Source organism: Rhodobacteraceae bacterium Araon29 (genome assembly GCA_039640505.1).
Lineage (GTDB): Bacteria > Pseudomonadota > Alphaproteobacteria > Rhodobacterales > Rhodobacteraceae > CABZJG01.
Map to the genome: position 1 here is coordinate 1,093,095 of CP046865.1, position 55,965 is coordinate 1,149,059.

Here is a 55,965-nt window from a genome sequence, read left to right on the forward strand (position 1 = left end):
GGTGGGGCGTACGTCAACCGATAGCAGTGTACCACGGTCCTGTTCGCGTGGTTCAAAAACCCATATTTGATTGCCACTGCGGACCGCTGTTGACGGAATTGCATATGTGTTTTGCTGTTCAATGCCGTCAATTTGAACTTTGGCAAAAGCATTAATCAACGCCGGAATTGTTCCAAAAGAGGGTGAGTTTGGATTTAGCAGAACTGACTTACCAACATCATCAAGTCCTATCGAGACGCTCAATGTACGGGTCCGAGGATCAAGAGCTGGATCAACGCGGCTGACATGCGCGTCCCATTGGTATGTTTGCCCTGCAAACCCAACATTAACGCGAGCTTTTGCAGTGCTGTCTTCAAACATGCCGGGGATCAGTGCGGCTTCTGCTTCGCGCACTGGAATGATGACCTCCATCTGGTTGTTGGTATAAATCTCGGCAATCGACTGACCACTCGCAACAACGCTTCCAACCTCTTGCAGTTTCTCAAGAACTGCGCCACTGAAAGGGGCAACAATCTGCTTACTTTTAAGCGCGATAGATGCGCTTTCCTGAGCCGCAATAAGAGAGTTTAGGCTAGCGGATAATTCCGCTTTTTGTGAAAGTAACTGGTCCAGAGCTTGTTGGCTGGCAAAGCCACGAGACCGCAACTCTTCAGTGCGCGACAACTGGGCCTCGACCAAAACGAGCCGAGCTTGCGTTGCTTCGACATTTGCGACGGTTTGATTGAGCAAGGCACGCTCTGATCCATCATCGAGTTGCACCAAAACTTCGCCTTTTGAAAATGTACCAAGATCGATAACTGAAGGATGTAGGTTTGAAATGCGCCCGCCGCTTTGGGCCGAAACACTGACCTGTCTGTATGGGCTCACAAAACCTTCCGATCTTAAGGGCAAAGGTTGCTCGAACAACGCTACTTCCATGGTTTCAACCAATGCAACGGGCCGCGCAACGGGTTGGATTTCAACTATTTCACGATTTTCACCAAGATACTGGTACCCGCGATACCCGCCATAAACGCAAGCAATTGCGACGGCTATCCAAGCGGCTTCACGGGCAAAAATTAAGAAAATACGGTATAGTTTTTTCATGATGTACTCTCAGGTTGCGTCGACAAAATGTAGCGTTTTTCTGGATATTCAATTTCTTTTACGATGTTCAGCTTGAATCGGTTCAAATTTCATAATCTACAAATGACTTTTTACTTAGAAAAGTATGCTCTCACGGTTTGTGCGTGAACTCGGTTTGCAACTGATCAGTGGCGTCGTTTTTAACCGGAAAAAAGACAACCAAAACCTTATTCAACTGCTGATCGCCATAGCGGTAGGCATCAAAATGCGTTTCATTGATTATGCAAGATGGGCAAAATTAGATGCGCAGCAAAGCGGGGAAATCGAGACTTTGCAAGAAAACTTGGGTTATTGGCCAATGATATGGCTTATCTTTCCGCTCGCTGTGTCCATTCCCACCATTTCACTTTGGCCCAAATACCCATCGACAAAATAGGTTGGGGCGGTAATTGTTCCGGGCGACCCATTGCTTGAATGTCTTGAAGCAGTTGGCTGTCGATCCCGTTAAGCGCCTCTGCTGCAAGCCTTCCAGACATAGTGCCTTTCGTCATGCCGACCCCATTTTGGATCATGGCTGACCAGACATTTTCCCGAACTTGCCCAAACCCTGGCGCAAAATTAGATGTCAAACCAATTTGACCTGTCCATGTATCGACGATTGGATCGCTTTGTAACATTGGAAAACGGTCTCGGATTTGTTTTATTTGCAAATCGCGTGATCGCTGATAGGCGCTTGGGGAAACGATATCACTTTGGCGTTTTCCCCAGAAACTTCGCATAATTATACGTTTATCCATCGTGTACCGCATCGTTGGCCCGCCAAAGGCCATTGCCGGTACCAAACCCCAGTCCTCGGGATTGCCTAGGGCTGCCTGTTCCTCATCTGTTAAAATACGGGTCATCGAGGCGAAAGCCTGAATTGTGAAAATCTTGCGTGAGTGGTCCCGCCGGGATGGGGCCGTGCGCCAACGCATCGATCTAGCAGACAAATCCCGATTAGCTGCAGTTGCGGATATTTTTAAACGGCACGGGTTTTCCCCCTATGACGCAGATATCCGCGCCCGGATAATTTATTTCATGCAAATTGGCTATCACGCCATGGAGATTCATGAACCGATGCCGGAGCGTTTAAATCGGTTGGAAGGCTACCTTCGTGGGTTTACTGGCGAGGAACCAGACCCTGACGCAATGGCTGAATTTAAAACCTTTGTCTCTTCTTTGGAAATAGACAAATGACTTTTGTCGAAAGGTTGATTGTCCAAATATATGTCTAAACAGCAGGTTTTCCAGCATATAGGACTTCCCTTGATTGGGAATTAAAGCCTTTTTATTTTGGGTTACAATTAAGCCAGACGGCTTTTTAACAATTCGCCGCTTCTTGTCAAAATAGGATACCCAATCATCGAAAATGATGTGTTAACCTGTTTCAATGCTCGTAGGGTTTCTTGGTGAATATTGCTTGTTTCGATGCTCTCAACCAAGCCCCTTTGAAGCCTTGCCAGATGTTTCTTTTGCAGCTTTTGTTCGGTTTTGCGTATTTTTTCTTTTGCCAAAATTAGTTCTCTGGCTTCTTCTGGGTTCTGGTTCATCATAACATCAAGTGCTATTTTGACATTGTTTGAGATGCGCTCTGCAAACTCGGTTACTTCCGAAAGACCTTCTTCAGAGAAACTCACACCTTCCATATTCAAACGAGAGGCGAGGGGCACCATCACACGAGCGATTGAGTCTGATGCGGCCTCTAGATGGCTGGAAAGTGACGCAAGTTCCAAAGAGCGCTGTGCCATATCCTTTGAAAGTGCGTTTTCACTTAAATTTGCAAGATAGAGCTTTAGTTCTAGGTGCATGTTTTCTATCTCTTCATCCTGCTTGTATAGACTTTCTGCCTCTTCTGGGTTCCACCGGGCATATAAATTGATGCTAGTGGATAACATGGCTTCAATTCGATGGCCCATGTTGAGTAATTCACGTGCTGAACACCCCAAAGCCCTTTGCGGATGATCCAATAATGACGGGTCTAAAACACTTTGGACCTGTGAAGATTTATCATTACTAGATGTATGCTTCATGATCATATCAAGCAGTCGCATACACGGGCCAATCACTGGCAACGCCAATGTTGCCAGAAGCACATTAAAACCCAGATGAAGGTTAATGGTTTGCCGCGCAGTTTCCTGCCCGAGCATTTTTAAAATGTCTGGGTAACTTGCAAGCAAAATTGCCACAAGGATCGCGCCGCCTCCTCGCAATGTAAAATTTGCGATCGCAATTTTGCGCGCATCCAAGGGTGAGGAAAGCATTAGTGTATACGCAATAAATGCCCCGCCTAGATTGGCGCCCAAAATCATCACACTGGCCGGCATCAAAGGCAGTATTGATTGCGCGGCTAAAGTGACAAACAAAAGGACAGAGGCAACGCTTGAATGAACCAGCCAGGTGAACACTGCGCCAATCAAAAAGGCAGTCACTAAATCCTGCGATAAATACTGCATCACCAACTGTGTGCTGGGATTGTTTAGCAAGGGGTCGGTTGCAGCCCTTAGCATATCAAGCGCTACAAAAATTAAAGCCAAGCCAATGAATATTCGCCCAGTTTGACGTAATATACCAGTTTTATTGCGTAGAAAGAGAGTTACACCCAACACAAAAAGCAACGGAATGAAAAAGGATTGCTTGAGCAGCAAAAGCTGGGCTGCAAGCGCTGATCCAATATCTGCGCCCAATAGCATGGCCAAACCGCTTGTTGGGCTTAAAACCCCTTTGGCTGAAAAGCTAGCTGCCAGCAACGCAACCGCTGTTGCACTTTGCAAAACCAGCGCGGTGCTAATACCGGAAAAAACAGAAAGCAGGCGGCGTTTTGCTGAATATCGCAACCATTGTCCCAGAGAATTTGAAAAGCCTCTTTCCACGCCCGTTCTGACCAGTCGCACAGCCCATATAAGCAATCCTACAGCGCCGGCCACATTCAACAAAAACATGATTAAAAATGGCTCGCTCATGACCAGTTAGCCTCGTTTGAAATGTTTTGGCCTTGAGTATCCAAAAATTCGACAAAAATCGACCTAAAATGCAAAAGGTCCGTCCCCTCGTGTTGCTTCAATTCGAATTGACTTAAAGCCCTCATGCCAACGGTGCAGTAACATACCGCCTTCCTGTTTTAAAAAACCAACTGGGGCATCATGATGGATATTATACAAAAAGCTGCTGCATACCGAGGGTGCGGTCATAACAGCATGGCCCCCAATCTGAGTGGAAATATTTCGATGAATATGTCCACATACGACAATCAGGTCACCTGAAAAGGACGTTAGTATTTCTTGCAACCTTTCACCGCCGCTGTTCAGGCCAATTGAATCCATAAATGTAATGCCTGTATTGAAGGGCGGGTGATGAAACATAACTATTACCGGAGACCCCTGGATTTTCCGCAATTGTGCATCAAGAAAATCAAGCGTTTCAGAATCTAATGCTCCTCCACCTTCTCCTTCGATCAAAGTATCTAGCCCAATTAGCTGAAGTGGTTCCAGTGCCTGATGCCAATTTAACTTACCTGATTTGGGCAGATATCCCGATTTAAAAAAGGCAGTGCGAAAGGGTGCACGCTGATCATGGTTTCCTGGAACGGCGAAAATCGGAAGATTTAAAGGGCTTAAAATGGATTTGAAAAGTTCGTAGCTTTTTTCACTACCGTCATCGCTGAGGTCGCCGCTCACAATAATGGCATCGAGGGCTCCGACTTCCTCTTGTAGTTCTGTAATCCGCATGACCAAACGCTGCAATGGGCTTGTTGTGTCTAAAGTGCCCGAAACCAGAGCGCCTTCTTGCACCAGGTGAGTATCTGATATTTGTAATACTTGAGTCATTTCACACCTCTACTTCTTCGTCCGAAACCAACATAGTCGCGACACGGCAGGCCCTGCTTTTTGGGCTAATCTTGAGCCAATCTAACATTTCAATTTTTCTCATTCATCTCAGTTAAAAATAGCTTGTGTTGTAAAAGCTCGTGTAGATCTGGAAAGTTTTCCTTTGGCAAGCGATCTGAAATAACTAGATCAATATCGCCAATGTCTCCTCCTGCAGCTGGTGCAAGTCGGCCAAACTTTGAGTGATCTAAGACTAAAATAGACTTTTGCGAGTTGGCCCTTATTTGTTGGCGCGTCTGAACTTCTGCAGCATGAAATTCTAATAAAGTTCCGTCTTCGGCAACCCCCGCCACACCAAAAACGCCAAACTCAGCTCGGTACTTACCGAAAAACTCTAGGACTTCTGCTCCAAGGATATCACGGTCAGGAAGCCTTAATTCACCACCTGGCAAGATAATTCGATTGGTTCTTTCATCACTCAGCGCCATCGCTGCACTGAGATTGTTGGTGATTACCGTTAGCCCTTTTCTATGGCGCAGAGCCTGTGCAACACATAGAGGCGTTGACCCAATGGAGATGAAAATTGTCGCACCATCTGGGATCAAATTCGCTGCGGCCTGCCCAATATCACGCTTCTCCGCCCAATTCGTTGAGACCCGCAGATCAAAGGGTGTATTTAATTGCTTGGGTATTAATTCAACGCGGCCATGTAGGCGCTTTAAGGTGCCGCCATCACATAATTTGTCCACATCCCGCCGGATTGTCTGTGTGGATACATCTAGTATCTCAGCCAACGCGCCCAACGATAACGCGCCACGCTCAAGCATGATGTCTTTTATAGCCTCACGCCGTTTTTTCTTTTTGGCCGACATAAATTCCCCTCAACCCTAATTCGCCAAGCGTTCAAGCTGTGCCACTGCTCTCGGCAACCGATGCATGTTAGTGCGCACTTCAACAATCAAATGTGGGGTTGAGGCGCTCGCCTTCAATGCATCCATTACGGCTGGCCAGGTGATTGACCCTTCCCCAGGAAGCCAATGACGGTCTGCATACCCATCACAGTCTTGCAGATGCATATGCGCTAAACAGTTCTCGGCGGCGGCAATGAAATCAACCACTGGAGGTGCTTTGTAATTACAATGCGAAAGATACGCGTGACCGGTATCAACAGAGAGCTTTAAATTTGGATGGTCAATTTCACAAATTGCGTCCATTCGCATCATCGGGTCAGTATCATCACTGTTTTCCAAAACTAGCGTACACCCAATATTTGCGGCACGCTGTAAAGGCGCTTCAAGGATATCAGCCATTGCCGTAATTGTACCTGGCTTTACTTGCGGGTATTGCCGCCCATTTAACTTCATCCAGTCGTTGAAAGGGCTATGGATCACCATAAATTCGCATGACAGTTGTTCGCAAATTTCTAGGGCGGTGAGAAAGCGTTTTGAAATCAGCTGTTGGAAAGCTTTTTCCAAATTGCCAAGATCCAAGCCAAAAAAAGGGCCGTGCAAGCCTCGTGCACCCCTGTGTGATTTCAGCATAGGGCGATATGTAGCCACGATGTCGGCTAGCGAGCCTTCGGATAAATTTGGCGGTGTGAAATCCTGAATTTCGATAGGTCTACTTTGTTCGCAGAGCCAAGGAAAGACATGGTCTATATTGCGCAGTGTTACCGCTGCTCCAATCATTGATAGCGTCATACCATACCCTTATTTTATCCCTGCGCGAATAAAGCTCTGCACAAACTGTCGTTGAAAGAGTAAAAAGGCAATCAGCAATGGGCCTGATGTCATCAACGTTGCAGCATTTATCACAGACCATTGAATGCCTGAATCTGTTACGGCAAATATTGAAAGGCCAACAGTAAGAGGGCGGGTTTCGACGGAATTTGTTACGATCAGTGGCCATACAAAATTATTCCAATGATGGCTTACAGAAACCAATCCATAAGCAAGATAGGTTGGTTTGGCTAGCGGAATATAGACCCGCCATAAAACGCCCAAAAAGGAACAGCCCTCAATACGCGCCGCTTCGTCAAGCTCTTTGGGGACAGTCATAAAAGTTTGCCGCAATAAGAAGATGCCAAATCCTGATGCGATATAGGGCAAACCAATAGCTGCGATTGTATCAATTAATCCAAAGGCGCGCATTGTTTGGTAGTTTTGGACAATCAGAATATCAGGCATGACCAAAAGCTGTAGCAACACCAGTGTGAACAAAATGTTGCGACCTGGAAAGGTAAACCTGGCAAAAGCATAGGCGGCAAGCGTGCACAAAAAGAACTGCGCAGCAATAATCCCAGTAACCAAAATCACCGTGTTGAAGAAATATCTGGCAAATGGGGCTTCGTTCCAGGCTTGAACAAAGTTTTGCAATGTAAGGGGTGCAAAGATATCAAACCGCGTTTCAAATTCGCTCGGATGAAAAGCGGTCCAAACAGCGTAAAGAAGTGGTAGCAGCCATATGATCGCTAAACACCATGCTGCAAATGTATTTAAAGAGCGGTCGAAGTCAAAAGACCATCTAGACGTTACAGGCTGAGACAGAGAAGAAGGAATTGTTGTCATTTGTAGTGCACTTTTTTATCAAGAAAAAAGAATTGGCCAATTGCGACGGTTGTCAAGATCGCCAGCATGACCACCGTTAGTGTTGCCGCATAGGCCGTGTCCCAATAATTAAACGCGGTCTCATAAATGTAAAATAGCAGAAGACTAGAAGCATTGTTTGGCCCTCCCTCTGTCATCACAAAGATATGGTCCACCAAGCGGAATGAATTAATCACTGCATTTACCGAAACAAACAAAGTAGTTGGCATCAACAGTGGGAAGGCAACGCGTCGGAAATAATAGAATTTACTCGCGCCCTCGATAGACGCGGCCTCTCGCAAAGAGGGTGGAATCGTCTGAAGTGCCGCCAAATAAAAAATCATGAAAAATCCGGCTTCTTTCCAGATGGCTACAGCGATCATGGAATATAAGGCCGTGTCTGGTGACCCCATCCAGTTCTGTTCAGCATAGCCAAACAAACCGCGAATTTGATCGATCAGGCCAAACCCTGGTGTGTAAAAGAACAACCAAATATTGGCGACTGCAATCAATGGCAGAACTGTTGGAGTGAAATATGCCATTCGCAAAAAACCACGACCGCGCAGTTTATCGTTCACCCATAACGCCATTGCTAAAGATAGAATGATCGATAGGGGAATGGTCCAAACAGCATACCAGAAGTTATTTGTAAGTACTTTCCAAAACACCTCATCAGCCAAAAGGTTCGTGTAATTGTCCCAACCAATAAAGATAGACTTTCGACGTCCACGCGCCGTAGAGAAAAATGAACTGATGACCGTTTGCACGGCTGGATAATGCGTAAAAGTGATTAGAAAAATCATCGCTGGGCTTAACAATAACCAAGCATATATCCACTGATGTTTTGCGGAATTTCTCATATTTTTCTGGTGCCTTCAAAAATGGCCATGCCCAACAAGCAGGGCATGGCCGTTGTGTTTAAATTAACGATAGGGCTTCAGAATCCGGTCAGCCGTTGCTTGTGCCTGATCAAGTGCGTCTTTTGCACTGCTTTCACCGGCAATGGCGGCTGCCAAAGCATCGTTAAAGGTTTGTGTTACCTTGCCGTTTTCATAGGTAGACAATTCAGCAACTGCAAATTCCAATTGATCACGTGCAACCAGAGCAGGCGGGAAATCAGCCGCGTAGGCTTTCATCGCATCTGTTTCCCATGCATCTGGGCGCGGAGCGACATAACCAGTTGCAATTGCCCAAACAGCAGCTTGCTCAGGTGCGGTAATCCACTTCACAAACTCAACGGCTGCGGCTTTCTGATCATCGCTGGAATCTTTGAACAGATAAAAGTTTCCGCCACCTGTTGGTGCGCCACGGCGTTCTTTGGCTGGAAGCATGGCAACACCAAAGTCAAATGGTGCATTTTTACGCACATTTGTGAGGTTGCCTGTCGTTGTCCACATCATAGCTGTTTCACGCTCGAAAAAGGCTTTCGGTGTTGGCCCCCATTCGATAGATCCCGGCTGCATAACTCCATGCTCGGCCGACAAAGCCACCAAATATTCCAAGGCTTCGACAACTTTCGGATCGTTGAAATTCGTCTTATTTCCGTCTGAATTGGCCAAAATTGCGCCCGCTGGGGTCGAAAGACCTTGGAAGAGCCAATAGGGGAAACCTGCAGATGGGATACGAACTCCCCACTGAGATACATTTCCGCTTGCATCTTTTTTGGTTAGCTTCTTACCAAACTCGACCATCTCATCCCAATTTGCGGGTGCGACGTCTGGGTCCAATCCGGCTTCTGCAAAGGCTTCTTTGTTCCAATACAGCACTGGTGTGGAGCGCTGGAATGGAATGCCATAAGTTTTGCCACCCGTTTGGCTATTTTCCATGAATGATGGGTAAAAGCCATTGATCCACGATTCTTGATCAGCAGCTGACACGAAGTCATCAAAAGGCACGATTACGTCTTCATCAATTAATGTGAACATTTGGGTCGACAATAACACGGACAGTTGCGGCGGCTTACCGCCCCGCGCGGCTGTCAAAGCCTTTACGCCCGCATCAGCATAGCTACCAGCATATATCGCTTCAATATTAACGCTTGGGTTAGCTGCCACATAGTCTGCAGTCAACTGTTCAATTGTTGTGGCGGCAGCACCGCCAACAGCAACCGGGAAATAAAATTCTAGATCGACTGCGAAGGCCGAGCCAACGGCGGCAAGTGATGAAAAGGATGCAACACTGGCTATCTTTAATAGTTTAGGAATCATGATTCACCTCTAGGTTTGGGTTGGATGTGCCAACTCAGAGCTGGCGGTTTGGGATGACAGGGCCATCTCAATTTTGGGAAGTATGGTGTCGATACGGCGGCCAGAGGCCGTCTCAAAGACATGTAAATCGCTCATTTCGAAAGTTAGATTGATATTTGTGCCAACCGCCAATTGGGTTTGACCGGGCGCTCTACACAACAATGTTTCTGCACCAACTTTGCACTCGAGCATGGCATCTGCGCCAAGATATTCAACGCTTTCTATTCGGCCTTTTATGGCGCCACTTTCACTCGGCGCCAAAGCTTCCGGCCGGATGCCAAAGGTAAGGTTCTGACTTTTGGCCATAATTTCGGGGGTTAAAGTATCGCTTAGCACGTTCGGTGAAAACGTCACCATGGGCGGCGTGCCGATGAACTTTGCCGCAAATAGTGTGGCCGGTGTTTCATACATCCGGCGCGGCGTTGCTACCTGTTCCACTTCACCATGGTTCATCAAAACAACTTGATCGGCCATGGTAACAGCCTCGACTTGGTCATGCGTTACATACAGCATTGTGACGCCCAATCTGCGCTGCAATGTGCGTATTTCTTCGCGCATTTCGGCGCGCAATTTCGCATCAAGATTTGAAAGAGGTTCATCCATAAGAAAAATTGACTTATCCGCCACGATTGCACGCCCCAGAGCAACCCGCTGCTGCTGGCCACCCGATAACTGGCTTGGCTTACGATCCATTAATTGTGCTAGACCAAGTAAGTCAGCCGCAGCCTTGAGCTTTTCATCACGTGCGCTTCGGCTGAGCCCTCTAACCCGCAAGCCAAAAATTATATTTTCAGCTACGCTTAAATGGGGAAATAAGGCATAAGATTGGAACACCATTGCAATATCACGGTCTGCAGGCGGTTTCTGGGTGACATCTTCACCTCCTATAAACACCTGACCGGCTGATGCATCCTCTAAGCCCGAAATGATACGTAAAGCTGTTGATTTTCCGCAACCGGAGGGTCCGAGAAGTGCTGTAAATTGACCTGCAGGTATGTCCAGCGAAACGTTATCCAACGCGGGTTTTTCACCCCAACTTTTGAAAATATCCTTTAATACTACACTGGCACCACTCATAGCATCACCTGCCCGGCACAAAAGGTTATTTGATCACTTGTTATGTTTGCGGCCCACAATTTTTGTGTGGAACTTAAGTTGCCCTTATCTTGCATATTTATCCTGTTACTTATCGTCATGTTTTAATACGGGTTCACCCCAACCTTTATTTGCAAGCCGATGCTGAAAAATGTTGATTTGACAGCATCCAATAGATTGTGAGTGGGTCACTGATAGGGCCTTCTTTGAGCGATCCTGTCTTGCCTACTGGACCATTTTGTGTTGAGCGCATTTCCTCCCGTGGTGTAACGAACAGACGTACTGTTCATGGGGGGGATTCTCTGAAATCCACAGCTTACTTTTAAATAACATGACTTATTAAAAATGACAAAACAACAGAAAAATCGACAAAAAGTCCAAAATTTCCTATTAATTCTGTGTTTAATTTAGAAAAGAAAAGTTATGAGTGACAAAATTACAAAAAAATCAAGTATTTTTCTTTTTATTTTTTTTACCTTTCCTTAAGATGAAGTTGTGATTCTACCAAACTGGTTCTTTCTAGAAACCTCTGCTAAAAAAGTCCTATTTTAATGCCTTCAAGTTACACTGCACTTCAAAGACATCAACAAATATTGGATAAAATTTCCTCTGCGTGCACCGGTATGCAAATGCAGGATGTCAGTGCATTAAACGATAATTCAAATCCGTTTGATATCCTCGCCTTTGATGCTTTTGGCATGTTCAGTGTTGGCGAGACTTTAATCGAGGAGGCTGGGCAAGGCTCGTTTAGGTTGCGTAAGCATGACAATCACATCAGGGGGGCAGTTTTCCTCAACGGCAAGTGGGTTTTCAACGAGGTATAGATGCAACCGATAGATAAGTTTCCTAAAGAAATCGCAAAAAACATAGCCTGCGTATTCACGGATATCGACGACACTTTGACAACAGAAGGTATGCTGCCAGCCTGTGCTTATGAAGCCCTTGAGGCATTGACCAGGGCGGGCATTCATGTTGCGCCAATAACCGGAAGGCCTGCTGGTTGGTGCGATATGATTGCAAGGTTGTGGCCCGTCGCGGGAGTGGTTGGCGAAAATGGAGCTTTTTATTTTTCCTACGAGCGCAATAATAAAAAAATGATCCGAGCCTACGACACTGATGCAGCCACCCGTAGCACAGACCGTAAACGCCTTGATAAAGTAGCAGCACGCATACTCAAAGAAGTACCCGGCTGTGCGATATCGGTGGATCAAGCTTTCCGAGACTCCGATCTGGCCATTGACTTTGCAGAGGATGTTCCTGAGCTAGACGAGCCGTCAGTTCTAAGGATCAAAGAAATCTTTGAAGAAGAGGACGCTGTAGCAAAAATATCTTCGATCCACGTCAACGGATGGTATGGAGGCTACAGTAAGCTCACAATGAGCCGAAGGTTCGCCAAAGAACGGCTTGGGCTAGATATAGACTCTCACAAAGAAAATTTTGTTTTTTGCGGTGATAGCCCCAACGACGGATCAATGTTTGAATTTTTTCCGTATGCATGTGGCGTTGCAAACGTAAAGCAGTTTGAAGGCAAGATGCCCAGCTATCCTGCGTTTGTATCGGACAAAAAAGGCGGCGAAGGCTTTGTAGAGATTGCCAATGTGTTGCTTAACGCGCGCCGTTAACAAATCGAGAAATAAGCGCGATAGAGGAAAATAACGATCCCCTTTTGCGCAACCAAAGCAATCTCAGCACTGCAATTAGACCTTAAAAATTTCAAAACTAATTGAGCTGCTAGCTTTTCAAGCTGGGTTGATGGCAGTTCTTTTTTCTAAGCGACTGCGCAAAAATAAATCTTTAAAATGGCAAGTTACAGGCCAAACTATTCTTGGTACATTGCAGCTTTAAGGGTAAACTAAAAGAGCTTAAATGATCAATTCAGCACAAGGCCTTTTTCAATGGATGTCAAATCATTGGTAAGCTTGTTTGAAATCTCTTCGCTTTGATAAAGCTGAGTTGTAACAAACTTATCAATCTCCATTCCACTCTCGGTTTTAGCCAATACCAATCTATCTTTTGCAAGCTCCGTTTTGCCCAAAAGACCATAGCAAGCTGCTGAATAGAAAAGGCTCACTCTTGTTTCGATCTGCATATTTTTGAATGTGCTTATAGCGGCTTCATAATCTCCGAGCAAATAAGCGCAAACGCCTTTTGTTTCGAACATCAAGTCGGATCCAAATGGATTGATCCTCAAAGCCTTTTCAATTTGCTCCATAGCGTCCTCGGGCTTTCCTAGATAGGACAGTAAGACCGAATACCTGGCGAGGTGAAAGGTATCGCTTGGACAAATTTCAATTGCTTTTTTGTGATGGAAAATAGCTTTTTCCATATCACCTTCAAACAAAAGTTTCATTGCGCCCAAAATACGGTGCGCTTCGGGATCGTCAGGATCTATTTCCATCGCTCGGTTGATGGAAGAAAAGGCGTCTTCCATCCAGCCATCTGGCATATCGTCGGCAAACCACTCTGAATTATTAGCAAGCGAGCATGTTTTCCATGCAAATGCTCGGGCATAATTAGGGTCTATCTCTGTTGCTTTGGTAAACAGGCTGAGCGCTTTTTTGTTATTTTCAGCAGAAACCGAACTTTTTCGGTGAAATTCTAATCCCTGTAACACCAAATCATAAGCTTCCATTACATCGGGCTTTTTGTTCGCTAGCTTTTTCACTTGGTCGCTTTCGACTTTCCCGACCAACCGTGCAACGATTGTTGCAACAATTTCATCTTGCACGTCAAAAATTTCATCCAGCGTGGTATCGAAATTCTGGCTCCAAATGACATTTTCCTCTTCTGCAGATAAGAGCGAGGCACTTATCCGCATCTTTTTTCCCATTTTCCTTACTTTGCCCTCAACCAAATAACGCACACCCATTTCGGTGCCTATTTGGGACACGCTTTTTTCTTTGATCGAATATGAAAAGCTTGCATTGCTGGCAATCACCAACAGGCTTTTGTGCCGAGAAAGCGCAGAAATCAAATCTTCACTAAAGCCCTCGCAAAAATATTCCTGTTCTTCATCGTTGCTCAAGTTTTTAAACAACATAACGGCGAGTGAACCGGCTTCTGCGCTTGAAATAGCCACTTTGGGCTTTGCATCTGCGCTTACGAGCCCACGTGTCGCGCCTTTGCATTTTAGCACGTTATAAGCGCGAACAGGCTGACTAATATTTTTCAAATGCAGCTCGCCGGCATCCTCATAGGAAACTTTTACTTTCATGTTCACAAGCTCAAAGATACTTTGCGAAATGCAAAGACCGTCTTCTATAGCTTGCGCTTCCAGACGGGCAGCGACGTTAACAGCATCCCCAAATAAGTCGCCATCGGACACCAAAACTTCGCCCATGTTCAAGCCAATTCGATAGCTCATTTTGTCGGCTTCTTCTGATTGATTGTTGATGGAAACTGATTTGTTTTGGATTTGAACGCCGCACTCCACGGCATCAACCGGACTGGGGAACTCGGCAAGAACGCTGTCCCCGGCGGTGTTAAAAATTCGCCCACCTTTTTGCTCAATCAGCGGGTCAATAATTTTTCGCCGTGCTTGGAGGTTCATTAAAGTTCTGTCTTCATCCTGTGACATCAATTTACTAAACCCCACAACATCAAGGGCGAGCACCGTCGTAAATTTGCGGTTCATGACAAACGTTCCTTTATTATGAAAACAGATTTAAGCATTTTGATAATCAAGTCGAAGAGTGGGTAGAGTAGATTGTGATACTAAAAATAAAAATATTAAAAATATCAATGCAATAAATTAATTTGTTGTCATTATTTAATAATAATAATTATCTTGATTTTAGTCAGGATTGCCAGAAAACATACAACTTGATTAAATTGATTGCAGCTTTTGGGTATTTTTAGATAAAAAAATGGATTTTAGTAATATGATTAATTCAAAAAAGAGTACGTTATATTTTAGTTAAAAAATAACTAATAGAAGTTGGGTATTCTATAAACTGATGGGAAAATTGATTATATATTATGTGCAGAGTTGATGTCGATTCTAAGTCTTTCAACTGGCGATTGGTATGAAGGTTTCCCAACTGAATAGGGCGTGTATCCGCGCTCGCAAAGGCCATGTACAGCCGTAATATACCATCAAACTATATCAAAATAAGTGTCAAATTTTGGCAGCAAGGTGTGTTCTGTAGGAGTTGACAGTTTTTTTGTCGCTTTTAAGCAGGATTCGAAACGTGTTTTTTCGTTTGGTGCAGAAAAGCTGAGCCGTGGTTCAACTGTTAAAGATTGAAAATAGTGAAGGCCCAGCAGGCTTGTTGCCTGCAGGCACGGCGGCAAGACAGATTGAAAACAAGGGTGGCAAAATGAAAACGCATGCACAGGCAGTGGTAATTGGCGGCGGGGTTATTGGATGTTCGATCCTTTATCATCTGACAAAACTAGGGTGGAGCGATGTTGTTCTTCTTGAACGCGATGAGCTGACATCCGGCTCCACATGGCACGCGGCGGCCAATATTCACGGGCTGCACGACAGCACCAATATTAGCCGTATTCAGCACTACACCATGAACCTTTACAAGAATCTCGAAGCAGAAACCGGCCAAAGCTGCGGGGTTTTTCAACCTGGATCGCTTTATCTTGCGCAAACTGAAAACCGCTCGCATCAGCTGCAGCTTCAGGCGTCAAAAGCCAAGCTTTACGGGATGAATTTTTCCGAGGTCACGCGCGCGGAAGCTGAAAAGCTGCATCCGATGGTCAATTTTGATGGCATACGCACCATTATGTGGGAACCCGACGGCGGCAATGTCGACCCCTCTGGTGTAACCGCTGCCTATGCGGCCGGTGCGCGCCAGAACGGGGCAGAAATATACCGCTTTAATCCGGTGACCGCCACCGAAGCGCAGCCGGACGGCAGCTGGATCGTGCGCACCCCTAAGGGGGATATCAAAACCCAATGGGTGGTCAATGCTGCAGGTCTTTGGGGCCGCGAAGTGGCGCGGCTTGCGGGGCTTGAACTGCCCCTGCAACCCACCGAGCATCAGTATTTTGTCACCGAAACCATTGCCCAGATTGACGCAATGGATCGCCGTCTGCCATCGGTCGCAGACCGCGACGGCGAATATTATCTGCGCCAAGAAGGTCAGGGCCTTCTAGTGGGCGCCTATGAGCGTGATGTGCGTTTCTGGGCCGAAGGCGAAACTCCTGCCGGATTTGGCCATGAGCTGTTTGAAGATGATCTTGAACGGATCGAAGAAAACATGATGCGTGCGATCGACCGCGTGCCGGCGGTGGGCGAGGCTGGCATCAAGCGGGTGATCAACGGGCCGATGATCTGGTCACCGGATAGCAATGTGCTCTTTGGCCCAGCGCCCGAGCTAAAAAACTATTTCTGCTGCAATGGTATTATTCCTGGCTTTAGCCAGTCGGGCGGCATGGGGCTTTTAACGGCCGAATGGATGATCGAAGGCGAAACGAAATACGACATGTTTGCTTGGGATATGGCCCGCTTTGGCGCATGGGCCGGCAAAGAGTTCACCAAATCGCGGGTGGGTGATCAATATGCGCACCGTTTTAGCATTCATTTCCCCAATGAAGAGCGCGCCGCCGGCCGGCCGGTGCGCACGCGCCCGATTTATGAGATGCAAGAAGAAATGGGCGCGGTCATGGGGCTTAACTACGGCTGGGAACATCCGCTGTGGTTTGCCGATGCACCGGGCGCGCAGGATACCAATGGCTTTACCCGGCAAAACTGGTTCGAGCCCGTGGGCAAGGAATGCAAAATGCTGCGTGAAAAAGCCGGTATTATTGATATTTCGAACTTTGCAAAATATGTGGTGCGCGGCGAAAACGCCCGCAGTTGGCTGGATGCGGTCTTTGCCAATAAAATGCCGACCGAAGTGGGGCGCTCCTGTCTGACGCCGCTGATATCCGTGCGCGGCGGTCTGGCAGGGGATTTTACCGTCACATTGATGGCAGAGGATGAGTATTGGATTTTGGGCTCGGGCATGGCCGAGCGCTATCACAAACGGTTCTTTGATGCGGTGCCATTGCCAGACGGCGTCAGCTTTGAAAGCCGGACCGAGGCGGTTTGCGGATTTAATGTGGCCGGTCCCCAATCGCGGGCCATACTGCAGCGCCTGACAAACACCTCGCTGAATACCGAAGATTTCCGCTTTATGCGCTCTAAGCGTGTGGATTTGGCGGGCATGGATGTGGCCATGCTGCGGGTGTCCTTTACTGGCGATCTGGGCTGGGAAGTGCACTGCGATACAGCAGATCAAAAGGCGCTTTACACCGCTTTGCTTGAGGCGGGTAAAGAGTTTGGCGCAGGCCCGGTGGGCAGCCGCGCCTTGATGTCGATGCGGGTAGAAAAGGGCTATGGCAGCTGGTCGCGCGAATACAGCCCCGAATACTGGCCGCATGAGCAGGGCATGGAGCGCCTGTGCAAACTGGACAAGGATTTCCTGAACAAAGCTGCGCTGCAAGAGGTTCTGGCCAAAGAGCCGCGCGAACAGATGGTGCTGCTGCATCTTGATGAGGCGGCGGTAAATGCCTCTAACGCGGATGCCACAGGCGGCGAGCCTGTGTTCAAAGATGGCAAGGGCATCGGCCGCGTGACTTCAGGCACTTATGGTTATACGGTTGGCATGTCGCTGGCGTTGGCCATGGTCAAAAACGCCGCGCCGGGAGATGAGGTTGAGGTCATGGTGCTGGGCCAGCCACATAAAGCCAAAATACTGCATGAGCCCCCGTTTGATCCGAAAGGCGAAAAACTGCGAGCCTAGAAAGCCGCCAGTGCCAAAGAGAGGAACCACAAATGACGCCAAGCGAGCTCTCTGAGTTTTTTGAATTAGACGCTGTCGCATTGGCGCAAAAAATCCGCCAGAATGAAGTGACCGCCGAGGCGCTGTTAAATGAGGCCACACGGCGGGCGAAAAAGCACAATACTGCGCTCAATGCCCTAGCTGATATTGATTACAAGGCGGGTGATAAGCTGTTGGCTGAAACGGACAGAGCGGCGGCATTATATGGCGTTCCGACACTTATCAAAGACCTTGGCGCTGAATCTGTAGATTTCCACACCAACAGTGGATCGCAGCTTTTTTCTCGCTCAAAGGTTTCGCAAAACTCATCTATCTATGACCGGATGCGGCAGGCAGGGCTGGTACCATTTGGGCGTACAACCTCGCCCGAGTTCGGTGTTGGGCCAGTGACAGAGGCAGGATTTTACGGCGCGCCGACGCGCAACCCATGGAATAGCAGTCATACCTCTGGTGGCTCGTCCGGCGGATCGGGCGCGGCCGTTGCTGCCGGAATTGTCCCCGTTGCCCATGGCTCGGACGGGGGCGGGTCGGTACGCATACCTGCATCGTGCTGCGGGCTTGTGGGCTTTAAGCCAACGCGCGCACGGCTTCCCGATGGCCCGTTTCACGGTGAGGGCTGGGCAGGTATGGCGATTGATGGGTTTCTGACCCGTTCCTTAAGAGATACGGCCGTACTTTTGGACAGCTGCGCTGGGCCGGATTTGGGCGCGCCCTATTATGCACCGCCCTTAAAAGGCAGCCATGTGGCAGCGCTTGAAACCAAGCCGGAGCGCTTGAAAATACTCTATCTAGATCGCGACTTTGTTGGCAATCCAATCCACGAAGACTGCGCCCGTGCGGTTGCTCAGGCGGCGGATGCTTTGAAAAACCTTGGCCATGATGTTCATCCATGGGAATTCGAGATTGGCGCTGAGGTGCAGAAAATGATGCGGGCTTGGACCAAAATTGTCGCCACCGGCGTGCATCTTGCCGTGCGCTCAAAAATCGGCGCGGAAAACCCAGCGGTTTATCCAATGGATGGTGTAACGCGTGGGGCTTTTGAATACGGAAAATCACTTTGCGGCGCGGATTACTTGGAAGCCGTGGGGATAATCCATGGATTTGGCCGCACCATGGCGGATGTTTTTCGCCATTTTGATGTGCTGCTCAGCCCTACACTTGCGCAGCCGCCCGCCGCTGTGGGCCGGTACAAGCCGACAAATCAGGATTTTGTTGACTATCGAAATGGGGCTGATGGGGTTTTTGCCTATTCGCCCTATACGGCGGTTTTCAATGCCTCTGGGCAGCCTGCCATATCCCTGCCGACCTATTGGACGGCTGATGATTTGCCGATTGGCATTCATCTGGCTGCCGAGTTCGGGGCGGATGAGCTGCTGTTGAATCTATCATCCCAGATCGAACAAAATCTGCCTTGGGCACAAAAACAGCAGCAGTTGATCCGGCGATTAAACAGCTAGGGTTTTAAGCGGTTGCGGCGTGTGCCGCACATGCGGCTAATTGATCACATCGCCGTCCAGCCGCCATCCATACTGATGGTGGTGCCGGTAATTTGCTCGGCGGCCTCGGAGCATAAAAAGCAGCAGGTGCCCGCCAATTGCTCAACAGTTGCAAATTTGCGCGAGGGTTGCCGTTCAAGAATAACCTTCTCGATCACCTCGTCGCGGCTCATGCCGTATTTTTCCATCGTGGCGGGCAATTGCGCTTCCAGCAAAGGCGTTAACACATAACCGGGACAGATCGCGTTGGCCGTGATTGGCTCTTCTGCGGTTTCCAAAGCCGTGGTTTTGGTCAGGCCGACGATACCATGTTTGGCCGCAACATAGGCGGATTTAAACGGGCTGGCTGTCAAACCATGCGCCGAGGCAATGTTTACAACCCTTCCCCAACCGGCCGCCCGCATCATCGGCAGTGCAGCAGCGGTTGTATGAAAGGCCGAGCTGAGGTTGATCGCGACGATATCATCCCATTTGCCGGCCGGAAACTGATCAATCGGCGCCACGTGCTGCACCCCTGCATTGTTCACCAGAATATCACAGCGCCCCACATCGGCAATCAACTGGCGGCAGGCATCGCCATCGCGCATATCCGCCGAAACGTACCGCGCCGAAACCTTGAATTCTGCGGCAATCGCATCGGCCATAGCGTGATCTTGTGGTGTATCAGTGAAGGAATTTAAAACCACATCGGCGCCGGCTTCGGCCAGACCCCGTACCAGCCCCAATCCTATGCCCGAGGTCGAGCCGGTGATGATAGCCGTTTTGCCTTTTAATGTCATTCAGCAGGTCCTTCGCAAGTACCCATGGTATTTAGGGCCATTTCGCGCCCAGTTTTTCCTGACCACGCTGCTGTGAGGGGCAGCATCAATCACGCTTGCCCGCGAAGCGCTCTTTCCAAGCATCGCGTTCGTCATCGGTGATTTTACGAAAGGTTACGTCCGGTACGGTAAAATCATGTCCCGGCGCCAGCACCTCAAGCGCCTTTTGCACATCTGTCGGCCAGCTGTCATCTTCGGTCTGCATCGCGCCCATAAGCGTTTCGGATGCATCGGGCATAAACGGCGCCGAAAGCACTGCGTAAAGCCGGATCAGGTTCAAGGCCATGCGAATTTGAGCGGCAGCTTGATCGGGATTTTCCTTAAAGGTCGACCACGGCGCGGCAGCTTGCAGGTATTCATTGCCGGCAACCCAAATCGCGCGCAGCTCGGCGGCTGATTTGCGCACTTCCATGGTGTCCATATACTGCTCATAGGCGCGGATGCGGCCGCTTAGCTCGTCAATCAGGGCTTGCTCTTGGTCCCCCCATGCGCCGCCTTCGGGCACCGCTTCGCCAAATTTCGAGCGGCAGAATTTCGTCACCCGGCTGACGAAATTGCCCAGCACATCAGCCAGATCTTTGTTTACATTGGCTTGAAACAGCTCCCATGTAAACTCGGTATCCGAGGTTTCCGGCGCATTGCTTAAAAGCCACCAGCGCCAATAGTCAGGCGGCAATATCTCGAGCGCCTGATCCATGAACACGCCGCGCCCGCGCGAGGTGCTAAATTGGCCGCCGTCATAGTTGAGATAGTTGAACGACTTTATATAATCCACCAGCTTCCACGGCTCGCCTGAGCCAAGGATTGTTGCCGGAAACGACAGGGTATGAAACGGCACATTGTCCTTGCCCATAAACTGGGTATAGGTCACATCCTCGGCGCCTTTGTCAGTGCGCCACCAGCGTTCCCAATCGCTGCCTTTTCCCGCATCCACCCATTCTTGCGCACAGGCGATATATTCGATCGGGGCGTCGAACCAGACATAGAACACTTTGCCTTCCATGCCGGGCCAGTCCTGATCGCCGTTTTTAACCGCAATGCCCCAGTCCAGATCGCGGGTAATGCCGCGGTCTTGTAGCCCGTCGCCATCGTTGAGCCATTTCTTAGCAATCGAGGTGGTCAGTAATGGCCAGTCGGCTTTGCTGTCGATCCAGTCTTGTAGCTGGCTGCGCATCTGGCTTTGGGCCAGATAAAGATGTTTGGTTTCGCGCTGCTCTAGATCGGTTGCACCAGAGACGGTCGAGCGCGGATTGATCAAATCGGTTGGATCAAGCTGTTTGGTGCAATTGTCACATTGATCGCCGCGCGCTTCTTCAAAACCGCAATTGGGGCAGGTGCCTTCGATATAGCGGTCGGGCAAATAGCGCCCGTCGGTTGGGGAATACATCTGGGTTTCGCTGACTTCTCGGATCAAGCCGGCCTTGGCCAATTGACTGGCAAAATGCTGTGTCAGAGCATGGTTCTGCGGTCCGGACGAGCGGCCAAAGTGATCAAAAGACAACCGGAAACCATCCGATATCTTGGCTTGCAGGCTGTGCATTTCAGCGCAGTATTCGGCCACAGGCTGGCCTGCTTCAGCGGCGGCCAGTTCGGCGGGTGTGCCATGCTCGTCTGTCGCACACAGATAGAGCACCTCATGACCGCGTCCGCGTTGATAGCGGGCAAATAAATCTGCTGGCAACTGGCTGCCCACAAGATTGCCAAGGTGCTTGACCCCATTGATATAGGGAATGGCCGAGGTGATAAGGTGACGTGTCATATGGCAGACCCCAAGATTTCCATTGGCTTCGTCTAGCGCATGTTGGGGCTGGACGAAAGGGGGCATAGGGTGGTTTGCCCCGAAACCCACTTGCGGTGTTATTTTTTGTGTTTGCGGTTACGGCTCAGCAAACGGCCAATGGTGAAAGAGGTTCGCGGCGCATAGATATAAGGTGTTTTTTCTTCTACCGTTGGCCTTGCGCCCATCCGCAATAGACCAAATCCAACGAGGCCTACATGGCCAACAGCAATCATTACAAACAGCGCAGCAGGTCCAAAAAGCTCGATCAGTTCAGAGGCCAGATAGGGCGCTGCAATCGCGCCAGTGGCAAAGAAAAACATCAAGGCTGCTGAGAGCTCGACCCGTTCATCTGCGCTGGCAAAATCATGGGCATGGGCGGCTGCGACCGAAAATATCGGAAATGTTGTCAAGCCGAACAGGCCCGCCATGAGTAAGATCATGGTTTGGCTGCTTGAGGGCACAAAAATAGTCACAAGACAGCTGCAAATTGCAGCGACCGATAGCCAGATCAGCACCCAGCGCCGATCAAACTTATCGGCTAACCAGCCGGTTGGATATTGTGCTAGCGCGCCGCCCAGTACAAAGGCGGCGAGGAAATAGGCTATTTGATCAACGGCCAATCCGACCTCTTGGCCATAAATCGGCCCGACCATGCGAAAAGAGGCTCCTGAAAGGGCGGCCACCACAACGCCGGCTGCCGCCAACGGTGAACGCTCAACGGCGAGCATGGGCCGCAGGCGCGGTGCGCGTGGGACTTCCGGCTGTGTGACTTTGGTCAAGGTGATCGGGATCAGGGTGGCGCAGCATAAAAGCGCCAATAGATTATAGGATACATAACTGGCTGGTGATAGCACTCCGATCAAAAGCTGGGCGGCAAGTGATCCGCCCATATCCACCACGCGGTAGGTGCCCATGGTGCGGCCCCGGGTGGCATTTGTAACCTTGGCCTGAAGCCAGGATTCGACCACCGTGTAACAGCCTGCAACGCAAAGCCCCGAGGCCACCCGCATTAGCGCCCAAGCATAGGGATCTATCACCAGCATATGCGCCAAAAGCCCGATTGCGCCCGTGGCTGTAAAGGCGGCAAAGGCGCGTGAATGGCCCACTGCTCCCATCACTCTAGGCGCCCACCAGCAGCCGATAAAAAACCCGACGAAATGCGCCGAGCCAAGCAAGCCAATTTGCTGGGTGGTGAAATCTAATGCAAATCCCGACAGCGCATCCAGCGGGCCAACGCCGCCGGTGGATAATTGCAAAAGAACAACAGATAAAAATAAAGCGGCAAAAGATAAAAGTAATCGCATAGAGGCATCTGGAGCATTTTTTAATCCGCTTGCAAGTCGATTGTCGTCAGGGCCCAGCATTTTTTTGCAGGAGAGGTAATTTTTGCAAAATAGCCCGCCCTCAAGAGGCGATTTTAAACGGGCAGGCCGGGGTTTGCAAAATATGCCAGTCGCGCGGCGGCGCACGGCGTGCGCGGCTGCGTGCCAGATGCCAGCGCAGGTGATCATGTGGCAGCTCTTTGGCCATGTCTGGGGCCATGTCCGGGGCCATGTCCGGCTGCATCACCCAGCGGGTTTCCACCCCCTGCGCGCCGCCTTCATCCGGCGTCAATAGCAGGCCAATCGGCGGCTGTGGGGCCTGCGCCGCCCCCGCCTCAGCGGCCAGATGCAGCCGGCGCACCGGAGTAAGGGCGGGAAAACCCGGCATATCGGCCACCACCAAAGGCACTGCGCCGCTGCGCAGCGCCTCTTCCATTGACCATAAAAGATCCTCGGCGCGCTGCGGGGCCACAAAGATAAACCGCCCCGGATCGACAAAGTGTAGCATGCCGTCTGGGTTCAGCCTGTCGGTCCCGTATGCTGGTGCAATCCACAGCACTGGACCGCTGGTGCGCGCCGCCAGCATTAGCGCAAAGACGCGCCGCGCGCGGCCGGCACATTCATGGACCCGCCCCAGATCCAGATCAATATCTTTCAGAACCGTAAGCGCCGGCCGCTTGGGGGATTGGTTTCGAGTTAAAAGAGTCGTTTGCATGAATCACACTATACAGCGTTCACTTTTTGTTCTCAATGGCATTTAGCATCAACGCAGGCCAAACCCCGCGCATAAACCTTGACTCTCTGGTGCCGTGACGAAACTCTGAAAATATTAATGCTAGCATTTTAGGACCAGCAAATGAACGCGATCAGCTTGACGGAAAAACTTGCACTGGTTGATACATTCTGGGACCCGCGCATTATCACACAGTATAACGGCAATGATGTGATGGTGGTAAAGGTCAAAGGCGAATTTGTCTGGCACAGCCATCCCGACACGGATGATTTTTTCTTTGTGGTCAAGGGACGTATTCGGATCGAGTTGGAACATGAAACGGTCCGGCTTGAAGCGGGGCAGTTGTTTGTTGTGCCGCGCGGGGTTGAACACCGGCCGGTGGCCGATGAAGAGGCGCATCTGCTGCTAATTGAGCCGGCAGGCACACCCAACACCGGCAGCCCAGAAACCGCATCTGCGAAACCCTATATTTAAGCCAGATAATCCCTGCGCGACCCCATCAATACTATGCCAATTTCAAGGGTTACGGGGCCCGCTAGCGGTTTGGCAAAGCTCAATCTACCTTGCACCGGAACGGCATTTTGAAACTTTGTTCTCGCCCGTATCACAAATCTATGAGTTTTGGCGCTTGTGGCGCTTTGATGAACACGCTCATGTTACCATGCCCAAAGGGATGTGCTGCATTGATCACTTTGGAATTGGTCTTCTTTCAGCAGCCGGTTGAAGAGCCAAAGGGTGTTTGTATTCCTGTCTTTTTGTGCACCGTAGTAGGTTTCGCCCAAGTCTTGTGATAGGCGAAGATAAAGCTCTGGGTCTTCGGTTTTTTTGGCGACACCCGTTCCCGCCGTCCAAATGAATTTGAAATCTGATTTTGGATTATCGTAGTCGACCCATGCTGAGCCAAATGCTGCTTTGTCTGTTATGTGTATGGGTGAAACCTCTTGGCCAATCACTGCCCCGGATGGCGTTCTTAAAACAGTGACTGGACGTAGATATGGGCGACTGAAATCAACATAAGCTTCATATCCGATTTCGATGCCGTTGGGCAGGCGGACACAATCACCGAATTTCAATGACTGCAGACCAGTTAAGGCAAATATTGGTAGGTCCACAAGGGCGCTCAAGGCCAAACTGGACGCCAAGAATAAGCCGCACAGCCGACGCACGCTCAATACCTGCTTCGCGATGGGTCAGCGTAAATCTGACCTGCTAAGCTCCCCGTCCATTGGCCTGTTATGGAATAGGGGATACCTTCTGGCAGATCATCCCATGAGAAAATCTGCCCTTCGCGCTCTGCATGTGCCGACCATACCTTGCCATCTTGGCGTGTCCGCCAGATGTAATGCGTCGTCGGCCGCTCTTGCTTGAACGACCACATCATGGGTGTACCTTTCCGAAGATATTCCTCAAAGGCCGTTCGATAGATTTGTTGGTCAACGATCATTGGAGCCTGCTCGTTGATTGTGTACCTCTATATTTGTTCAGTTGATGTTAACAAAAGTAAAAGGCACCGTCCGCAGTGTAGCAGGTGAAGGTGAGGTCACCCTTTGCCCGCACAAGTGTCTAATCATTTGGCTCAGAGTATTTGGTGCACGCTCGGTCCTTGGTCAAAAACCCTTGCCAAAACCTGCGTTCCAAAAGGGTCGTTAGTGCACGTGACAAAAATGGTTGGGTTTTGGTAAACCTGCGCCAATGTCGGCGAGGGTCGCCGACGAAGAGCAATCCTCTCAACTTTTTTCTTACTCGGCTAATTGCAAATTGCTGGTGCATTTCCTGCAGCCTCGACATGCAGAGGGCTCTCGACCTCTTCGGGTTCGCGCTTGCTTGACGTCAGTGTCAAGAAAACAGCCGCCGCCGCGATACCCAAGCCGATGATGCCCATCATGGAAAGAACTTCGCCGAAAACGATCCATGCCATAATCATTGTCACAGGCGGTGACAGATAAGTCAAACTTGCAACCTGTGATGCGGGCAAGCGTCTGAGCAAGACAAACATGAGGCCATAGGCTGCGAGTGATACGACAACTGCCAGCCAAATAATCGCAAAGACTAGACTGCCATTCCAGGTCGCTTCAAGACCTTCCAGTCCGACTGCGAGCGGGGCGAGCACCAAAAATGATGCCAGACAATGTAAGAACGTCGCCAGCAATATAGGAACAGACTTTTCCTTTTTTAAGTTGCCGCTGCGGTCGATCAGGGATGCTAGTGTGATTGCGATCACTGCAAGGAACGGAAGCAAATGTGCGACGACTGCGCCTCCAAGGGCAATGCCATCTCCGATAACTAAGGCCACGGCGACAAGCCCCAGCCCCAGCCCGGCCCATTCCCGGCCAGACACCTGCTCGCCCGTCATGCGCGCAGACAGCGCGCCAGTCAGGATTGGCTGCAACGCAGTTATGAATGCCGCAAGACCTGCCGACAAACCAAGATCAATCGCGCCCAGTACGGCTGCTAACCACCCGGCATGAGCCAGAGCACCCACAAGCATATGACGACCAATAACCCCGCGTGGAATGCGCTGCCATTGCTTGGCCAATGTGACTAACACAGCCAGAATTGCTGTAACAAGCAGGTAGCGCCAAAACAGGATCGTGAAGGTTCCCGCGTGATCGAGGCCAAATTTGGCCCCGACAAATCCCGAACTCCACAAAACGATAAAGACACCGCATAAAAGAGGTAATCCAAGGAAACGTGTCATCATTTTACGCCACCTTCGCCTTGAACGATCCGGCGGAAGCCTGATAAATCATCCAGCTCCATATAGACTTGTTGAAAGTGACGCAGGCCCTGCCCGTCATCAAACGCATCTCGTCCATGCAAGACCCTGTGATTGTTGATCAATAGCATCTCGCCAGGCGCGCACCGATAGGCCACCCGGTTTTCAGGCGCGTTGATCCGCTCTGCCAAAGCGCGCCACGCATCATACCAATCAGGAACCAAATCAAACGGCACCGTTTTGAGCGACTGAACAGTCCAATTGGCATAGCGTAGAAGAGCAAGCTCACCTTGTTCATCCAATATCACCGGTGGATACATCGACAAGGTTTCGGCTTTCTTCGACCACAGACGAAACTCGACCGCGTAATCTGTCATGATCCGGAGCGCTTCGGGGTTTGTTTGGCGCAGCTGTGACACCACATTTGCACCGTCAACATATTGCGAGGCACCCCCTGAAACATTGTTATGCATACAATGGAAAGCCATGACATTGGGGGGCCATGAATAGCCCGAACAATCGGTATGCAGTGGCAAGGCGGAATTGGTGAAGCCAAGGGTGTAGGGGTCTACGGAGACGCGAATATCTGCAACGCGATCAAAGACAATTTCCCGCACACAAGATAGACGGTTTGCGAACCGCTCAACTTCGCGATCTTTCATCGGTACATCTGTCAGACGAATGAGCCCGAACTTTTCAAACGCAGCAATCATTGCCGCCGAAGTTTCATCATCTGACATGATCTTGTCATATACGAAACTTGGCAGTGATGATCCATATTCAGATCCCCAAAACTGCTTTGAAGCCTTTATGTGGTTCTCAGCAATGTCGTAAGAATTACGCTTCAACCAATCGATATCAAAGCTTGAATCTGTGCTTCCGTTAGACCACTTTATCCGTATTTCACCGCCCACCGTGGTGATATCGCTCGCCTTTAAGCTGCTCGGGATGCTTTCGGTCAAAGCTTTGCGTTCCTTAGTGACAGGATCAAAACGTTCGGTAGAACGGCAATTATCCCTTAGCCATTGATAGTGAAATCGCGAGACGCCACCATCGGGCCAGTAAACTGCCATAAAATCTGAATGTGCCTCTACTGCAATGGTATCTTCAGTTTGGAAATTAAATTCATGCTTGCCCGTTTCAATCTCTCCTTAGGTAAATGATGAAATGAAAGTGACCCATAAAATCATTTTGCAAAAGATACTCGTTGCGCGAAGGGGCTTTGCGTAATATGCAAAACGCGACTGATCATGAGGAGGATCAAATGGACTTAATTAGCGATCTCATTTTGATGCAGGAACTCGCGGAGCACGGCAGCTTTTCAAAGGTTGGGCGCAGACGCGGACAAGCCCCGTCTAGTATAGCGCGGCGTATTGACGGATTGGAAGTTCATCTTAAGGCGCGTCTATTCAACCGAGCTCCTTCCGGTTTGTCGCTTACCGCCTTCGGGTCACAAAAACTGATCGAAGCGCGCAGCGTTATTGAAGCCGCCGACAAACTGACCTCACGCGACGGTGAGAACGGTGTTTTAACGGGTCACATCGTCGTTTCTGCGCCATCTAGCTTGGGCGAAACGCTTGTGACACCTGTCGTCGCACAATTCCTCAAAACACACCCTGATGCCTCAGCCGACTTGCATTTTACAGACTCAATTCAAAATCTTGAACAAGATAAAGTAGACCTCAGCGTGAGAGTAGGTACGCAATCTCCAGACCATCATTACATTCGTCGTATTGTGGCAAATAAACGGATCCTCGTAGCGTCCCAAACCTATCTAGCGTCTCGCGCCCCAATTAAATCTGTTACCGACCTTGATGAACATGATGGGCTGCTCTTGGGCCGTACATCAACTTGGTCACTTATCCATCAGGATGGTACACCGCATGTAGCCTTTCCTAAACAACGGTTACGCGCCATCACGGGCGACGTGTTGCTCTCCATGTGCAAAGCAAATTTAGGAATTGCGCTGAAATCAACATGGGACGTCCGTCGGGATTTAGAGAATGGGAAAGTCGTTCGAGTTCTTCCAAAGTGGCACCAAGCCCACTCATCCGACATTATGCTTGTGACACCTAGCAAAAAACTTGTGTCGCCAACAGCGATTGCGTTCAATCATATGCTGACCGATTACCTAAAATCCGTCCTAGGGCATGACGATCAATAAGCGTCGGCCATGGTGTTCTGGAAAATAATTCCCTGATAGAACCTGTGCTCCAAAAAGGTTTGTTATTGTCACTTTCACCCGCTGCCCACGCTATTTTTGGAGCAACCTTTGGTCGATCTTTCATCCAATTTTAACGCCTGATGTGCTCGATTTTTCCACCCCCGCGATGCTGCCGCGATACAGACGCAATACCGACATGGGTTTTGCGCTGTTTTGAAGGCAAAACTGCAAAAATGCTAACAGACGCAAACTCGGACTTTCTTAGGACAAGGGTTGATTGCATATAGGCCGGAAATAGATCACAGTTAGCGTACTACAACTTTTGGGGAAAATAGTAATTATGAGAAAGAATCCAATGGGCCGCAGCGGTGTGATGGTGTCCGAGTTGTGCCTTGGCACAATGACATTCGGCACCCAGACACCCGAAGCAGAGGGCCACGCGCAAATTGATATGGCGCTGGATAATGGGATCGACTTTCTGGACACGGCCGAAATGTATCCGGTCAACCCGATATCTAAGGAAACCATTGGAAGAACAGAAGAAATCATTGGCACATGGAATGCCAAAAACCCGGCCCGGCGCGGCAATTACATCCTGGCTACGAAACATTCGGGCGCAGGCTTGAAACACGCGCGGGATGGCGCGCCGATTTCTTCTGAAACAATTGCCGAGACAGTCGAGGGCAATTTGCGGCGGCTGCAAACCGATTATATTGACCTTTATCAGTTTCACTGGCCCAATCGCGGCTCTTACATGTTTCGCCAAAACTGGACTTATGATCCGTCAGGGCAGGATAAGGCGGCCACCCTTGATAATATGCAAGACTGCCTTGAGGCGTTGCAGAAAGAGGTGGAAAAAGGCACAATCCGCCACTTTGGCCTATCCAACGAAAGCGCCTGGGGCACTGCCCAATGGCTTCGAATTTCCGAAGATATGGGGCTGCCAAGAGTGGCTACAATTCAGAATGAGTATTCCCTGCTGTGCCGGCTTTATGACACAGATTTGGCTGAGTTGAGTGTTAATGAAGACGTTGGTTTGATTGCTTTTTCTCCGCTTGCGGCAGGGTTTTTGACCGGCAAGTATCAAGACGGAAATGTGCCCGCAGGATCGCGTATGTCGGTGGTCGAAAACCTAAGCGGACGTGCAAATCCGCGGGTCTATCCGGCAGTGAATGCATATTTGGGAATTGCCCGAAAACACGGGATTGATCCAGTGCATATGGCGCTGGCGTGGTGCCGTACCAGACCGTTTATGTGTTCAGCCATCTTTGGCGCCACCCGGCTTGGGCAGCTTGAGCATATTCTTGGGGCAAGTGATGTGGTGTTGAGCCAAGAGTGTCTTGAGGATATTGCAGTTGCTCACAAGGCGCATCCAATGCCCTATTGATCCGATCGCCAAGCCTTCCCTTTGAGTTTTTAAAGGCATGGGGCGCTGTCTATACTTTGTGGTAACCTTTGCCTGGCATGGTCTGTGTGATATGCTCTTACAGGTAATTAGAACCTAATTTATTGAATTAAGAGCTAAAATGAACCTTTGGAAGGCTAGCGTGAGCAAATACGCGCTTGGTGCCATGACCTTTGGCACGCAAACGCCGCAAGATATTGCCCACCGTCAGATTGATCTGGCTCTAGAGGCGGGTGTGAACTTAATTGACACGGCGGAAATGTATCCGGTTAATCCGTTTCGTCGCGAAACCACAGGGCTATCGGAAGAAGTGATTGGCAACTGGGTTGCTTCCAACCCGGAAAAGCGTGCGAAAATGATGATATGCACCAAACATGCCGGCAGCCGGCACCGGCTTATAAGGGGCGGCGAACCAATATCATCCAAGACCATAGCGCTGGCTATAGAAGGATCATTGAAACGCCTACAAACTGATTTCATTGACCTTTATCTGTTTCACTGGCCCAATCGCGGCTCATACAGTTTTCGAAATAATTGGAGTTATGATCCCTCTGATCAGGACCGGTCACAAACCTCGGCACATTTTGATGATGCTCTCGAGGCGCTTTCAAAACAGGTGGATAAAGGGAATATTCGCAACTTTGGACTTTCTAATGAAACCACATGGGGGATGGGTCATTGGTGTTCGCGCGCCGCGGCAACCGGTGGCCCACAACCCATCACAATTCAAAACGAATATTCATTGCTATGCCGGTTGGCAGATACGGACCTTGCAGAATTTTGCGTTCAAGAAGATGTGGGCATCATGGCCTATTCACCGTTGGCGGGTGGGTTGCTGACAGGAAAATATCGTGGTGGACAACATATTCCGGACGGCTCTCGCATGACATTTACGCCGGACATGCATGGCCGTGTGACACATAGTATGTGGCAGGCTGTGACAGCCTACGACCAGATTGCCGAAAAACACGGGCTCGAGCTAACCCAAATGGCTTTGGCTTGGGCATCAGCAAGGTCCTTTGTGGCAACGGTCGTTTTGGGAGTCGTGGATGAGACGCAGTTAAGACATGCATTGAAAGCTCAGAAAATCAAACTGACCGATGCACTTATTAAGGATATTAATCACTGTCATCAGGCGCATCCGATGCCGTTTTAATCCAATTCAATCTGACGCAGTGGTTTTAAAGAACTGTTTCAAGTCGCCGGTCGCAAAAGAAGCTTCTCGGATCACAGCGTCAAAATGTTTCGTAAATGTATTAATCCGTTCGCTTTCCCGAAAGGCAAGATAGTAGCAGCCCAAATATAGAATGTGACTTTTGGTGGAGGCATAAGCTCTTATTGCTAAAATACCCACTTATTTTGTGAAAAAGCGAGTGTTCGGAAACTTGTGCATTCAGCAAAATCTGATTTCCATGTGCTTAAGAGCAGGATATCAAGCTCGTATGAAACAAACAAGTAATTACCCTTCCCTCTTCATACTTACTGTGATCTTTGTAGCTGGCTTGCTTGCCAGTTACACTGAAGTGAAATCTGAGCAAATAGAGCTCCCAGGCGGCTTCAAACTAGGAAGCTCACTTGATGAGGCACGGCAACATTCGAGTTCTCGAGGTTGGGAACTCGCTCAATTTTCTCCTGAACAGCCTTGGCAGTGGATAGTGGAAGGAAGCGCGGAAACCCAGATTGGTCTTTTCGTTTGCGGGGATAAGGTTACGGGTGTCCATCAATACCAACCCGGCGATTTGGATGAATTTGCTGATATAGTCTTAGGCTTCATATTTTCGCATGGCCAACCGGACATTCAGGTGATTACATTTATGGCTGGTGGAACAAAGATTTCGAATGTCGATGCGCGGTTCACGGAATTTGAAGGGCTTAATGTGAACGTGCAATTGAGCAGCACTGCGGGTCGCCTTGGAATTTCCACGAACTATTTTAAGGTTGGAGAATGCACAGAAAAATAGCCTCGGTGTAACATTTGCCTATTCTACATTTTTTAAGTTGTGATGTTTGGATCGCGTAACTTAGGTGGCAAGCGTGTTTCTAATCAGCTTTCAAATAAATGGTTCAACATGTGGTTTTTATTTGTAGTTAAATGGGCAAACTATGGGCTTGACCTGATCAAAGCCGTTTGTGGCGCCTGTCGTATTGGGGACTGTGGATGAAAAACAGTTGCAATATGCGTTGAAAGCTCAGAAAATCAAACTGGCGGATGCTTTTTTACAGGGCATTGATCACTGTCATCAGGCGCATCCAATGCCGTTTTAATCCCAGTCAATTTGACACAGTGGTTTTGAAAAACTGTTCCAAGTCGCTTGTTGCGAAAGAGGCCTCTCGGATCAAAGTATCAAAATGTTCTGTAAAGGTGTGAACCCGTTCACTTTCCCGAAAGGCGAGGTAGTGGCGGCCCACATAAAGCACCGCTAAAAGTGGCCCGAAGACTGTAATTGGCGCTGAATAGAGGCGCCTCGCATCAAAAAGATAGATCCGGACTCTTGGATAAAATTGGGCGCATAAATCGACCAGCCACTGGATTTGTTCGTTGCGAATCTTAGATGGCAGGCCCTGGTAATAGCCTTGTGAATTGGCAAAACTAGATATTTCGTGAATGGGTATGGCAATCTCATAGTCTGATGTCGATTGCCGCATCCAGTTTAGACGGTCTTTTGAGGCCCCAATGGCCTGCTGGATTGTGCGGCCGAGGTGCGGTGCATATTCCCATTCCAACATAGCATCGGTTTTGAACATATCGGGCAGAGTTGCAGGGACGTGGCGAATTTTATATCCTGCGGCGTCGCGGTGCCACTGATAAATTTGCTCGTCCACAAGTGCACGCGGTGCGCGCGTGAGCGATAAGGAGTTAGCAACGATGTCTGTCGCATTTTCGGGGCGGTCCGAAAGGCTCAGCAGCCAGTCAGCGGAGACATTCAATGCCGCAGCGCATTCACCGACCACTTGTGCATTGGGAAGCCGGGCACCGCTGTCCCCCAGAAGTTGGGAAATTGTCGAGCGGTCTACACCGATGTTGCGGGCAAGCGCGGCTTGACTGATACCGCTAAGTTGCAAGGCTTGCCTCAGGCGTTCGCGAAACTGTGCTGCACGGTTGCGTTTGTCTATATATATATTCATGTGTTTATAAATATCATCATATATTGAAAATGTTAATCATTTTCCGACTGTTCCCACTTTGATCGATTTGACAATGTTCCCCGTGATCCAAAAAGGACAAAGCAATGGAAAGCAAACTAAGAACAGGAGTGAAGGCTGGGCTTTGGATGATGATTGGCTGGATTATGATGTGTATAACGGGCCTACTTTTTACAGGCTCTGTCAAAATTGGTTTTAACATTGCAATTGCAAACAGCTTGATCGGATTGGTTTGCTATTTTGTTTATGAGAGGATTTGGGGCGGCATAAAGTGGGGTCAAAGAGGTGATTGACCGACGGGCCAATAAATTTGAATGGCCAACAGTGGCTTTGGTGATATGTGTCTATAGTGGCTTTGCGTTCGGCACGACGTGGCTATATAGTTTTTGGCCGCCCTTAGGGATAGCGCTCGTCATAGTTACAATGACCCTTCATTCCTCATTGACCCACGAGATTTTGCATGGCCACCCTTTTAGCAATCAATTTTTAAATGTCGCTCTGGTGTTTCCCTCTCTTTCCTTTTTGATCCCCTATCTTCGATTTTCGGATTTGCATTTAGCGCATCATTATGATGAGAATCTGACCGATCCTTATGATGATCCAGAGACCAATTTTATTGATCCCAAAAGCTGGTATCGTTTTCCACAGGTGCTTCAATATTTCTTTAGGTTCAATAATACGCTTGTTGGACGAATGTTGATTGGCCCGTTATTGGGTCAAATAAGCTTTATGTTCTCTGATATGGTAAGGATATCAAGAGGTGAATTGCGAGTGGCTCTGGGGTGGATAATTCATATTCCGGCTATGGCGATCGTGCTATATTGGATTTTATATATAGCTGACATTAGTTTTTTTGAGTTTTTGATATCGGCCTACTGCGCAATGTCGCTCTTAAAGGTACGCACGTTCTTAGAGCATCGCGCTCATGAAAAACCCCGCGCACGGACCGTCGTGATTGAAGGACAGGGTGTGTGGTCTTTCCTTTTTTTAAATAACAGCTTTCATGTGGTCCATCATATGCACCCAAATGTTTCTTGGTATAAATTACCCAGCCTTTATCAAGAAAATAGGGAGCACTATCTAAGGCGCAACCAAGGGTATTATTTTGCAGGCTATGCCAGTATTTTTAGGCATTATTTGTTCACTGCAAAAGATCCGGTGCCACATCCACTAAAAGTGCGAAAATAGCTATTGGTTAGGTTGGCGGGCTGTCAGAAACATATTTTTTTTTGCAGTTTAGTGATCCAAGATATTTTAAAGCAAAATTGTCTTGATTCCCGTTTAATGTTCTCTTTCCGTTGCTCCTTGTTGAAACTTGTGGCAAGACATCCTCTAGACCTAATAAAAGCCGAGTTTTACAATGATTGACTATGCTGCGCGACGCACGACAATGGTAGATACACAGGTGCGTCCTTGTGATGTGACCAAATTTCCGGTGATTGATGCTATGCTCCGTGTTGAACGTGAATTATTTGTACCTCGTGACAAACGTGAAGCCGCTTATATTGGGGAAAATGTTGACCTTGGCGGCAGCCGCGTTGTGCTTGATCCGCGCACCTTGGGTAAGATGTTGGACTATTTGAATATCCAAAACGATGAACTGGTTCTGGATGTGGGTGTTGGTCTAGGGTATTCTGCGGCGTTAATTTCAAGATTGTCAGAGGCAGTAGTCGCGGTGGAAGATGATCCAGAGCGGATTGCAGAAGCAGAGGAAACGCTAGGCAGAGTGGGTGCTGATAATGTGGTGCTTCATAATGGAGCCTTGAGTGAAGGTGCTGCACAGCACGGCCCATATGACGTCATTATTTTACAAGGTGCAGTAGAGCAGATGCCCGATAAAATCTTAGAGCAATTAAAAGATGGCGGCAGAATTGCATGCATTTTTAGTGAAGGAGCCCTTGGCATCGTCAAAATTGGGCATAAGTTAAAAGGAAAGATAAACTGGCGTTTTGCATTCAATGCCGCTGCGCCTATACTTACTGGTTTTGAGCGTCATAAAGCGTTCACACTTTAATTGATAAGCCGTGTTGTGGTCAGCATGTTCTTTATGTCTGAACTGCTTCTCGGTAATTTGGGGGCCGCATTATGTTGAACACTACTAAAAAGTCTGCAGCAATTTCACTATTTGTGGCTGCTATATCCTGTTCACTGGGACTGCCATTAAAGGCCGAGACTTTGCGTCAAGCAATGAGTGCTGCTTACAATAATAGTGGTCTTTTAGACCAAAACAGGGCTTTATTGCGCGCCGCCGATGAAGATGTTGCTCAGGCAGCGGCCGCCCTAAGACCTATCGTGAATTGGTCTGCAATGCTTAAAGATGAGCGTGGTTGGGCAAGAAACGAGCGAACTTTTGGAAACCCCGAATTCAGCATTGACTCCTATGCCAACCTGATGCTTTCAGCAGAGCTTACATTGTTTGACGGCGGCCAAAATAAAATGGTGCTTGAAGCATCAAAAGAAGCGGTTCTTGCAACGCGTCAATCTCTGGTTTCTGTCGAGCAGCAAGTTTTGTTCGCAGCGGTCGATGCCTACATGAAACTGCGGCGGGAATTAGAAACAGTGGGACTGCGCGAAAACAATTTGTTGGTCATCCAAGAGGAACTTCGCGCAGCCCAAGACCGCTTTGATGTAGGAGAGATTACAAAGACAGACGTTGCGGTGGCCGAGGCTAGGCTTGCGGCTTCTACAAGTGCATTGGCAGCGGCTCGTGGTGGCTATATTCAGGCGCAAGAAGCCTATCAACAGGCCATTGGCGCACCAGCGGGGGAATTGGCAGAGCCCTCTTCAACCCCGAAACTGCCAGATACAGTAGAGGCTGTGAAATCAGCTGCCGTGCGGAACCACCCCGATATGAGGCGTATCCAGCATGAAATTAAGCAGGCTGAATTAAACGTGTCTCGAGCAAAGGCCAGCATGGGCGCAAGTGTTAAGTTGAGCGGGTCGCTGGGCTATACCGACCAAGAGGCGGATGACTTCAACGCTCAAAGCTCAGTGAGTGTAACTGCATCAGGGCCAATTTATTCAGGTGGGCGACTGCCTTCGCTTGTTCGTCAAGCCATGGCAAGAAGAGATGCGCAACGATCAGGTCTTCACATCACCCGCAACCGAATAGAACAGCAAGCCGGATCAGCTTTTGCTCTTATGGAAATGGCTCGGGCTGGGCGCAAAGCCAGCGAAGAACAAATTCGCGCTGCGCGTGTTGCTTTTGAAGGTGTACGCGAAGAGGCAACACTTGGGTCGAGAACAACATTGGATGTCTTGAATGCCGAGCAAGAGCTTTTGGATGCTAAAGCTGGACTTATTTCTGCGGTGACGGATGAGTATCTTGCAGCTTACCGGGTACTTGCTGAGATGGGCAAATTGACGGTGGATTCACTGAATTTACCGGTGCAAAAGTATGATCCCACTGAATATTTTAACTTGGTTGAGACAGCGCCATCCTCTGGAAGTGCGCAAGGAAAAGCTCTTGATCGCGTTTTAAAAGCGCTTTCTAAATAGGTGATTCGTTCAGAGCTTGTGCGAACAGCAGTTCATGGTTACAATGGTATCACTCCTCACTAGAAGGTAGATACAATGAACGAACCATTGGGCAAGGTAGAAATCGACGACGTTTTAACTTCACTGAAACAGCTTATAGCAGATCAAGATGACAATAATGTAGGGCTAATCGAAACCGAAAGAAACGAAAAATTGCTTTTGGGACCTGCCTTGCGTGTTGTTGAAGGGCGGAAGTTGGATCGGGCACAAAAGGCACCAGTGTCAGGGAATCTTGAGGCTAAAATTTCAAAATTGGAAGAAATGATCGCTCAGTCAGAGGGACCATGGGAACCAGATAGCGCAGGTCAGGATGACTATGCGGGCAAGCACGTGACTGGATTTCCTTGGGAACAGGTGGTTGACGCGGCGTTAGGCGAGTTTGATGCACCGGCAGCTCTTCGTGCTGTTACCGTAAACTCGCAAACCCCATTGAGGGCGGCTGAGACAGAGCGCCTCAATTCCGAAAAGTTGCGAGAAACGGTTGCTGAGATTATCCGCGAAGAGCTTCGCGGTACTTTGGGTGAGAAGATTACCCAGAATATTCGGCAAATGGTGCAAAGGGAAATCCAGAGTGTTCTTAAGTCTGGAAAACTGCGCCGCTAAACTAAAAAACGCCAGAGTCGATCTGGCGCTTTCAAATAATTTTGCAGCTTATTGGTGTGAATTATGCAGCTTCGGCTTGCTGCTGTGCTGCATGTCGGCGCTCACACTCTTCGCGCGAAAGCGCAACAGATGTACGCACACCTTTTGCAACAAATTCCATTAAGCCGCCGACAACGCGTTCGTTCGGGTCGATCCCCGCACAAGACAATACTTCGCGGCCATCACGCGAGCGAGCCCAGCGGGCGATTTGCTCTGGACCATTGCCATATTTTTTATCATCAGCGATTGCATCATCCAAAGCAGCAAGAACGACGGCGGCAAAAAGCTTTCGCGCTCTGTTGCCTTGCTCACTGTTAAACGCGCTCGCGTCAACGAAATCTTTCATCCCGTCGTCCTTTATTCTTACTCTTGTCTTTTCGCGTAGACCTGCTTATGGCCTAAAAACACTGATTCGGGTAGACTTATTTTGCATAGCTAATATGTGCTTTGCGCATACCTCTATTGCACTCATTAGCTCATGTGGTTAACTTGCCAAGTCTATGCCCTATAGATATAGGGGCAATGAGCTAAATATCAATCAAGTAGATGCAGGTTTAAAGATGGCCAAAATAAATGGGAATGAAATCCGTCCAGGTAATGTTCTGGAACATGATGGTGGACTTTGGGCTGCTGTAAAAGTGGATCATGTAAAGCCAGGAAAAGGTGGAGCGTTTGCGCAGGTCGAAATGCGTAATCTGAGAAATGGTTCAAAATTGAATGAGCGCTTTAGAAGCGCTGACAAAGTTGAACGGGTTCGCTTAGAGCAAAAAGATCAGCAATTCCTTTATGAAAGTGATGGAATGCTCGTATTTATGGATACTGAGACCTACGAACAGATCGAGCTTTCCTCTGAGTTGCTTGGAGAGCGTAGGCCATTTTTGCAAGACGGCATGACTATTGTGGTTGAATTTTATGATGATGAAGCATTGAATGCGACGCTGCCGCAAAAAGTAACTTGTACAGTTATCGAAACCGAACCAGTCGTCAAAGGCCAAACGGCTGCAAATAGTTTCAAGCCGGCAATACTAGACAATGGCGTTAAAGTCATGGTGCCGCCTTTTGTCGCCCAAGATGAAAAAGTGGTTATAAATACGGAAGCGATGGAATACTCCGAACGCGCATAGTTCGTTAACAGGCGTATGGTTGCTTTTGGTCACCAATACGGAAAAATTTCAAGATTTTGTAACATATTCTTAACTGGCTGGATCATGTGATAAGCTGACAGGCACTCCATTTGCAGTCATGTTTTCACCTACCCTGTCAAAGCGCAGATATGCTAGCGCCAATCCGGAAGAGTGCGAGCAAATATATCCAGCGTCTTTTCCTTGTGAAAGGATAGGGGTGTGAAGCGGAACTGGCGCCTCTATAGCCACCCGGGCCATCCCTTTGCGAAGTTTGGTTTTATGCTTCATTCGGGCGATTATTTCTTGCCCCACATAACACCCTTTGGAAAAATCCACCCCGTTTAAAGTTTCAAAACCCCATTCAAGGATATAGCTATCTGGGGTAAGCTCATATTCGGTTTCAGGAACCAAACAGGCAATGCGTTGCGCTGTCCAATCTACGTTGTTTGCAACAGAATTTGGTGAATAACTTCGCCACCCCATATCCTGATGACGTGGATCCAGATAACTGCCCGCGGGGGGTGTACCAAGACCGCGTTCAAGATATAATGGCTCGGTATTGAATTCCACATCTGCCCGCAGGCGGTACATCATGAGCCGTTTCAGAAGTGGCTTAGACTGATCTGCCGCCACATCAATCATCACATCAGCCTCATCGGCGAACAAAAAGAAATCGAAAAGAAACTTACCTTGTGGGGTCAAAAGTGCCGAATAAACCAGCCCTTGGTCAATTTTGTTCACATCATTGGTAAATAAGCTTTGCAAAAAATCCCGGGCATCATTGCCACTTACTCGAATGATTTCACGCAAATTTGTGGTTAAGACCATGTGGCAATCCTTCGTTTCTCTCGCTACATATATAGTGTGTTTTTCAGATGGAACAGAGGATGCGTGCTCCTATTTCGGTAATCATTCCAACCCTGAACGCTCAAGACAGCCTGCCGAGCTTGTTGAGCAGTCTGTATGAGGGGGTGGCAGCAGGTTTGATATGTGAAGTGATTGTTTCTGATGGCGGCTCTTTGGATGAGACTTGCAAGATAGCAAATCAATCCGGCACAGCCATTATCAAGGGGCTGGCGTCCCGTGGGGGACAAGTGACCCGTGCCTGCCTCGAAGCAAGGGGTGATTGGCTTCTCATTCTCCACGCAGATTGTATTTTACCCAAGGGATGGAGTGACGTAGTACGCTCTTGTCTGGTCAATGATCAAAAAGCGTTTTTCTTTAAGCTGGGCTTTAACAGCGCGCATCTTATGGCGCGGATTACTGAAGGGTGGGCCAATCTTCGCTCAATGCTTTTCAGGTTGCCTTATGGGGATCAGGGATTATTGATCGCACAGAAACAATTGACCAGCATTGGCGGTTATCCGGACCAACCTTTGATGGAAGATGTGGAAATTGCTTTAAAACTAAAGCGACAAATGCGCATGTTGCCTGTGACTATTCTAACAAGCGCTGCGGCCTATGAAGAAAACGGCTGGATTCTGCGCGGGACACGAAACTTGATCCATCTTTTTCGATACTTAACAGGGGTCTCGCCGGAAGACTTGAAAAAAAGCTACTACAATCAAACTTAGAAAATCAATTGAGGCGCCAAAAGGTTCATTCCAGAATGCCATTTTTTAAAGTAACTGTTCGATCCATTTTTGCAGCGAGTTGTGGATTATGGGTGGCAATAACAGCTGATAAGCCGGTCTGCCGTGCTACAGATACTAAAATTTCAAAAACTTGCTCAGAGGTGGATTGATCAAGGTTGCCAGTGGGCTCATCTGCCAGCAAGACTTTGGGGGCGTTTGCCAAAGCGCGGCAAAAAGCAACCCTTTGTTGTTCGCCGCCCGATAGTTCGGCTGGCCTATGGTCGGCGCGTTCAGCAATGCCAACCTTTGAAAGCAAACTAGCGGCGCGCTGTTTGGCTTCAGCTTTGGATGCTCCATTTGCCAATTGGGGCAGCATAACATTTTCTAGGGCGGAAAATTCGGGCAATAAATGATGGAACTGATATATAAAACCAATTTGGTGACGGCGTATCGCCGTACGTTTCCTATCGCTCAATTTATTTAAAATTTCACCATTGAATTTTACCTCACCCTCGTCAGGCGTATCTAAAAGCCCTGCGATATGCAGTAATGTGGACTTGCCTGCACCAGAGGGCGCCACCAATGCGATGATTTCACCGGGTTTTACTTCAAGGTTTGCACCACAAAGAACATTGATTTGATTGGGCCTATCCCGATGATAGGTTTTTTCAAGCGCATTTAATTCAAGAATTGGATCACTCATAGCGCAGGGCCTCAACCGGGTTCATGCGCGCCGCGCGCCGCGCAGGAAAAAACGTAACGCCAAAGCTTAAACCCAATGATAAAAATACCGCAGATAAAACGTCGTTTAGATGCAGCTCCGCTGGAATTGAATAAATGCCTCTTATAGATGGGTCCCAAACACCGCCCCCTGCAAGGTAATTGACCAATGAAAAAATGGGGTCGATGTAAATTGCAAACAAGCAGCCCAAGATCACACCGAATGTTGTCCCGATTAAGCCGGTAAAGGCGCCGCAGATAAAAAACACCCGCATCACAGAGCCCTCGGTTAATCCCATGGTTCGAAGGATACCGATATCGCGCCCTTTGTTTTTCACCAGCATAATCAAGCCGGAAATGATATTCATGGTCGCAATTAAAACCAATATAGTCATGATGATAAACATCACATCATCTTCGATTTCCAAGGCTCGTAAGAAATTGCTTGATGCATCTTTCCAACTCCAAAGCTGGGCGCGAGCCCCGGCGGCGGATGAAATGGCCTCAGCTAATCTTTCTACCTGATCAGGGTTTTCGACCATAACCTCAATCTCATCGGCCACCCCTTCACGGTTAAAATAGTCCTGAGCTTCGACAAAGGGCATATAAACGCGGGTTTTATCAATGTCATAGCGACCTGCTGTAAACACATAGGTGATCGGATAGCTTTTAACGCGCGGGCTGGTTCCAAAGGCTGTTTTAACGCCATTTGGAGAAATAAGTTTGATTTTATCGCCAAGTGTTACATTTAAAATTCTCGCAACACCCGAGCCGATGGCAATGCCTTGTTCAAAATCGCCAATATCCCCTACAAAGTCTTCCGGCTCTGCAATCCGCGGCAATGTTAGAAGATCAGAAGCTGATATACCGTACACCTGCACACCGGCGTTTTGGCCCCCGAAACTGGCCATCACCTGACCTTTGATCAGCGGCGCCGCGCGGTTGACCCCTTCAATCTGTGCAATGGCATGCGCCATGTCAGCATAATTATGAATGGTACGATCCAAACGGCCAAAATCATCAGTTGCCGGAATTTGATAGACAGTGACATGAGCATTTGCACCCAAAATCGTGTCTACAATTTCCGAGCGAAACCCCGAGCGGACGGCAAGCGTAGCAATCAAGGCAAACACCGCCAGCGTGATACCGATCAGGCTGATCCATGTCATCACACTGACGCCACCTTCGGCGCGGCGTGCGCGCAGATAGCGCCAGGCGATCATCCATTCATATGCAGCAAAAGGTTGGTTGCTATGGCGCACAGTCGGGCTCCGTTTTATTTCTGCAGACCCTGTGCCTGATCGCTGCGAAGGTCAAGACTGGATTGGATTTTACCGCCCCGATCGGCTCAAAATTGCGTGATCCTTGGGCATTTACGCCCTTGCCTCTGATGGCATTATACCATTATCTCTGTGCTATGAGCAAACCGCGCTATACCCAATTGGTTGAAAGCCTGCCGGCAAGTGTTCCCTTTGTGGGTCCTGAAACCCAAGAGCGGGCAAGAGGCGGCGCTTTTGCGGCCCGTCTTGGGGCCAATGAGAACGTTTTTGGCCCGTCATCTAAGGCGATTGAGGTGATGCAGAAAGCAGCCTCGGAGATTTGGAAATATGGTGATCCCACGAGCTTTGACTTGCGTGCGGCTTTGGCCGATCACCACGCCATAGCGGCAGAAAATATTGTGGTTGGCGAAGGAATAGATGGGCTTTTGGGCTATCTTGTCCGCATGCTGATCGGACCGGGTGACAAAGTTGTAACCTCGGATGGCGCGTATCCAACGTTTAATTATCATGTGGCTGGTTTTGGCGGGACTTTGCTTAAAACCCCTTATGTTGGGGATCACGAAGACCCTGCCGCGCTTTTGGAATTGGCCGGACAGCAAAATGCCAAACTGATCTATTTGGCCAATCCAGACAATCCGATGGGAACGTGGCATAGCGCGGATGTGATTGAGGAAATGATCTCTAATGTGCCCGATGGCTGTCTTTTAGTGCTGGATGAAGCCTATATCGAATTTGCGCCCGAAGGCACCGCGCCAAAGATAGAGATTAATGACCCTAAAGTAATTAGAATGCGCACCTTTTCAAAGGGTTACGGCATGGCAGGGGCGCGAGTGGGCTATGCTTTGGGCGCGCGTGATCTGATCGGGCAATTTGAAAAAATTCGCAATCACTTTGGTATGAACCGTGCCGCGCAAGCCGGTGCATTGGCGGCGCTTGGTGATCAGGACTGGCTTGCCCATGTGCGGGAACAGGTAGTGAGAGGCCGCGCTACTATTGCGCAGATAGCCGAAGAAAACGGGTTGTCTACGGTGCCGTCTGCTACCAATTTTGTTGCAATAGATTGCGGCCGGGATGGCGTCTTTGCCAAAGCGGTCCTGGACGATCTGGTGGCCAGTGGACTGTTTGTTAGGATGCCTTTCGTGGCCCCGCAAAACCGCTGCATTCGGGTCAGTGCCGGCCATCCAGAGGATCTTGAATTATTGCGCGGCCTGCTGCCCAAAGCGCTTAGGGCGGCATTAGCTCGCTGATGCCATAACCCGCGCTGCAGCCTCGACAGCGCCGGATCCGTGCGGGATATCAAGTGCACAAAGCCCGGCTTCAACGGTGCCCAGCAGCCCCATAATCATCTGTGCGTTGACATGTCCCATATGACCAAACCTGAAAAAGCCGTCGCCGTTGGGATCTTCGGGCGTGGACATGCCCAAGCCAATGCCAAGGGTTAAACCGGCCTCATGTTCCACCCAGCGGCGTAGTTTTTTTCCATCGGGCGCACCCAGATGGAGTGATGTGACAGCATGGCTGCGGTGCTCTGGGTTGTCCACGTTCATCCTCATTTTTCCACCCTCGCTTGCCCAGCAATCTACTGCAGCCCAGATGGCTTGGGCAAGCACCCTGTGACGTGTCCAGATGGCTTCGATGCCTTCGGCTTTGATCATGTCCAAAGCGGTGCGCAACCCATAAAGATGAAGGGTTGGCGCCGTGCCACAAAAATATTGGTAAAAACCCTCTGGGCTAACACGCTGCTGCCAATTCCAATAAGAACTGACCCGTTCAAGTAAGTATTGCTGCTCAGCCGCCTTTTCGTTGAAATAAACAAAGGCCAATCCAGGTGGCACCATCAATCCTTTTTGACTAGCAGCGACCATCACATCGACACCCCATGCATCCATTTCAAAGCGATCACAGCCAAGCGATGCAATACAATCCACGGCCAATAGGGCAGGGTGATCTGCGCCATCAATGGCTGCGCGTACCTCATTTATATCATTCTTGATGGATGTGGATGTATCCACATGTGTGACCAGAACCGCTTTTATGCGTTGTGCTTTATCGGCCATTAAAGCCTCGCTAACACGCGTTGCTTCGATTGTTGACTGGGTTCCAAATTCAATTATTTCTACTTTAATCCCCAGAGTTTCGGCCATTTCAGCCCAACTATGTGCAAATTGCCCCGTGGCAGCTACAAGTACCGTATCACCCGGTCCTGCCATATTCGCCAGTGCGGCTTCCCATGCGCCATGACCGTTCGCGATATAAAGCGCGACATTTTGATCAGTGCGCGCCACGTAGCGCAAGTCTGATACTATAGAAGGAACCATGTCCACCAATTCGCCCTCGTAGATATTGGGCGAAGAGCGGTGCATTGAACGCAGAACGGCCTCGGGAACAACTGATGGACCGGGAATAGCAAGGTAAGACTGACCATTTGCAAGGGACATTATATTCAATCCTTTAAAATTCCATTTACGGAAAGTTCAGCGCCTGTTTAACAAGGCGGTATGATTTTTACATGAGATATTGGCTCAAAAATCGCCAAGGTCAATCACCTCGATCACGGAAAATGTTGCGACAGGCCTTGGCACTGTCAAATTCAAAGAAAAAAATGGTGCAATAATGTCCGTCGCTGTAAAATAGACGTTTTCAGCCAGGACTGGATTTGTCATGATCCCTAAATCAGCTCTTGAAAAACCCTGCGCATGTGTTCAAAGCTAATGTGCGCAAAAGCCGACCAAGGGATTCTAGATGACCGAAGTTACCGTTGAAATCATTAAACAAACAACGAAAACTGCATTGCAGGCCCATGGGGCGGCTGACTGGATTTGTGAACATGTCGCCGATGCTGTGGCCACAGCAGAAAGCGTCGATAATCGGATTTGTGGTCTGTATTATCTTGAAAGCTATTGCCTGCAATTGCAAAGCGGGCGGGTTAATGGCACGGCCGAACCGGTAGTGACGTCTGCGAAGGCCGGGGCGGTGCATGTGGATGCTAAAATGGGGTTTGCCCAGTCTGCTTTTGCGCGGGGGTTGCCTGTGGCAGTTGAGGCGGCGCAGAAATTAGGGGTGGCAAGCCTTGCTGTGGGCCATGCGCATACCTGTACCTCGCTGGGCTATTTTACCGAACAAATTGCCCGCGCTGGACTGATCGGATTTGGGCTCACCAATGCCTCGCCAATTGTGGCGCCTCCGGGCGGTAAAACCCGAGTTATTGGCACCAATCCAATTGCCTTTTCAGTGCCTGACGGCAAGGGCGGTATTGCCATGCAGTTCGATCAGTCGACAACCACTGTGGCGCTGGGTAAAATCACCATGGCCAAAGCCGCAGGAGAACCCATTCCAAAAGGCTGGGCCATTGATTCCAAAGGAAATCCTACCACTGATCCCGAGGCGGCACTGACCGGTTCACTGGTTTCCATGGGCGGTTATAAAGGCTGGGGATTTGGCCTGATGGCTGAGCTTCTGGCGGCCGGAATGACCGGCGGCGTGGTGTCGCGTGATGTCAAACCGCTAAAAGCGCCCGAAGGCCCGCCACATGATTTGGGCCAGTATTATCTCTTGATTGATCCGGCCTCAGGCCCGGCCTTTTATGACCGGTTTGAGGCGGTAGCAGATGCGGTTTCTCTTGATCAAAATGCCCGGATGCCGGGGCAGGGCAAAACCCCTGCAACCACGGTCGATGTGCCCGATGCGCTGTGGGAAATGGTTGGTAAGTTAGCAGCGAAATAGGCTCGATTTCGGGATCGGTTTTGCGTCGGCATCGCGTTGGTATCGCGGTGGTGCAAAATCTTGGCGCTCCAGAGCGAAAACAAGCGGTAAATCATATCACGCCGGTTGGGCAAGGCCGGATATAATTGGGCAATCAGGGCGATCATCGCCGCGGCAAGCAGAGATGAGATGGGCCAGCTCATCATGCAGGTATTGCAGCTCCTTCTGTTTTTCCTCAATTTCGGCCAGCCGCCGTTTGGCAATCTCTTTTACATCTGCGCTTGAGCGGCTGTCATCCACATAGAGCCCCAGCAGTTCACGGCATTTGGTAATGCTAAACCCGAAAGCGCGTGCGCGGCGGATAAAAATCAACTTTTGAATCGCGTCCTGATCATAGCTGCGATATCCAGATGCACTGCGGTCTGCGGGGGCAACCAGCCCGATATCGGCATAATAGCGCACGGTCTTAACCGGCAATCTGGCCTTTTCTGCGGCGTGTGAAATTTTCATCTTGGCCTCCCTTGACCTTCCAGTTACTGGAGAGCCTATATCAGCGATAACAGAGAGGCAAACAGGGTCGTTATGAGCGCTTTAACAGATACATTCTCAATCAACTGGCGCTGCCGTCACACATGGCGGCGGTCTTCCAAAAATACCCTGTGGTGTTTGCTCGGCTGCTCGATCGGGGATTTGGGGACAATTGCTTTTTTTCAATACACCGGTATCCCATGGAGCACGCTCGCGATCATGAGCCTAGCAATTTGCAACGGTTTGCTCACCTCAATCGCGCTTGAAACAGTTATTTTGATGCGGCAAATGGCTTTGAAAGTGGCGTTTCAAACGGCAATTGGCATGTCGCTTATTTCGATGATTTCGATGGAGGCCGCGATGAATTTGGTTGATGTCTGGCTGACGGGCGGTGCCAAGCTCACATGGTGGGTCATCCCGTTTATGCTTCTGGCCGGCTTTATCACGCCGCTTCCTTATAACTACTGGCGTTTAAAAGCTTTGGGCAAAGCCTGTCACTAAAGCGTTTTACGACCCAAGCCTAAGCAGGAAGGTAAAATGTTGCGCTCGCAAGGGCGACCCTCTTTTCATTTGGCCGTGTGGTCAATTCAGCGCTGAGAAAAAACATCGCTTTGCCGGCCCGCTCCACTTTGGCACGGCAGGTTAAAATATCGCCCGAGGCAGGGCGCAAAAACTGGCTGTCCAGTGTCGTGGTGGTGACGGGGGCCAATCGGTCAAGATGACTAAAGCAGGCAAACACCATGGTTGTATCCGCCAACGCACTGATCGCTTGGCCGCATACGATATCCCCGAAGCGCTTGATATGCGATGTGATCGGGATCTCGATCTCGGCGCTGCCATCGGCAAAATGGGTGAGCTTCGGCTGAAGATCCAAAATCCATTGAGCAAAATTTTCATCCAGAAATTTCTGGACAAAAGGCAGAGTCAGTTGCGTCACCATTGATTTTCTCCGGGCTGGACGGCACAGTCGTTTAGACGTCCGTGAACCATAATTCACGCCAGAGCAAGAGAGCAAGCCGAGAATAAAACAATGTCAGAATTTGTCACTTTGAATGGTCATAGATTTTTCCTTCGAACTTGGGGCGATGCCAAAAATCCTCCGCTTTTGCTGTTGCACGGGTTTCCGGAATATTCCGGCGCATGGGAAGAGGTGGCCACACGGCTGAGCGACCGGTTTTACTGCATTGCGCCAGATCAGCGCGGGTATGGTCAAAGCTATTCGCCAAGTGATGTTGCAGCCTATCACATTCAGCATCTGGTTGGTGATTTGGTGTCATTGATTGATCATATTGGTGGGCCGCTTGATGTCGTTGGGCATGATTGGGGCGCATCGGCGGCCTATGCGCTGGCGATTGCGCGGTCTGATTTGCTGCGCAAATTAGTCATTCTAAATGGCGTGCACCCAATTCCGTTTCAACGCGCTTTAATCGAAGCTGCGGATCAAATTGCGGCCTCGCAATATATCCTGTGGTTGCAGCGTGCAGGATCAGAGCAGGTACTTGCCGCTGATAACTTCATTAAATTACGAGAAATGTTTGCCGGTCCAATGAATATGTCGTGGCTGGATGCCGCGCGGCTTAAAGACTATCTGGCCGCGTGGCGTGACACTGCGGGGTTGCAAGCCATGATTAACTGGTATCGGGCCACTGGGCTATATGTGCCCGAACTGGGCGCGGAAATTGATCCCCCGCCACCACTTGACGCAGATGCCATGCGGATTTCGGTGCCGCATCTTTTGATCTGGGGAACCGATGACACCGCGCTTTTGCCTTCAAGTTTTGCAGGTATGGATGCGCTTTGCGATGCCTTTACGCTGCATAAAATTAGTGGCGCCGATCACTGGTTGCACCACCAAAAACCTGATGAAGTTGCCGCATTGATCCGCGAGTTTATATAAAAAAAACGAAATGGGTTTTGTGCTAGGCCTGCTGGGTGATCCAGACGCCAAGCGCCATCACCCCAAGCCCAAGCGAACGCGTCAGCGACAGCGGTGAGCCTGACGCGCCAAAAAGCGCAAAGTGATCCACCACCGCTGCACTGATCAATTGGCCTAAAAGCACAAAGAAAATCGCATTTCCCACCCCGAAATGCGGTGCAATAGCGGTGATCGACAACATATAGAAAGTCACAAGCAAGCCTGCCAGAAACAGATGCCTCGGCGCTTCGGCCAAACGCGCAAAAGACAGGCTAGAGGTGGTCAGTAAGATGACAAAAGTCGCGCTAAAGGCCACGCATAATAGAACTGTGACCGCCGCCACGGGCGAGCCAAGGAACTGTCCAAGCGCGGCGTTGAGCGCCGCTAAAACCGGAATGCCAAGACCTGCGGCCAACATGATCAAAGCAGAAGTACTATAGGACATTGAACCACCTCATAAATAAGTTTGGGCAACCCTAGTGGTTAAACCGCTGACAGCAAACCTATTTTTGAAAAACAGCGATGGACGGGAGGCTGCCTTTATACATCCAGCTCTTCGACAAACTTAGCATTTTCTTGGATGTACTGGTAGCGCAGCTCGGGCTTTTTACCCATCAGCCGTTCCACCAGATTTCCGGTTTCGCCCGGCTCGTCCTCATCAATACTGACCCGGATCAATTTACGGGTCGCGGGATTCATTGTGGTTTCTTTTAGGTCTTTGGCGTCCATTTCACCCAGACCCTTAAATCGGCTGACATCAATTTTACCCTTACCGCCCAGACCTTTTTTTAGCCATTCGTCGCGCTCTTGCTCGTCAATGCAGTAGACCCTTTTGGCCCCTTGGGTCAGCCGGTAGAGCGGCGGGCAGGCCAGATAAAGATGGCCAGCATCAATCATGGGCCGCATCTGGGTGAAAAAGAAGGTCATCAACAGCGCCGCAATATGGGCCCCGTCCACATCCGCGTCGGTCATGATGATCACTTTATCATAGCGTAGATCATCAAGGTTGAAGCGGGTGCCCATGCCGACGCCCAAAGCCTGCGATAAATCGCTAATCTCTTGGTTCGTTCCAAGCTTTGAGCTGGCCGCGCCCAGCACATTTAGGATTTTACCGCGCAGGGGCAGCAAAGCCTGGGTTTTGCGGTCTCGGCCCATTTTGGCCGAACCGCCGGCACTGTCACCTTCGACTAGAAACAGTTCCGTGCCGTTGCGCGCAGTGGCCGAACAATCCACCAGTTTGCCCGGAAGCCGCAGTTTCTTGGTGGCCGTCTTGCGCTGGGTTTCTTTTTCCTGCCGCCGGCGCATCCGCTCTTCGGCGCGTAGCACCAGAAAATCAAGAATTGCACCCGCCGATTTGGTATCGGCGGCCAGCCAGTTGTCAAAATGGTCACGCACCGAATTTTCCACCAGGCGCTGGGCTTCATTGGTGGCCAGCCGGTCTTTGGTTTGGCCGACAAATTCTGGCTCGCGGATAAAACAGCTGACCAAGGCGCAGCCGCCCGTGGTTAGATCATCCCGGGTGATATCCTTGGCTTTTCGGTTGTTGACCAATTCACCATAGGCGCGGATGCCTTTTAGGATTGCGGCCCAGAACCCGCTTTCATGGGTGCCGCCTTCGGGGGTCGGGACTGTGTTACAGTATGACTGGATAAACCCGTCGCGCGACGGGGTCCAATTGATCGCCCATTCCACCTTGCCGGGGATTTGAAAACGCTCTTGAAACTCAACAACTCCGCTAAAGGGCTGCTCGGCATAAGTGGTTGCACCGTTTAGCGTTTCATTTAGATAATCGCTCAATCCGCCAGGAAAATGAAAACTTGCCTCGGTCGGGGTTTCACCATCGTCAACTTCTGATTTCCAACGAATCTCTACACCGCTAAAAAGATAGGCTTTCGAGCGGATTGATTTGAAAAGCCGCGCCGGTTTAAAACACAGTTTGCCGAATATCTCGGCATCGGGATGAAATGTTACGGTAGTGCCACGACGGTTTTGCGTTGGGCCAAGCTTGGCCAGAGGTGCTAGAGGAATACCGCGGCTAAAGCGCTGTTCATACAATTCTTTGTTGCGCGCCACCTGCACCACCATACTGTCAGAAAGCGCATTGACAACTGATGCCCCGACCCCATGAAGGCCGCCCGAGGTTTGATAGGCTTTGCCGCTAAACTTACCGCCCGCATGCAAGGTGCATAAGATCACCTCAAGGGCTGATTTTTTTGGGAATTTAGGATGCGGGTCGACCGGAATACCGCGGCCATTATCGCGGATGGTGATCGCATAATCGCTGTGCAGCTCAACCTCGATCCGGTTGGCATGTCCGGCCACGGCCTCATCCATCGAGTTGTCCAGGACTTCGGCAACCAGATGATGCAATGCGCGCTCATCCGTGCCGCCGATATACATACCGGGGCGTTTGCGAACGGGCTCAAGCCCTTCCAATACTTCTATAGAAGAGGCGTCATAATCATCACTTGAGGCGCGGCTTAATAGATCGCTCATAAAGGCTGCTCTTATTTGTTTTGCGCCCAGTATGACACTTTGCAAAGGCAAGGGGAAGTCACCAAGCGAAACATCGTGCAAAAGAAAGTCAAATATGGAAACCTCTTAAAAGCAGAAACTGCTCTACGATATGCAAATATAGCCATATCTGTGGGATGATGAGAAGCATTGGAAAAATTAGATTGGATGCGTATCATCTGACACATTTTGGTAAAAATGATAATCCCATTTTGATAATTTAAAAAGGTGACGATTTAGATTAATGCGTCGTAAGATATTGAATAATAGCGTAAAAATTTTTAATTTTTATACATCTCGATTCTGCAAAGTATACTTTGCAACTTTCTATGTTGCGTAAGACGGCCCGATACTGCACTTTTAATCTATTGCAAGGGCTTACTCACAGACCTTGTAAAATCTTAGAAAGGGCACTGTTAAGTTCATTGAAAAGGTTAATCTTGTTTGCTTTTTCTAAGATTAAATAACCTGGAGGTCGGCGGATTGGTTGGCTCATCAGGATAGATACCTAAAACTGCACGGCCTTTTGGTTTGTCGGTTAAGGTGCGCCCGGGCAGGTAATTGCATCCCACCCCTAAAATCCCTTCTGCCGGGGCGCATCTTTTAAAACAACTCTATCACCTTTCCGCGTTATTGGAGTGATCCGATAGCGCGGCTTTTTCTTGTGGCATGCTTTACTTAGGGATAAGGCAGAAGAATGTATATTTCTGACGCTTACCGTTCACAGATTAAAAAAATGATAGCGCTCGGCGCCCCCTTGGCAGCCGGTTACATTGTGCATGTCTCAATCGGAGTGACAGATACCATCATGCTGGGCCGCTATTCGATTGATGCTTTGGCTGCTGTTGTGCTGGGCCACACATATTTTTTCGTCTTTTTTATTGTTGGCGGTGGGTTTGGTCATGCGGTGATGCCCTTGGTCGCCAGTGCCGTTTCAAGCGGGGATGATCTGCAAATTCGGCGGTTAACACGGATGGGGCTTTGGTTATCGGCAGCCTTTTCAATCATTTTTCTCGGTAGCTTCTGGTTTTCCTCGGCGGTCTTGCAGCTGCTAGGACAGGACCCGTCTTTATCGTTGGTGGCGCAAGGCTATCTTAGGGTTGTTGGTTTTGCCCTCTTCCCTGCGCTGATGGTGATTGTGATCAAATCCTATCTGTCAGCGCTTGAGTTGATGCGTGCCGTCCTGCTGATCACGCTGGGTGGCTTCATTATAAATATTCCACTGAATTATTGTTTGATCTTTGGCAATTGGGGCGCGCCAGAACTTGGGGTGCAAGGTGCGGCCATTGCTTCGCTGGTTGTCAATATCTTTATGGCCCTTGGCGTTGCACTCTATGCGCAGTGGGTGCTGCCCGCGCAACAGATCTTTGCCCGTTTGTGGCGTCCGGATTGGAGCGCTATGGTGAAAGTGGCAAAACTTGGCGCGCCCATAGGAGCGACCAGCTTTGCCGAGGTCGGATTGTTTTCTGGCGCCTCGTTCATGATGGGATGGCTGGGCACAGTGCCCTTGGCCGCCCATGGGGTAGCTTTGCAACTGACCAGCCTGGCTTTTGTGGTTCATGTGGGCCTGTCCGGTGCGGCCACTATTCTGGTGGGCAAAGCTTATGGCCGCCAAGAGAAAACCACATTGCGCCAGGTGTCCATTGCGGCCTTTGCGCTGTCAATGGTCTTTGCTACCGTGACCGCTATTGCCTATGTGACAATCCCAGCCCCCTTGCTGGCTGCCTTTATTGATGCTGCAGATCCGGCTTTTGACCAGATTATTTTTTACGGCAGCGCGCTTTTATTGATGTCGGCATTGTTTCAGGTTGTGGATGCAGCGCAGGTCATGGGCCTGGGATTTTTGCGCGGGATACAGGACACTGCAGTTCCGATGGCCATGGCCGTGGTCAGCTACTGGATCATCGGATTGCCGATTGCCTATATCTTTTGTTTTATCTTCGACTGGGGCGGGCCGGGGCTATGGGCGGGCTTGGCGGTTGGGCTTGCAGCCGCAGCGGTGATGATGCTTGCGCGGTTCTTACTGTTGTTAAAGCGGCTCTAGCTTACCCTTTCAGGCTCAGTTGAGTGATGCACAGAAATCCGCAATGCGTTTGCAGGCGTCCTTTAGCAAGTCATCCGAGGTGGCATAGCTGACACGGAAATTTGGCGACAGACCAAAGGCCGCGCCAAAAACCACAGCGACACCGGTTTCTTCGAGCAACTGCATGGCAAAGTCTTCGTCCGTGGCAATCACATGGCCTTTTGACGTACGCTTGCCAATAAGCCCCGTGATGGACGGATAGACATAAAACGCGCCCTCGGGCATCGGGCAGTCTATGCCGTCGATGGCATTTAGGGCAGCCACCACCAGATTGCGGCGGCGCACAAACGTATCATTATTTCCTGCCAGAAACTCTTGTGGGCCAGTTAGCGCTTCTAGCGCAGCCCACTGGCTAATCGACGATGGGTTCGATGTGCTTTGACTTTGCACTTTGCGCATCGCTGCAATCAGCGGCTCTGGCCCACCAGCATAGCCAATGCGCCAGCCGGTCATGGCATAGGCTTTGGACACGCCGTTACAGGTGAGTGTGCGCTCATAAAGCTGTGGTTCAATCTGCGCGGGGGTGCAAAAGCGAAACCCGTCAAAGGCTAGGTGTTCATACATATCGTCGCTCATCACCCAGACGTGGGGAAACTCAAGCAGCACATCGGTCAAGGCGCGCAGCTCGTCTTGGGTATATCCGGCCCCTGTTGGGTTTGAGGGCGAGTTAAAAATGAACCATTTAGTAGCGCTGCTAAGCGCGGCGTGCAAATCACTTGCGGTCAGTTTGTAGTTATTTTCCGCGCGGGTTTCGGCAATCACTGGCGTGCCGCCAGCAAGTAGCACCATATCGGGATAGCTGACCCAGTAAGGCGCAGGGATCACAACTTCATCCCCGGGATTGAGCGAAGCCACCAAAGCATTATACAATATTTGCTTGCCACCGGTGCCGACGGAAATCTGCTTGGGCTCATACCTTAGGCCATTGTCACGGGCAAATTTATCGCAAATCGCAGCTTTCAACTCGGGCATGCCATCGGGTGGTGTATATTTTGTTTTACCAGCTTCAATGGCGGCAATTGCGGCGGCTTTAATGTGGTCCGGGGTGTCAAAATCCGGCTCGCCCGCGCTTAGGCTGATAATATCGCGGCCCTCTTGGCGCAGCGAACTGGCCAGTGATGACATAGCAATGGTTGGCGAAGGTTTTATGCGCGCAAGACCGGCTGATAGAACAGACATAGGGGAACCTGTTTGTAGTTTGGGTTGGTTTGTCATAGGCTCTGCGCCACATGGGATCAAGAAAATATAGGTTAGGGTAATTTATGACAGATGCAGCACTCGATTGGTACGGGCCCGATACAGCAACTTTTGGGGATAGGGTGGCGGCAGCTCGAGATGCGACCAGCATGACACAGCAGCAGCTGGCAAAACGTTTGGGGATTAAACTGGCGACCCTCAAGGCCTGGGAAGGCGACCTTTCTGAGCCGCGAGCCAATCGTTTGTCGATGCTTGCAGGTCTGTTAAATGTCTCAATCACTTGGCTGATCAACGGCGAGGGCGAAGGGGTGGATAGCCCGGAGGTTGCGCCTGAGATAAGCCCAGAGATGAGCGATCTTTTACTTGAAATGAGAACGCTTAAATCAACGCTAAAAGAGTCGTCAGATCGCCTTGGCCGGTTGGAAAAGCAACTGCGACAAAACCTAAAGGATCCAGTATGAGCGAGGCGCGGCAGACGCGGCTTAAGCGGCTTAAGATGCGATCGATGCGGCGCGGGATCAAGGAAATGGATATTATCCTGTCTCGATTTGCGGATGATTGTCTACCAACGATGAGCCCCGAAGAACTGGATATTTATGAAGATTTTCTAGATCAAAATGATCAGGATCTTTATCAATGGGTGTCGGGGCAAAGCGCCTGCGCGCCGCAATTCATAGCGCTAGTTGGGAATATAAAAGTGCATATTTCCCGAGTGCATGGCTAATTTTTTCAGATTTAACCGATTATTTGGGTTTATGCGGCAGTCTTTGATCAACACCGATCACAGGAGACGGCAATGAATGTTCCAAGCGCAGTGACAGCCACCAAGGAAACGGCTTTTATGAGTGGCTATCTTGATGCCCTTGCAATGGTCGAACGATTACATCGTCTGCTTCTGGATGTGATTAAGGACGAATTTGAACGGGTTGGCGCCTTGGAAATAAATGCGGTGCAGGCGCTGCTCTTGTTCAATGTGGGGGAAAATGAGCTGACCGCTGGTGAATTGAAAACCCGCGGTTACTATCAGGGTAGCAACGTCAGCTATAATTTAAAAAAACTGGTGGATATGGGCTATATGCACCACCAGCGATGCGAGCTTGATCGCCGATCGGTGCGGGTCAAGCTAACCCCCAAGGGCCGCACTGTGCGTGAAGTGGTGGCCCGTCTTTTTGCCCGCCATGCCGAAGGGCTGATTACCCAAGATATTCTGGACACAGCGTCGATCAAAGATATTTCATCCACGCTTAAACAGGTCGAACGCTACTGGACTGATCAAATCAGGTATATTTATTAAGCTGCTGTGCTTTTTTGCTGCTTTGGTTGCATCTAAACAAACGGTTTCAGAAACATCTAGACGCGCCGTTTTTTTGATATGGTGTTTGATCGCCGACGGTACTCTACGAATCCCATTGCGGAGTAATAGGCAAGAGCATTTTGATTATCTGTCGAAATCGTAGCGTCAATAAATTCTAATCCACTTCTCTTGGCCGCTAGAAGGGTTTTTTCAAAGAGAGATCGGCCAATACCAGTGCCTCGAAGGTTTAGGCGCACATAAGTCCCTATAACGCCCCACCCCGGAGTGACGTCATAGGTATTGTTTTTCAACGCGATCTTAAGAGATTGAAATCCAACAATTTCACTTTCCCTGTCGGCAACAACAGATGACAGCTGATCTGGGTGGTTGATATAAAAGTCCAGAACATGATCCGGCGAACTCGGTCTTGGGCTTTCCCAATATGTCATTATTTCCTGAAGAACAGCACTCATTCCAAAGGCATCATTCGGCTTTGCGTTGCGGGCAATGACCATTTTGTGATTCACAAATCAATTTAATAATAATTGATCGTAGTATTAGCCAAAAAGGCAGCAAAAACTACCCTCTGCAATCAATCGAAACAGTATTTACCAATGCCCTGTATTGCCCATTGAAGCCCAAGG

General features: G+C 49.4%; 58 protein-coding genes (2 of these 58 running past the window's edge). 25 read left to right on the forward strand and 33 right to left on the reverse strand.

Annotated features, from left to right (window positions below; genetic code table 11):
* Together GN278_05050 and GN278_05055 are read right to left on the reverse strand one after the other, a co-directional pair.
* Positions 1–1,086, reverse strand: partial view of an efflux RND transporter periplasmic adaptor subunit gene (locus tag GN278_05050; GenBank protein ID XAT60236.1) — the 5' portion only. 156 nt of this gene lie to the left of the window's left edge; the window shows 1,086 of its 1,242 coding nt (coding positions 1–1,086); the start codon lies at positions 1,084–1,086; the stop codon falls past the left edge of the window.
* A gap of 347 nt (positions 1,087–1,433) precedes the next feature.
* On the reverse strand, positions 1,434–2,039 hold the full coding sequence (locus tag GN278_05055; protein ID XAT60237.1) for an FAD-dependent oxidoreductase: 606 nt from the start codon (positions 2,037–2,039) through the stop codon (positions 1,434–1,436).
* On the opposite strand from GN278_05055, the gene GN278_05060 reads away from it, so the two are divergent.
* Entirely contained in the window at positions 2,026–2,301 is a 276-nt protein-coding gene (locus GN278_05060) for a hypothetical protein (GenBank protein ID XAT60238.1), read from the forward strand. The genes GN278_05055 and GN278_05060 overlap by 14 nt on opposite strands.
* A gap of 107 nt (positions 2,302–2,408) precedes the next feature.
* Here GN278_05060 and GN278_05065 read toward each other — a convergent pair whose 3' ends face one another.
* The 8 genes from GN278_05065 to GN278_05100 form a co-directional block, all read right to left on the reverse strand.
* Positions 2,409–4,064 (reverse strand): Na/Pi cotransporter family protein, encoded by a 1,656-nt coding sequence (locus tag GN278_05065; GenBank protein XAT60239.1) that lies wholly within the window; start codon positions 4,062–4,064, stop codon positions 2,409–2,411.
* Positions 4,065–4,127: 63 nt separating this feature from the next.
* Entirely contained in the window at positions 4,128–4,928 is an 801-nt protein-coding gene (locus tag GN278_05070; GenBank protein ID XAT60240.1) for a phosphodiesterase, read from the reverse strand.
* An 89-nt stretch (positions 4,929–5,017) separates the two neighbouring features.
* Positions 5,018–5,800 carry a DeoR family transcriptional regulator gene (locus GN278_05075; protein ID XAT60241.1) on the reverse strand — a complete coding sequence of 261 codons (783 nt, stop codon included), beginning with the start codon at positions 5,798–5,800 and terminating at the stop codon, positions 5,018–5,020.
* A gap of 15 nt (positions 5,801–5,815) precedes the next feature.
* A complete protein-coding gene (locus tag GN278_05080; protein XAT60242.1) occupies positions 5,816–6,628 on the reverse strand; it encodes a TIM barrel protein in 813 nt (270 codons plus the stop codon).
* A 9-nt stretch (positions 6,629–6,637) separates the two neighbouring features.
* Complete coding sequence (locus GN278_05085; GenBank protein XAT60243.1) at positions 6,638–7,495, reverse strand: ABC transporter permease subunit; 858 nt, start codon at positions 7,493–7,495, stop codon at positions 6,638–6,640.
* On the reverse strand, positions 7,492–8,373 hold the full coding sequence (locus tag GN278_05090) for an ABC transporter permease subunit (GenBank protein ID XAT60244.1): 882 nt from the start codon (positions 8,371–8,373) through the stop codon (positions 7,492–7,494). The genes GN278_05085 and GN278_05090 overlap by 4 nt, the downstream gene beginning before the upstream one ends.
* 63 nt (positions 8,374–8,436) lie before the next feature.
* Positions 8,437–9,720 carry an extracellular solute-binding protein gene (locus GN278_05095; GenBank protein ID XAT60245.1) on the reverse strand — a complete coding sequence of 428 codons (1,284 nt, stop codon included), beginning with the start codon at positions 9,718–9,720 and terminating at the stop codon, positions 8,437–8,439.
* Between the two features lie 9 nt (positions 9,721–9,729).
* Positions 9,730–10,836, reverse strand: coding sequence for an ATP-binding cassette domain-containing protein (locus GN278_05100; GenBank protein XAT60246.1), 1,107 nt, complete (start codon positions 10,834–10,836; stop codon positions 9,730–9,732).
* Between the two features lie 611 nt (positions 10,837–11,447).
* Between GN278_05100 and GN278_05105 the strand changes: the two genes are divergently transcribed.
* Entirely contained in the window at positions 11,448–11,678 is a 231-nt protein-coding gene (locus GN278_05105) for a hypothetical protein (GenBank protein ID XAT60247.1), read from the forward strand.
* A complete protein-coding gene (locus GN278_05110) occupies positions 11,679–12,476 on the forward strand; it encodes an HAD-IIB family hydrolase (protein ID XAT60248.1) in 798 nt (265 codons plus the stop codon).
* 248 nt (positions 12,477–12,724) lie between these two features.
* Here the strand turns inward: GN278_05110 and GN278_05115 are convergent, their stop codons facing one another.
* Positions 12,725–14,488, reverse strand: coding sequence for an adenylate/guanylate cyclase domain-containing protein (locus GN278_05115; GenBank protein ID XAT60249.1), 1,764 nt, complete (start codon positions 14,486–14,488; stop codon positions 12,725–12,727).
* Between the two features lie 685 nt (positions 14,489–15,173).
* Here GN278_05115 and GN278_05120 point away from each other — a divergent pair.
* Together GN278_05120 and GN278_05125 are read left to right on the forward strand one after the other, a co-directional pair.
* A complete protein-coding gene (locus tag GN278_05120; GenBank protein XAT60250.1) occupies positions 15,174–17,594 on the forward strand; it encodes an FAD-dependent oxidoreductase in 2,421 nt (806 codons plus the stop codon).
* A gap of 32 nt (positions 17,595–17,626) precedes the next feature.
* Positions 17,627–19,090 carry an amidase gene (locus tag GN278_05125; GenBank protein XAT60251.1) on the forward strand — a complete coding sequence of 488 codons (1,464 nt, stop codon included), beginning with the start codon at positions 17,627–17,629 and terminating at the stop codon, positions 19,088–19,090.
* 44 nt (positions 19,091–19,134) lie between these two features.
* Here the strand turns inward: GN278_05125 and GN278_05130 are convergent, their stop codons facing one another.
* The 4 genes from GN278_05130 to GN278_05145 all read right to left on the reverse strand — a co-directional run bounded on the left by GN278_05130 (position 19,135) and on the right by GN278_05145 (position 23,764).
* Positions 19,135–19,908 (reverse strand): 3-hydroxybutyrate dehydrogenase, encoded by a 774-nt coding sequence (locus tag GN278_05130; protein XAT60252.1) that lies wholly within the window; start codon positions 19,906–19,908, stop codon positions 19,135–19,137.
* 85 nt (positions 19,909–19,993) lie between these two features.
* Positions 19,994–21,706: a methionine--tRNA ligase gene (locus GN278_05135; GenBank protein ID XAT60253.1), complete on the reverse strand. Its 1,713-nt coding sequence runs from the start codon at positions 21,704–21,706 to the stop codon at positions 19,994–19,996.
* A gap of 98 nt (positions 21,707–21,804) precedes the next feature.
* Positions 21,805–23,031, reverse strand: a complete 1,227-nt coding sequence (locus tag GN278_05140) for an MFS transporter (GenBank protein XAT60254.1) — start codon at positions 23,029–23,031, stop codon at positions 21,805–21,807.
* A gap of 100 nt (positions 23,032–23,131) precedes the next feature.
* Positions 23,132–23,764, reverse strand: a complete 633-nt coding sequence (locus tag GN278_05145) for a hypothetical protein (GenBank protein ID XAT60255.1) — start codon at positions 23,762–23,764, stop codon at positions 23,132–23,134.
* A gap of 141 nt (positions 23,765–23,905) precedes the next feature.
* Between GN278_05145 and GN278_05150 the strand changes: the two genes are divergently transcribed.
* The gene (locus tag GN278_05150) at positions 23,906–24,256 is read left to right on the forward strand and encodes a cupin domain-containing protein (GenBank protein ID XAT60256.1); all 351 of its coding nucleotides are present in this window, start codon (positions 23,906–23,908) and stop codon (positions 24,254–24,256) included.
* Positions 24,257–24,438: 182 nt separating this feature from the next.
* On the opposite strand, the gene GN278_05155 is transcribed toward GN278_05150, so the two are convergent.
* The 4 genes from GN278_05155 to GN278_05170 all read right to left on the reverse strand — a co-directional run bounded on the left by GN278_05155 (position 24,439) and on the right by GN278_05170 (position 27,571).
* Positions 24,439–24,894 carry a hypothetical protein gene (locus tag GN278_05155; GenBank protein XAT60257.1) on the reverse strand — a complete coding sequence of 152 codons (456 nt, stop codon included), beginning with the start codon at positions 24,892–24,894 and terminating at the stop codon, positions 24,439–24,441.
* A 56-nt stretch (positions 24,895–24,950) separates the two neighbouring features.
* A complete protein-coding gene (locus GN278_05160; GenBank protein XAT60258.1) occupies positions 24,951–25,226 on the reverse strand; it encodes a hypothetical protein in 276 nt (91 codons plus the stop codon).
* A gap of 303 nt (positions 25,227–25,529) precedes the next feature.
* The gene (locus tag GN278_05165) at positions 25,530–26,483 is read right to left on the reverse strand and encodes an EamA family transporter (GenBank protein XAT60259.1); all 954 of its coding nucleotides are present in this window, start codon (positions 26,481–26,483) and stop codon (positions 25,530–25,532) included.
* Positions 26,480–27,571 carry a DUF971 domain-containing protein gene (locus GN278_05170; protein XAT60260.1) on the reverse strand — a complete coding sequence of 364 codons (1,092 nt, stop codon included), beginning with the start codon at positions 27,569–27,571 and terminating at the stop codon, positions 26,480–26,482. The genes GN278_05165 and GN278_05170 overlap by 4 nt, the downstream gene beginning before the upstream one ends.
* Positions 27,572–27,729: 158 nt before the next feature.
* Between GN278_05170 and GN278_05175 the strand changes: the two genes are divergently transcribed.
* From GN278_05175 to GN278_05190, 4 genes are all read left to right on the forward strand, one after another.
* On the forward strand, positions 27,730–28,662 hold the full coding sequence (locus GN278_05175; GenBank protein ID XAT60261.1) for a LysR family transcriptional regulator: 933 nt from the start codon (positions 27,730–27,732) through the stop codon (positions 28,660–28,662).
* Between the two features lie 340 nt (positions 28,663–29,002).
* A complete protein-coding gene (locus tag GN278_05180) occupies positions 29,003–30,049 on the forward strand; it encodes an aldo/keto reductase (GenBank protein XAT60262.1) in 1,047 nt (348 codons plus the stop codon).
* Between the two features lie 139 nt (positions 30,050–30,188).
* Complete coding sequence (locus tag GN278_05185) at positions 30,189–31,223, forward strand: aldo/keto reductase (GenBank protein ID XAT60263.1); 1,035 nt, start codon at positions 30,189–30,191, stop codon at positions 31,221–31,223.
* A gap of 286 nt (positions 31,224–31,509) precedes the next feature.
* Positions 31,510–32,028: a hypothetical protein gene (locus tag GN278_05190; GenBank protein XAT60264.1), complete on the forward strand. Its 519-nt coding sequence runs from the start codon at positions 31,510–31,512 to the stop codon at positions 32,026–32,028.
* Positions 32,029–32,338: 310 nt separating this feature from the next.
* Here GN278_05190 and GN278_05195 read toward each other — a convergent pair whose 3' ends face one another.
* Positions 32,339–33,193: a helix-turn-helix domain-containing protein gene (locus GN278_05195; GenBank protein XAT60265.1), complete on the reverse strand. Its 855-nt coding sequence runs from the start codon at positions 33,191–33,193 to the stop codon at positions 32,339–32,341.
* Positions 33,194–33,297: 104 nt separating this feature from the next.
* On the opposite strand from GN278_05195, the gene GN278_05200 reads away from it, so the two are divergent.
* The 5 genes from GN278_05200 (at position 33,298) to GN278_05220 (ending at position 37,351) form a co-directional block, all read left to right on the forward strand.
* The gene (locus tag GN278_05200; protein ID XAT60266.1) at positions 33,298–33,504 is read left to right on the forward strand and encodes a DUF2061 domain-containing protein; all 207 of its coding nucleotides are present in this window, start codon (positions 33,298–33,300) and stop codon (positions 33,502–33,504) included.
* Positions 33,500–34,399 (forward strand): fatty acid desaturase, encoded by a 900-nt coding sequence (locus GN278_05205; GenBank protein ID XAT62551.1) that lies wholly within the window; start codon positions 33,500–33,502, stop codon positions 34,397–34,399. Before GN278_05200 ends, GN278_05205 begins: the two co-directional genes overlap by 5 nt.
* A 172-nt stretch (positions 34,400–34,571) precedes the next feature.
* Positions 34,572–35,225 carry a protein-L-isoaspartate O-methyltransferase gene (locus GN278_05210; protein XAT60267.1) on the forward strand — a complete coding sequence of 218 codons (654 nt, stop codon included), beginning with the start codon at positions 34,572–34,574 and terminating at the stop codon, positions 35,223–35,225.
* 71 nt (positions 35,226–35,296) lie between these two features.
* Complete coding sequence (locus GN278_05215) at positions 35,297–36,709, forward strand: TolC family outer membrane protein (protein XAT60268.1); 1,413 nt, start codon at positions 35,297–35,299, stop codon at positions 36,707–36,709.
* A 75-nt stretch (positions 36,710–36,784) separates the two neighbouring features.
* A complete protein-coding gene (locus tag GN278_05220) occupies positions 36,785–37,351 on the forward strand; it encodes a hypothetical protein (GenBank protein ID XAT60269.1) in 567 nt (188 codons plus the stop codon).
* A gap of 61 nt (positions 37,352–37,412) precedes the next feature.
* Here GN278_05220 and GN278_05225 read toward each other — a convergent pair whose 3' ends face one another.
* Positions 37,413–37,736: an elongation factor P gene (locus GN278_05225; GenBank protein XAT60270.1), complete on the reverse strand. Its 324-nt coding sequence runs from the start codon at positions 37,734–37,736 to the stop codon at positions 37,413–37,415.
* A gap of 214 nt (positions 37,737–37,950) precedes the next feature.
* Here GN278_05225 and efp point away from each other — a divergent pair, with 214 nt between their 5' ends.
* On the forward strand, positions 37,951–38,514 hold the full coding sequence (efp, locus tag GN278_05230) for an elongation factor P (GenBank protein ID XAT60271.1): 564 nt from the start codon (positions 37,951–37,953) through the stop codon (positions 38,512–38,514).
* A gap of 69 nt (positions 38,515–38,583) precedes the next feature.
* Here efp and GN278_05235 read toward each other — a convergent pair whose 3' ends face one another.
* Positions 38,584–39,342 carry a folate-binding protein gene (locus GN278_05235; GenBank protein XAT60272.1) on the reverse strand — a complete coding sequence of 253 codons (759 nt, stop codon included), beginning with the start codon at positions 39,340–39,342 and terminating at the stop codon, positions 38,584–38,586.
* Between the two features lie 59 nt (positions 39,343–39,401).
* Between GN278_05235 and GN278_05240 the strand changes: the two genes are divergently transcribed.
* Positions 39,402–40,088, forward strand: a complete 687-nt coding sequence (locus GN278_05240) for a glycosyltransferase (GenBank protein XAT60273.1) — start codon at positions 39,402–39,404, stop codon at positions 40,086–40,088.
* Positions 40,089–40,113: 25 nt separating this feature from the next.
* On the opposite strand, the gene GN278_05245 is transcribed toward GN278_05240, so the two are convergent.
* Together GN278_05245 and GN278_05250 are read right to left on the reverse strand one after the other, a co-directional pair.
* Positions 40,114–40,791 (reverse strand): ATP-binding cassette domain-containing protein, encoded by a 678-nt coding sequence (locus GN278_05245; GenBank protein ID XAT60274.1) that lies wholly within the window; start codon positions 40,789–40,791, stop codon positions 40,114–40,116.
* The gene (locus GN278_05250; protein ID XAT62552.1) at positions 40,784–42,031 is read right to left on the reverse strand and encodes a lipoprotein-releasing ABC transporter permease subunit; all 1,248 of its coding nucleotides are present in this window, start codon (positions 42,029–42,031) and stop codon (positions 40,784–40,786) included. The genes GN278_05245 and GN278_05250 overlap by 8 nt, the downstream gene beginning before the upstream one ends.
* 194 nt (positions 42,032–42,225) lie before the next feature.
* Here GN278_05250 and GN278_05255 point away from each other — a divergent pair, with 194 nt between their 5' ends.
* Entirely contained in the window at positions 42,226–43,335 is a 1,110-nt protein-coding gene (locus GN278_05255) for a pyridoxal phosphate-dependent aminotransferase (protein XAT62553.1), read from the forward strand.
* Here GN278_05255 and GN278_05260 read toward each other — a convergent pair.
* Both GN278_05260 and GN278_05265 read right to left on the reverse strand, forming a co-directional pair.
* Positions 43,324–44,526, reverse strand: coding sequence for an aminotransferase class V-fold PLP-dependent enzyme (locus tag GN278_05260; protein XAT60275.1), 1,203 nt, complete (start codon positions 44,524–44,526; stop codon positions 43,324–43,326). The genes GN278_05255 and GN278_05260 overlap by 12 nt on opposite strands.
* Before the next feature lie 84 nt (positions 44,527–44,610).
* Positions 44,611–44,751, reverse strand: a complete 141-nt coding sequence (locus GN278_05265; GenBank protein XAT60276.1) for a hypothetical protein — start codon at positions 44,749–44,751, stop codon at positions 44,611–44,613.
* 79 nt (positions 44,752–44,830) lie between these two features.
* Between GN278_05265 and GN278_05270 the strand changes: the two genes are divergently transcribed.
* Positions 44,831–45,811: an Ldh family oxidoreductase gene (locus GN278_05270; GenBank protein ID XAT60277.1), complete on the forward strand. Its 981-nt coding sequence runs from the start codon at positions 44,831–44,833 to the stop codon at positions 45,809–45,811.
* Between the two features lie 96 nt (positions 45,812–45,907).
* On the opposite strand, the gene cueR is transcribed toward GN278_05270, so the two are convergent.
* A complete protein-coding gene (gene cueR / locus GN278_05275) occupies positions 45,908–46,300 on the reverse strand; it encodes a Cu(I)-responsive transcriptional regulator (protein XAT60278.1) in 393 nt (130 codons plus the stop codon).
* Positions 46,301–46,372: 72 nt separating this feature from the next.
* Between cueR and GN278_05280 the strand changes: the two genes are divergently transcribed.
* Positions 46,373–46,819 carry a DUF4396 domain-containing protein gene (locus tag GN278_05280; protein ID XAT60279.1) on the forward strand — a complete coding sequence of 149 codons (447 nt, stop codon included), beginning with the start codon at positions 46,373–46,375 and terminating at the stop codon, positions 46,817–46,819.
* 19 nt (positions 46,820–46,838) lie between these two features.
* Here the strand turns inward: GN278_05280 and GN278_05285 are convergent, their stop codons facing one another.
* On the reverse strand, positions 46,839–47,258 hold the full coding sequence (locus GN278_05285) for a hotdog fold thioesterase (protein XAT60280.1): 420 nt from the start codon (positions 47,256–47,258) through the stop codon (positions 46,839–46,841).
* A gap of 90 nt (positions 47,259–47,348) precedes the next feature.
* Here GN278_05285 and GN278_05290 point away from each other — a divergent pair, with 90 nt between their 5' ends.
* Positions 47,349–48,215 (forward strand): alpha/beta fold hydrolase, encoded by an 867-nt coding sequence (locus tag GN278_05290; GenBank protein XAT60281.1) that lies wholly within the window; start codon positions 47,349–47,351, stop codon positions 48,213–48,215.
* Between the two features lie 22 nt (positions 48,216–48,237).
* Here GN278_05290 and GN278_05295 read toward each other — a convergent pair whose 3' ends face one another.
* A complete protein-coding gene (locus GN278_05295) occupies positions 48,238–48,678 on the reverse strand; it encodes an EamA-like transporter family protein (GenBank protein XAT60282.1) in 441 nt (146 codons plus the stop codon).
* A 95-nt stretch (positions 48,679–48,773) separates the two neighbouring features.
* Positions 48,774–50,729 (reverse strand): DNA topoisomerase IV subunit B, encoded by a 1,956-nt coding sequence (parE, locus tag GN278_05300; protein XAT60283.1) that lies wholly within the window; start codon positions 50,727–50,729, stop codon positions 48,774–48,776.
* Between the two features lie 715 nt (positions 50,730–51,444).
* Here parE and GN278_05305 point away from each other — a divergent pair.
* Positions 51,445–52,791: an MATE family efflux transporter gene (locus tag GN278_05305; GenBank protein XAT60284.1), complete on the forward strand. Its 1,347-nt coding sequence runs from the start codon at positions 51,445–51,447 to the stop codon at positions 52,789–52,791.
* A 15-nt stretch (positions 52,792–52,806) separates the two neighbouring features.
* Here the strand turns inward: GN278_05305 and GN278_05310 are convergent, their stop codons facing one another.
* Positions 52,807–54,009, reverse strand: a complete 1,203-nt coding sequence (locus tag GN278_05310) for an aminotransferase class I/II-fold pyridoxal phosphate-dependent enzyme (protein XAT60285.1) — start codon at positions 54,007–54,009, stop codon at positions 52,807–52,809.
* Between the two features lie 83 nt (positions 54,010–54,092).
* Between GN278_05310 and GN278_05315 the strand changes: the two genes are divergently transcribed.
* The 3 genes from GN278_05315 to GN278_05325 all read left to right on the forward strand — a co-directional run bounded on the left by GN278_05315 (position 54,093) and on the right by GN278_05325 (position 55,321).
* On the forward strand, positions 54,093–54,488 hold the full coding sequence (locus GN278_05315) for a helix-turn-helix domain-containing protein (protein ID XAT60286.1): 396 nt from the start codon (positions 54,093–54,095) through the stop codon (positions 54,486–54,488).
* Positions 54,485–54,751: a succinate dehydrogenase assembly factor 2 gene (locus GN278_05320; GenBank protein XAT60287.1), complete on the forward strand. Its 267-nt coding sequence runs from the start codon at positions 54,485–54,487 to the stop codon at positions 54,749–54,751. Before GN278_05315 ends, GN278_05320 begins: the two co-directional genes overlap by 4 nt.
* A gap of 72 nt (positions 54,752–54,823) precedes the next feature.
* The gene (locus GN278_05325; GenBank protein XAT60288.1) at positions 54,824–55,321 is read left to right on the forward strand and encodes a winged helix DNA-binding protein; all 498 of its coding nucleotides are present in this window, start codon (positions 54,824–54,826) and stop codon (positions 55,319–55,321) included.
* 56 nt (positions 55,322–55,377) lie between these two features.
* Here the strand turns inward: GN278_05325 and GN278_05330 are convergent, their stop codons facing one another.
* Together GN278_05330 and GN278_05335 are read right to left on the reverse strand one after the other, a co-directional pair.
* Complete coding sequence (locus GN278_05330) at positions 55,378–55,836, reverse strand: GNAT family N-acetyltransferase (protein ID XAT60289.1); 459 nt, start codon at positions 55,834–55,836, stop codon at positions 55,378–55,380.
* 93 nt (positions 55,837–55,929) lie between these two features.
* Positions 55,930–55,965, reverse strand: partial view of a lactoylglutathione lyase gene (locus tag GN278_05335; GenBank protein ID XAT60290.1) — the 3' end only. 393 nt of this gene lie beyond the right edge of the window; 36 of the gene's 429 nt are visible here — the last part of the coding sequence; the start codon falls outside the window, past its right edge; it ends in the stop codon at positions 55,930–55,932.

What these genes read in the sequence shown, in the direction of transcription:
- GN278_05055 (XAT60237.1), bottom strand. Translation starts at nt 2,039, where the DNA reads ATGCGTTGGCGCACGGCCCCATCCCGGCGGGACCACTCACGCAAGATT.
- GN278_05065 (XAT60239.1), bottom strand. Translation starts at nt 4,064, where the DNA reads ATGAGCGAGCCATTTTTAATCATGTTTTTGTTGAATGTGGCCGGCGCT.
- GN278_05070 (XAT60240.1), bottom strand. Translation starts at nt 4,928, where the DNA reads ATGACTCAAGTATTACAAATATCAGATACTCACCTGGTGCAAGAAGGC.
- GN278_05075 (XAT60241.1), bottom strand. Translation starts at nt 5,800, where the DNA reads ATGTCGGCCAAAAAGAAAAAACGGCGTGAGGCTATAAAAGACATCATG.
- GN278_05080 (XAT60242.1), bottom strand. Translation starts at nt 6,628, where the DNA reads ATGACGCTATCAATGATTGGAGCAGCGGTAACACTGCGCAATATAGAC.
- GN278_05085 (XAT60243.1), bottom strand. Translation starts at nt 7,495, where the DNA reads ATGACAACAATTCCTTCTTCTCTGTCTCAGCCTGTAACGTCTAGATGG.
- GN278_05090 (XAT60244.1), bottom strand. Translation starts at nt 8,373, where the DNA reads ATGAGAAATTCCGCAAAACATCAGTGGATATATGCTTGGTTATTGTTA.
- GN278_05095 (XAT60245.1), bottom strand. Translation starts at nt 9,720, where the DNA reads ATGATTCCTAAACTATTAAAGATAGCCAGTGTTGCATCCTTTTCATCA.
- GN278_05100 (XAT60246.1), bottom strand. Translation starts at nt 10,836, where the DNA reads ATGAGTGGTGCCAGTGTAGTATTAAAGGATATTTTCAAAAGTTGGGGT.
- GN278_05110 (XAT60248.1), top strand. Translation starts at nt 11,679, where the DNA reads ATGCAACCGATAGATAAGTTTCCTAAAGAAATCGCAAAAAACATAGCC.
- GN278_05115 (XAT60249.1), bottom strand. Translation starts at nt 14,488, where the DNA reads ATGAACCGCAAATTTACGACGGTGCTCGCCCTTGATGTTGTGGGGTTT.
- GN278_05120 (XAT60250.1), top strand. Translation starts at nt 15,174, where the DNA reads ATGAAAACGCATGCACAGGCAGTGGTAATTGGCGGCGGGGTTATTGGA.
- GN278_05125 (XAT60251.1), top strand. Translation starts at nt 17,627, where the DNA reads ATGACGCCAAGCGAGCTCTCTGAGTTTTTTGAATTAGACGCTGTCGCA.
- GN278_05130 (XAT60252.1), bottom strand. Translation starts at nt 19,908, where the DNA reads ATGACATTAAAAGGCAAAACGGCTATCATCACCGGCTCGACCTCGGGC.
- GN278_05135 (XAT60253.1), bottom strand. Translation starts at nt 21,706, where the DNA reads ATGACACGTCACCTTATCACCTCGGCCATTCCCTATATCAATGGGGTC.
- GN278_05140 (XAT60254.1), bottom strand. Translation starts at nt 23,031, where the DNA reads ATGCGATTACTTTTATCTTTTGCCGCTTTATTTTTATCTGTTGTTCTT.
- GN278_05145 (XAT60255.1), bottom strand. Translation starts at nt 23,764, where the DNA reads ATGCAAACGACTCTTTTAACTCGAAACCAATCCCCCAAGCGGCCGGCG.
- GN278_05150 (XAT60256.1), top strand. Translation starts at nt 23,906, where the DNA reads ATGAACGCGATCAGCTTGACGGAAAAACTTGCACTGGTTGATACATTC.
- GN278_05160 (XAT60258.1), bottom strand. Translation starts at nt 25,226, where the DNA reads ATGATCGTTGACCAACAAATCTATCGAACGGCCTTTGAGGAATATCTT.
- GN278_05165 (XAT60259.1), bottom strand. Translation starts at nt 26,483, where the DNA reads ATGATGACACGTTTCCTTGGATTACCTCTTTTATGCGGTGTCTTTATC.
- GN278_05170 (XAT60260.1), bottom strand. Translation starts at nt 27,571, where the DNA reads ATGGCAGTTTACTGGCCCGATGGTGGCGTCTCGCGATTTCACTATCAA.
- GN278_05175 (XAT60261.1), top strand. Translation starts at nt 27,730, where the DNA reads ATGCAAAACGCGACTGATCATGAGGAGGATCAAATGGACTTAATTAGC.
- GN278_05180 (XAT60262.1), top strand. Translation starts at nt 29,003, where the DNA reads ATGAGAAAGAATCCAATGGGCCGCAGCGGTGTGATGGTGTCCGAGTTG.
- GN278_05185 (XAT60263.1), top strand. Translation starts at nt 30,189, where the DNA reads ATGAACCTTTGGAAGGCTAGCGTGAGCAAATACGCGCTTGGTGCCATG.
- GN278_05190 (XAT60264.1), top strand. Translation starts at nt 31,510, where the DNA reads ATGAAACAAACAAGTAATTACCCTTCCCTCTTCATACTTACTGTGATC.
- GN278_05195 (XAT60265.1), bottom strand. Translation starts at nt 33,193, where the DNA reads ATGAATATATATATAGACAAACGCAACCGTGCAGCACAGTTTCGCGAA.
- GN278_05200 (XAT60266.1), top strand. Translation starts at nt 33,298, where the DNA reads ATGGAAAGCAAACTAAGAACAGGAGTGAAGGCTGGGCTTTGGATGATG.
- GN278_05210 (XAT60267.1), top strand. Translation starts at nt 34,572, where the DNA reads ATGATTGACTATGCTGCGCGACGCACGACAATGGTAGATACACAGGTG.
- GN278_05215 (XAT60268.1), top strand. Translation starts at nt 35,297, where the DNA reads ATGTTGAACACTACTAAAAAGTCTGCAGCAATTTCACTATTTGTGGCT.
- GN278_05220 (XAT60269.1), top strand. Translation starts at nt 36,785, where the DNA reads ATGAACGAACCATTGGGCAAGGTAGAAATCGACGACGTTTTAACTTCA.
- GN278_05225 (XAT60270.1), bottom strand. Translation starts at nt 37,736, where the DNA reads ATGAAAGATTTCGTTGACGCGAGCGCGTTTAACAGTGAGCAAGGCAAC.
- efp (XAT60271.1), top strand. Translation starts at nt 37,951, where the DNA reads ATGGCCAAAATAAATGGGAATGAAATCCGTCCAGGTAATGTTCTGGAA.
- GN278_05235 (XAT60272.1), bottom strand. Translation starts at nt 39,342, where the DNA reads ATGGTCTTAACCACAAATTTGCGTGAAATCATTCGAGTAAGTGGCAAT.
- GN278_05240 (XAT60273.1), top strand. Translation starts at nt 39,402, where the DNA reads ATGCGTGCTCCTATTTCGGTAATCATTCCAACCCTGAACGCTCAAGAC.
- GN278_05245 (XAT60274.1), bottom strand. Translation starts at nt 40,791, where the DNA reads ATGAGTGATCCAATTCTTGAATTAAATGCGCTTGAAAAAACCTATCAT.
- GN278_05250 (XAT62552.1), bottom strand. Translation starts at nt 42,031, where the DNA reads ATGATCGCCTGGCGCTATCTGCGCGCACGCCGCGCCGAAGGTGGCGTC.
- GN278_05255 (XAT62553.1), top strand. Translation starts at nt 42,226, where the DNA reads ATGAGCAAACCGCGCTATACCCAATTGGTTGAAAGCCTGCCGGCAAGT.
- GN278_05260 (XAT60275.1), bottom strand. Translation starts at nt 44,526, where the DNA reads ATGTCCCTTGCAAATGGTCAGTCTTACCTTGCTATTCCCGGTCCATCA.
- GN278_05265 (XAT60276.1), bottom strand. Translation starts at nt 44,751, where the DNA reads ATGACAAATCCAGTCCTGGCTGAAAACGTCTATTTTACAGCGACGGAC.
- GN278_05270 (XAT60277.1), top strand. Translation starts at nt 44,831, where the DNA reads ATGACCGAAGTTACCGTTGAAATCATTAAACAAACAACGAAAACTGCA.
- cueR (XAT60278.1), bottom strand. Translation starts at nt 46,300, where the DNA reads ATGAAAATTTCACACGCCGCAGAAAAGGCCAGATTGCCGGTTAAGACC.
- GN278_05280 (XAT60279.1), top strand. Translation starts at nt 46,373, where the DNA reads ATGAGCGCTTTAACAGATACATTCTCAATCAACTGGCGCTGCCGTCAC.
- GN278_05285 (XAT60280.1), bottom strand. Translation starts at nt 47,258, where the DNA reads ATGGTGACGCAACTGACTCTGCCTTTTGTCCAGAAATTTCTGGATGAA.
- GN278_05290 (XAT60281.1), top strand. Translation starts at nt 47,349, where the DNA reads ATGTCAGAATTTGTCACTTTGAATGGTCATAGATTTTTCCTTCGAACT.
- GN278_05295 (XAT60282.1), bottom strand. Translation starts at nt 48,678, where the DNA reads ATGTCCTATAGTACTTCTGCTTTGATCATGTTGGCCGCAGGTCTTGGC.
- parE (XAT60283.1), bottom strand. Translation starts at nt 50,729, where the DNA reads ATGAGCGATCTATTAAGCCGCGCCTCAAGTGATGATTATGACGCCTCT.
- GN278_05305 (XAT60284.1), top strand. Translation starts at nt 51,445, where the DNA reads ATGTATATTTCTGACGCTTACCGTTCACAGATTAAAAAAATGATAGCG.
- GN278_05310 (XAT60285.1), bottom strand. Translation starts at nt 54,009, where the DNA reads ATGTCTGTTCTATCAGCCGGTCTTGCGCGCATAAAACCTTCGCCAACC.
- GN278_05315 (XAT60286.1), top strand. Translation starts at nt 54,093, where the DNA reads ATGACAGATGCAGCACTCGATTGGTACGGGCCCGATACAGCAACTTTT.
- GN278_05320 (XAT60287.1), top strand. Translation starts at nt 54,485, where the DNA reads ATGAGCGAGGCGCGGCAGACGCGGCTTAAGCGGCTTAAGATGCGATCG.
- GN278_05325 (XAT60288.1), top strand. Translation starts at nt 54,824, where the DNA reads ATGAATGTTCCAAGCGCAGTGACAGCCACCAAGGAAACGGCTTTTATG.
- GN278_05330 (XAT60289.1), bottom strand. Translation starts at nt 55,836, where the DNA reads ATGGTCATTGCCCGCAACGCAAAGCCGAATGATGCCTTTGGAATGAGT.